Source organism: Rhizobium sp. AAP116, assembly GCF_001295785.1.
In the GTDB taxonomy this organism is placed as follows: domain Bacteria; phylum Pseudomonadota; class Alphaproteobacteria; order Rhizobiales; family Rhizobiaceae; genus Allorhizobium.
This window is the reverse complement of record NZ_LJIB01000026.1, coordinates 226,635-282,745: the sequence shown is the minus strand read 5'-3', so window position 1 is coordinate 282,745 and position 56,111 is coordinate 226,635. Positions and strand designations below refer to the sequence as shown.

The window sequence follows — 56,111 nt, the reverse complement described above, 5'->3', positions numbered from 1 at the left end:
TGCCCGGCGCACACCGTATTCCAAGAGCGGACGCCTCACCCGGTATGTGCCGACGCGCAAGCTGTTGTTCCCCGCCCCGCGCAACCAATCGCGCCTCCAGTCGTTCTCCCTTCGAAACACTTTGGAAGGGAGCGGATAATGGCGAAGGATGATGCGACGGTGACGTATGACGGGCCGGCAGGCGGCTGGGGTTCGCTTCGGGGCATTGCCCGGATCGCCGGCGACGAAGGCATCAGCGCCGGGGCGATCGCGACACTTCTGGAACAGAACAAGCCGGGTGGTTTCGCCTGTGTCTCCTGCGCCTGGACGAAGCCCGCCGATCACCATCCCGTCGAGTTCTGCGAGAACGGTGCCAAGGCAACGCTCTGGGAGCTGACCAGCCGAACAGCCACTCCAGAAGTCTTTGCCCGGCACAGCCTGACCGAGCTCAAGACCTTCAGCGATTACGATCTGGAGCAGCTGGGACGGCTGACCCATCCGATGCGTTATGACCGGGCGAGCGACCATTACGTGCCCTGCTCCTGGGACGAGGCATTCGCCGAGATCGGGCGCGAGTTGAAGGCCATGGATCCGAAGAAGACCATCTTCTACACCTCCGGCCGCGCCAGCCTTGAGACCTCCTATTGCTGGGCGCTGTTTGCCCGGGCCTATGGGCACAACAACCTGCCCGACAGTTCCAACATGTGCCACGAGACGACGTCGGTGACGCTGAAACAGGTGATCGGCTCGCCGGTCGGCACTGTCGTGCTCGACGATTTCAAACATTGCGATGCGCTCTTCTTCTTTGGCCAGAATACCGGCTCGAACAGCCCGCGTTTCCTGCATGTGCTGCAGGCGGCGGTCAGGCGCGGCTGTCGGATCGTGACCTTCAACCCCGTTCGCGAGCGGGGGCTGGAAAGCATGATCAATCCACAGGAGCCGACGGCGATGGTGACGGGCAGCGAAACGGCGCTCTCCTGCCAGTATCACCAGGTGAAACCGGGCGGTGACATCGCCGTGCTCCTTGGGCTCTGCAAACATGTTCTGGCCGCCGACGATGCGGCGCAAGCCGACAACCGTCAGGTCATCGACCGCGCCTTCATCGCCGAGCATACCGTCGGCTTCGAAGACTTCGAGGCGCGGCTGAGGGCGCTCGACTGGGCCGAGATCGAGGACGTCTCCGGGCTCACGCGTGCGGCGATCGAGGCGGCGGGGACGGTCTATGTGGAAGCCGAAAACACCATCGGCATCTATGGCATGGGGCTCACCCAGCATGTGCATGGCTTCGAGAATGTCTCGACCTATGTGAATTTGCTGCTGATGAAGGGCAATATCGGCCGACAGGGAGCCGGGATTTCACCCGTGCGCGGTCATTCCAATGTTCAGGGTCAGCGCACCGTCGGCATTGCGGAAAAGCCGGAACTCGTGCCGCTCGATCGGCTCGCGGAAATGTTTGATTTCTCGCCGCCGCGCGAGAAGGGCATGAACACGGTCGAGGCCTGCGAGGCCATTCTCAAGGGCGAGGTCTCGGCCTTTGTCGCGCTCGGCGGCAATTTTCTGCGCGCGATCCCCGAACAGAAGGCGATGGAGGAGGCCTGGCCGCGGCAGCGGCTCACGGTCCAGATCGCCACCAAGCTCAATCGCGGTCACCTGTTCAACGGCGAGATCGCCTATCTCCTGCCCTGTCTCGGGCGGAGCGAAATGGATCCATTGACCGGCCATCCGCAAGTCGTGTCGATGGAGGACAGCCTGAGCTGCGTTCACGGGTCTGTCGGCAAACGCACACCGGCGAGCGAACACCTGAAATCCGAGATCGAGATCGTCAGCCGGCTCGCTGAGGCGACCCTCGCGCAGAACCCGAAAATGCTGTGGAGCCACTGGGCGCGCGACACGGCGTCCGTCCGCGATCTGATCGAGAAGACCTATCCGGAGGAATTCCGCGATTTCAATGCCCGGATCTTTACGCCCGGCGGCTTCTATCGCGGCAATTCCGCCCGCGAGCGGCAGTGGAAGACGGAGAGCGGCAAAGCCGAGTTCGTCACGCCCGACATGCTCTCGGCCACCGGGTTTCAGCCGGCACCGGGCCGAATGAGCCTGGTGACCCTGCGCAGCAACGACCAGTTTAACACGACGGTCTATGGCTATAGCGACCGCCTGCGAGGCATCGAGGGCAAGCGCGACGTGCTGCTGATCAGCCCCGCCGAGATCGAGCGGCATGGGCTCACCGTCGGGGAACGCGTGACGCTGGTCAGCGATGCCGAGGATGGGGTCGACCGTCGCGTCGGCGGGCTTGAGGTTCTGCCCTTCGACCTGCCGGACGGCTGCGTCGGTGGCTATTACCCGGAGCTCAATCCGCTGGTGCCGCTTGCGCATCACGACCGCGCGTCAAAAACCCCGGCCTACAAGTCCGTTCCGGTCCGGATCGAACGGGGCGGCTGAGGTCGTTCCATCCGGCTTCTCCGATCTCCCGAGCCGATGGAACAATTTGCATGGAACAATGTGGCGTCACGCGTGTTGCCCTCGCAGGGCAGCGGCCGAACGGAGGGTGCGCGTGCGCGGGGCAATGACCGACTTTGACGGCAATTCGGGACTGACATCATGAACCTCGATATCTATTGCGGCCCGGCGCCGACACCGGAGATGCTCTGGCGTGACTGGAATTTCGATCCGCCCCTGCTTGCGGCGATCGGTGCGGTTTTCGTGCTTCTGATGACCACGGCCAGCAATCCGCGGCAGCGGATGGCGGCCGGTGCTGCCCTTGTGGTGATGCTAATCGCCTTCGTCTCACCGCTCTGTGCGCTGGCGTCTGCGCTGTTTTCGGCCCGGGTCCTGCACCACATCCTGCTCGTCACGTTTCTGGCGCCGTTCATCATTCTTGCAATCCCGCCCAAGGCGCGTGAACGTCAGCCCCTGCCGGCGCAGCTCTCCTTTCTCGTGCACACGATTCTGATGTGGACCTGGCACGCCCCGGAGCCCTATCTCTTCGCCCTCTCATCGCCTGCCGCCTACTGGCTGATGGAACTGACGCTGATCGGGTCGGCGGTCTGGCTGTGGTACGACATTCTTTCGCCACGGCGCACGGTCGGGCCTTCGGTGGCACTTCTGCTCGGCACGACGATCCAGATGGGCATGCTGGGGGCTTTGCTGACATTTTCGCGCGAGCCGCTGTTTGCCGCGCATATGGACACAACGCATCCCTTCGGCCTCTCCCCGCCCGCCGACCAGCAGCTTTCAGGGCTTCTGATGTGGGTGCCGGCGGCCCTGCCCTATCTCTTCGCCGCTCTTCTCAAGCTGCGCAGTCTGTTTGCGGGACGAAGCTTCGACAGCGAGGCGCCACGCTGATGATCGCCCTCCTGAAATTCGTCCATATCGCAGCCATTGCCATCTGGACCGCCGGGCTTATCAGCCTGCCGAGCCTCTACGTCCAGCGGGCACATGTCGAAAACGACGATGCGCTCTACCGCATGCAGCGGATGACACGCTTTGCCTTTGTCGTGCTGATCTCGCCGGCGGCCTTCTTGGCGGTCGCAAGCGGGATTGCGCTCAGTTTCATGAGAGAGGTGTTTGCACCCTGGTTTTCATGGAAACTCGCCTTTGTCGGGCTGCTGGCCATCTTCCACGTCTTTTCCGGACTGGTGGTCATCCGGCTTTTCAGAAAGGGGGAAGTCTATCCGGCCTGGCGCTTTGTCGTGGCGACAGTGAGTTGCGGCGTCGTGGTGCTGGCGATCCTCATTCTCGTGCTCGCCAAGGAGGCGCCCCAGTTCACCCTGCCTCCGGTCATGTCCGAGCCGGGCGGGCTGAAGCGCCTTCTCGAACCACTCAATCCTTGGGCGACACCATGAGGCCGATTCCGTGATCGAAGATCAGCTTACCACCGTGCCAGCCGGCAACACCGGTCAGGACGGCCGCCAGAACCGAGAGCAGCATGCCATGCGGCAGAACGACATTGGGATCGATGAGCCGCAAGCCCCAGTTGGCGCCGGCAACCGAGATCAGGGTAATGGCCGCAATCGCATGGGCCCAGCTTGCGGCACGCGCGCGAATGCCGGGCACGAGCAAGAGCTCGGCCGTTCCGACCAGGCCCGCGGCGACACCGGCCCCAAACGCCGTGCCGGAGGACCAGAGGCCGACGCGCAGCCAGAAGGGGTCCGCCGTGAACCAGTAGAAGACATCGACGGCGAGCGTGCCGAAGACCAAGGCAATCGGGAAATGCACGCTCATGGCATGCAAGGGGTGACCGGCAACCGCGACGGCGGAGGTCTTGTCCTTTTCTTCCAGCTGTTCAATGACGGGATTGGCAGCGTCGGTCTGAGATGTTTCGGCCATGGGGGTTCTCCGTTTGCGGGGAAAAGGCCTGTGATCGGCGGAATGTTCCATCGCCTTGCGCCGCTCTCTCTGGGCGCGCTGTTTCTCACTTCCTGTTCCGGCGATCTCTCAGCGCTTGATCCCGCAGGGCCTTATGCAGGCGCGATCGCCGACCTCTGGTGGATCATGTTTTTCGGGGCCGGATTGATCCTTTCGCTGGTGCTCGTGCTTCTCGGCCTCGTTTTCTTCAGGCCCGGCTTCGGACGCAGCCTTTCACCCAAGGGCTGGATGATCGCCGGCGGGCTTTTCCTGCCTGTTCCCGTGCTGATCGCGCTGATGACCTATGGCATGGCGCAGGGGGAATATCTGATCGGCGCCTGGCAGAACGAGCCGGTGGTCGCCCGTGTCGAGGCGCATGGCGCCATGTGGCATTGGGGCTTCCGTTATCCGGATCTCGGGGATGGTGTCAGTACCGCCGGGACCTTGCATATTCCGGCCGGCGGCGTGGTGGAGGTGCGGGTCACCAGCGCCGATGTCGTGCACAGTTTCTGGATACCGAGGCTCGCCGGCAAGATCGACGCCGTGCCTGGGCATGAGACGGTCGTGCGCATCCGGGCCGATGTGCCGGGCCGCTATGGCGGCATCTGCGCCGAATATTGCGGCAACGGCCATGCCGGCATGCGCTTCACCGTCGAAGCCCATCCGCCCGAAACCTATCGCCAACGTCTCACAGCACTGTCCGCAGGAGTGTCCGCACCATGAACGATGCCAGACCCGAGACGGGCTATCAGACACCGGAAACGGCGATCCGGCTGCACCATGAGCTCGACGCCGTCTGGGGCTCGGGCCATGGCCTCGAGAGGCTGTCGGCGGTGAACCACACCGTTGTCGGCAAGCGCTTCATGGTGACGGCACTCGTGTTCTTCGCGATCGGCGGCGTGCTTGCCATGCTGATCCGGGCACAGCTCGCCTCGACCAACAGCGCCTTCCTCGATGCCGCCCAATATGCCCAGGTCTTCACGATGCATGGCGTCATCATGATGTTCCTGTTCGCCATCCCCTTCTTCGAAGGGCTTGCGATCTATCTCCTGCCGAAGATGCTCGGCGCCCGCGATCTCGCCTTTCCGCGCATGTCTGCCTATGGCTACTGGTGCTACCTGTTTGGCGGCACCTTCCTGGTCGCAGCCCTCCTCTTCGGCATTGCCCCGGATGGCGGCTGGTTCATGTATACGCCGCTCTCCTCGCGGCCCTATTCCGCCGGCATCAATGCCGATGTCTGGCTGCTCGGCATCACCTTCGTCGAGATCTCGGCGCTGTCGGCGGCGATCGAGATCATGGTGACGATCCTCAAGCTTCGGTCACCGGGCATGTCGCTCACCCGGATGCCGATCTTCGCCTGGTACATGTTGGTGGTCGCGGCGATGATGATCATCGGCTTCCCGCCGCTGATTCTCGGCTCCATTCTGCTGGAGGTGGAGCGGGCCTTCGACCTGCCCTTCTTCGACCCGACCCGCGGTGGTGATCCGCTGCTCTGGCAGCACCTGTTCTGGCTGTTCGGCCATCCGGAGGTCTACATCATCTTCCTGCCCGCGGCCGGCGCGCTATCGACCATCATTCCGGTTCTGTGTCGCACACGACTGGAAGGTTATGGTCTGATCGTGGCCGCCATCGTCGCCATGGCCTTTCTCTCCTTCGGGCTCTGGGTGCACCACATGTATACGGTGGGCATTCCGCATGTAGCGCTCTCTTTCTTCTCGGCGGCCAGTGCGCTGGTTGCCATCCCCACCGGCATCCAGATCTTCGCCTGGCTTGCCACCATGGCGCATGGCAGGCCCCGCTATTCCATCCCGATGCTGCATGTCTTCGGCTTCTTCTTCGTCTTCGTGGCGGGAGGCCTGACCGGGGTCATGCTGGCCATGGTTCCCTTCGACTGGCAGGCGCATGACACACACTTCGTCGTGGCGCATCTGCATTACGTGCTGGTCGGCGGCTTCGTCTTTCCGATGATGGCGGCCGCCTATTACTGGCTGCCGCACATCACCGGGCGCCAGCCCGTGCAGCACCTGTCGAAGCCCGCCTTCTGGCTGATCTTCATCGGCTTCAACGTCACCTTCTTCATCATGCACCTGACGGGCCTGCGCGGCATGCCGCGCCGGGTCTTCGAATACCCGCAGGCCGCCGGCTGGGAGGTCTTGAACTTCATCTCCTCGGTCGGCAGCTTCGTGATGACGATCGGTTTTGCGCTGGTGGCCCTCGACCTGATCATGCTCATTCGCCATGGCCGACCATTCCGTCGTGATCCTTGGGAAGCCGGCACGCTGGAATGGGCGACGCCCACGCCGCCGCCGTCCTATAATTTCGGCTCGTTGCCACACATCGACACCCGCGCCGATGCGCTCGCGCCGCGCAACCTCGGTCCGGAGCTCGCCGCCGGACGGGGCTATCTCGGCTTCATGCGCAATGGCTGGATGGAAACGCTCACCGTCGACATGGTGAGCGGTCGCCTCGACCATGTGGTCGTCCTGCCCCGCCCGACCTATCTGCCGCTCTGGACGGCGATCGCGACGGCCGCCTTCTTCGCCAGTCTGCTCGCCAAGATCTACTGGTTCACACCCGTCGCCTTCATGGCGGTCGTCATCCTCTTCTTCCTCTGGACGCCGGCGACGGGGCTGAAGCAGGATGTCGGCCCGCTGGAAGTCGGGCGCGGCGAGCGGGCTCTGCATCACCAGGAAGTGGCGCAACCGCCCTCGTGGTGGGCCGTGGTCTTTGCGCTCGCCGCCAATGCGACGCTCTACACGTCACTGGTCTTCGGCGCCTTCTTCCTCTGGCTATCCGCCCCCAACTGGCCGCCGCCGGATCTCGACTTCACCTTCGTTCTACCGTCGCTGATCGGTGCTGGCACGCTCGTCACAGCCGCCATCGCCGGACGGTTCGCCAATGGTCAGGCCGGTCGGACGGTCACGAGCCTCGCGGTGACGCTTGTCGCACATATGATCAGCGTCGGCGCGGTCGCGGTACTGCTGATGTCGATCCCGGCGCCAACCGGGCATGCTGCCTCTGCGGCCGCCTTCGCCGTGGCCGTTTACGTCGGGCTGCATGCGGCGATCGGCGCGGTGCTGGCGATCTACGGTCTGTGGCGCTGGAACAGCGGGTATATCGGGCCGTCACGCATGCTCGATCTGCGGATCGGGCGGCTGTGGCACGACTATACCGCCGTTGCCGGTCTGATCGGGCTCGCCTTCCCCTTCGTGTTGCAGAGCCTGACCGGGATCGGAGGGCGATGAGATGAAAGCATCCCCGTTCGTCCTGCTGCTCACAGGCTTCGTGATCTGGTCAGGCGCCTTCCTGCTTCTCTATGGGGTGCAGGCGACAGGATGCCATCTCGGCTGGCACCAGATCGATGTCGGCCCGACCTCGGCGCTGCGACTTTTGCTGGCGGTGATGCTCGTCATTGTTCTGGCACTGATCGGCGGTCTACACTGGTTTGCGACCAGGGCACTCACAGAGCCGCAAACCGATGAGGTCCGGCTGCTGCACAAGATCGGCGGAATGCTGCAGGCGGCCGCCCTGGTGGCGACCCTGATCACCTATGGCGGGGTAATGTGGCTGACCTTGTGCTAGAGGCTCGCCTCAACCACGCCTAGCTGCGACGATCTTGGCGACGCCGATCTTGCTCTCTTCGCTCATCTCTTCAAAGGCCCGCTTCGCCGTCGCCTGCGGCCATGACTCTCTCGCGCCCGTCAGAGCGGGTCAGCCGGCAGCTTGCGGGTCGTCATGATTCCCGCTTACTGCGGGATCGGCGCCCTCATCGTGCAGACGAGGCCTGCCGGATGGTATTCGACGCTGACCTGTCCGGCGAAATCGGCAGCGAAGATGCGCGAGATGAGCTTAGAGCCAAAGCCTTGCGTCTTCGGCTCATGCACATGCGGCCCACCACTTTCCTGCCAGACGAAGTGGAAAGCTTCGTTGGGATTGTCAGCCTTGCGATCGACCTGCCAGCGAATGTCAATCTTGCCATTGCCATCGGAAAGCGCGCCATATTTCGTCGCGTTGGTGGCAAGCTCGTGGATGGTCAGCGCCACCGTCAGGGCGTGTTTGGCGGTCAGGTCGAGATCGTGACCGGAAATCGAGAACCGCTGCTCGCTCTGCACATGCGGGCGCAGCGCGTTTTCGACCACGGCACGGATCGGCGCATCCTGGAGGGCCTTCCTCGAAATCATGTCATTGGCCTCGGCGAGCGCCTGCAAGCGGCCGGTAAAGGCATCGCGGCGATCGCGGATATCGTCGCCTTTCAGCGTCTGACGCGCGATAGCGCTAACCACGGCGAGCGTATTCTTGATGCGGTGTTGCAGTTCACCGTTCAGAAGCTCCAGCCGCTGCCGGGCGTCGGTGACTTCCGAGATGTCCTTGGATATCGACAGGATATGGGAGGGGCTGCCATCGACGTTGAATATGGGTGCCACCTGAACATCCCAGAAGCGGCTATTGCCCTTCACGGTGTTCGCTTCACCCACGAAGCGGGACGGCTTTCCGACAATGGCCGCTTCCACGGCCTGTCTGGCGGCGGTATTGCCATCGCCACTCCAGAGGTCCGGCCAGGGGCAGCCCTTGAGCGGCGCGAAATCGTCGACTTCCATGACCCGCTTGCCGCCTTCGCTCATGAATTGCAAGCGACCCTGGAGATCGAGCACCTTGATGCAGTCGCCGCAGCCACTCAGGACCGCCGCGAGAAGCGCATCGTTGCCGACCAATAGCGGATCAGCCGCCGTCAGTTCGCTAACCATGCTGTCAACGGCACCAGCCGTCGTTGTGGACCGCATCACAGGGTCAGTCATTTCAAATATTGGTCCAATTGAAAAAGAAAATATCCGGCTGAATCCTTGCTATCAAAAACGACAGGTGGCAACCCAGAAACGTCATGCCGGGGCCGTGAAGGCTCTGTCAGTTTACCGTCAGATCCGCCGTCTCGCCGAAGGCGATGATCAGCTTGGGACTGTTCATGTCGCCGCTCTCCTCGTCGACCTGAATGGAATAGGCGGCGACACCGAGGTGGCGGGCGGACATGGCGGTGGCGATCTTCTCGGCGGCGGCGGCGCTGGAGGCCTGGCGCATCTCGCCGGGCACGATATTGCCACGGTTCTTCTTGAAAGGAAGGACGATGAATTTTTCAGAGAGAGACATGGGTGAACTCCTGTTCGTTCGCCTCTTGTTCTCCCTATTGGGGAGGATGTCAACCGCGAAGCGTCTCGCCGTCGAGGCGCCCGCAGGGAGGCGCTGTCGTTTCCCGGAGAACCGCTGCTCTCAGGTCAAACTCTTGTTGAAGCCGGGCACCGCCCAAGCAGAGGAGACCGCATTACGGGAAAAGCAGGCGCGGCGCCCGGTGGTCTGGAAGCACAGCTATCGTGTCCGATTTGACCGACCTTGATCGCCTCAGAAGAGACCAACGCCCGGAGGCGGTGTCACCTGGGTCGGTGGCGGCAGCGGCTGGCCGCCCGGAATGAGATCGTCCTGCTGCAGACCGTCCTGCTCCGGCAGCGCGCCTCCGAAAACCTCATTGGGGACTTCCACCGGCGCATCGAGCGGCGGCAGGGCGGTCTGGTTGGGATCTACACCCGGCACAGTGGCCTGAGACGGATCCGTGACTGCCGCACCCGGCTGCGCGGAGGCTGCGGTCGGTGCCGGCGTAACGGCATCAGCAGTCTTTGCGGGTTCCGGCGCGGGCTTGGCGACAGCCTCGACACCCGGTGGTGCCGGGACTTCCGACTCGACCTTGCAGCCGGTCAGCCAGACGTCATAAATCGGGTGCTCGACGGCATTCAGCGCCGGGCTGTCAGCAAACATCCAGCCGGAAAAGATGCGGCGGATCTTGCGGTCGAGCGTGATTTCGTCGACCTCGATAAAGGCGTCGATCTTCTGCGCTTCCGTCTCGTCACGCGAATAGCAGACCTTGGGCGTCACCTGGAGGGCGCCGAACTGGACCGTTTCGTTGACATAGACGTCGAAGGTGGTGATGCGGCCGGTGATCTTGTCGATACCAGAAAACTCAGCGACGGGATTTTCGAGGCGGGCGGCATCAGCCTTGCCGGCAAGACCAAGCGACGCCGCGGCGGCAAGCCCGACAACCGGAATGGCCCATGCCCATGCACTCAACTTCATCGTCCCGCTCGCTTTCATCGATCCTCTTGCCCGTCTCGACCGGATGCCAGATACAAGAAGGGCCTCACGATAGAGGCCCTAATGCCGGATTATGGCCAAATCGGGTATCAGCTGCCCGGCGTCCAGGCATCGTAGTCGCCGGTGACGCGCGGACGCTCGCCGGTGGCGGAAATCGAGCCCTGCGGGCGATAGGCAGCAGCCGTGCCGGTCTGGTTCGGGCGATGCGCCTTTTCCCATTCGCGCGGCTTGTAGTCTTCCTTCGACGGCGGGGTATCGGTGCGGTAATGCATCCAGCCGTGCCAGCCGGAGGCGATCTTCGAGGCTTCGGCGTAACCGCTATAGATTACCCAGCGCTTCGGTTGACCCCAGCTCGTCATCGGACCTTCGTAATAGACATTGCCGAACTCGTCTTCGCCGACGCGCTTGCCGTGACGCCAGGTGAAGAAACGCGTGCCCATGGTCTGGCCGTTCCACCAGGTGAAGATCTGCAAGAGAAACTGCTTCATCGTGTATCCTTGGGCAATTAACGCAGGCCGCAGAACGGCCTTGTCGAACCTGTCTCGCTTATGCCGCCTCGACCGGCTGTTGTCCAGTGATTCCCCGTCGCACCCCCGTCATTTCAGCTTCAGCTTGAAGCCGATATGGGAGGGCGTGAAGCCGAGCCGTTCGTAGAAGCGATGGGCATCCTTGCGCACGGCGTTCGAAGTCAGCTGGACGAGGCGCATGCCGGTTTCGCGGGCATGCTCAATGGCAAAGTCGATCATGGCCGCGCCAATACCCCTGCCCCGCATGTCGGCCCGCGTCTGAACCGCTTCAATGATCAGCGAGGAAGAACCGAGCGCTGTCAGGGTGGTGGTGACCATCGTCTGGAAAGTGCCGACCACCTCGCCGTCGAGTTCCGCGACATAAAGCGTCTCGTTTGGAGACGCGGCAATCTTCCGGAATGCGGCGCGATAGTTGGGCAAAGCCTCAGGATCGGTCGTGTCGCCATGGCCGCCGAGGGGATCATCGGCAAAGAGGGAGACGATCGCCTCCAGATCATTCTCGGTGGCTTCTCTTATCTGCACTGATTGGACTTGCATGCCGCCCCCGCTGTTGCACTAGTCTCGTGCTCCATAGCGATCCGGGAGGACTTCTTGATGACAGTGATGCGGCGGCTGGTGACAATTCTGTGCGTAACTCTTTCTGCCATGGCGGCCGAAGCTCAGGAAGGCGGACGCAAGGCGATTGCCTATGTGCAGGCGCCGGAGATGAGCTCAGGGCTCTGCGCGGAAAAGGACGCGACCAGCGCAATCGACTGCGCCGTCAAGCAGTGCATCGCGGGCGGCGGAACGGTCGAGGCCTGCGAGGTAAATGCTGTCTGTTCCCCGGGCAACTGGAGCGTCGACATCTTCATGATGGCCGATGGCGGACCGCACTGGCACCAGTTTTCCTGCGGCTGGCAGACTAGGAAATTGGCGCTGAAGGCCGCAGAGCTTGCCTGCAGCAATGCCAAAGCGGACGGGCTTATCGAATGCACCGCCGTGCAACTGATCGACGAAGATGGCACGGTGACGGAAGCACCGTTCAACTGACTGTCGCGCAAGCAACAAAAAAGCCGCTCACTTGAGCGGCTTTTCCATGATCACAGCCTCGATCCCGCTGTCGGGACCGCCGCAATTCTTGGTACGGTCGACCTCGACGAAGTCATGTGCCTCGTAAAAGGCGATGGCGCCGGCATTCTGCGGCTCGACTTCCAGCCGCAGGATCTCGGCATCCGGAAAGCAGGTCTCGATCTCGGCGAAGAGATCGCGACCGATGCCCTGGCGCTGATGGTCCGGGTGGACATAGAGCTGATGCAGAATGGCGGTCTTGGTCAGCTTCTCGGAGATGGCCGCGAAGGCCATGCCGCCGATCCGCTTGCCGTCATCGGCCACGAGATATTCGCCGCCTTTGACGTGTATGCGCCGCTTGATCTCGGCCGGCGAATGCCAGGCCGCGATCAGCTCGGCGACCTTGGCCGGTCCGTAGAACCGGTCATAGGTCGCGTGGAAACTCTGCGTCAGCAAGGCGCGAAGCGGTTCGACATCCCGGTCGTTGGCCGTGCGGACGAAGAACACCGATCTTACTCCTCGACGATGCCGAGCTTGGCCTTGACGAGTGCCTGAACGGCCTGCGGGTTGGCCTTGCCGCCGGTCGCTTTCATCACCTGGCCGACGAACCAGCCGGCGAGTGTCGGCTTGGCCAGCACCTTGGCGACCTGGTCAGGGTTGGCGGCAATGATCTCGTCGACGGCCTTTTCGATGGCGCCGGTGTCGGTCACCTGCTTCATGCCGCGGCTCTCGACGATTTCCGCCGGGTCGCCGCCCTCGTTGAAGACGATCTCGAAGAGGTCCTTGGCGATCTTGCCGGAGATGGTCTCGGCCTTGATCAGGTCGATGATGCCACCGAGCTGGACGGGCGAAACGGGAGTCTCTTCAATGGCTTTGCCGGCTTTGTTCAAGGCGCCCAGCAGGTCGTTGATGACCCAGTTGGCGGCCGTCTTGCCGTCGCGGCCTTCGGCCACGGCCTCGAAATAGTCGGCGATCGCCTTTTCCGAGACGAGCACGGAAGCGTCGTAGACGGAGAGGCCGAGTTCCGCCACGAAACGCGCCTTCTTGTCGTCGGGCAGCTCGGGAAGCGACTTCTTCAGGTCCTCGACGAAGGCATCGTCGAATTCGAGCGGCAGCAGGTCCGGATCGGGGAAGTAGCGATAGTCATGCGCATCTTCCTTGGAGCGCATCGAGCGCGTCTCGCCCTTGCCCGGATCGAAGAGGCGAGTTTCCTGGTCGATGGTGCCGCCATCCTCGATGATCGCGATCTGGCGACGGGCCTCATATTCGATGGCCTGGCCGATGAAACGGATCGAGTTGACGTTCTTGATTTCGCAACGCGTGCCGAACTCGCCGCCGGGCTTGCGCACGGAGACGTTGACGTCGGCGCGCATCGAGCCTTCGTCCATGTTGCCGTCGCACGTACCAAGGTAACGCACGATCGAGCGCAGCTTGGTCATATAGGCCTTGGCTTCGTCCGAGGAGCGCATGTCGGGCTTCGACACGATTTCCATCAAGGCGACGCCAGAGCGGTTGAGATCCACATAGGACATGGTCGGATGCTGGTCGTGCATCGACTTGCCGGCATCCTGCTCCAGATGCAGGCGCTCGATGCCGATCTCGATATCCTCGAACTGGCCCTGACGGTCGGGGCCGAGCGAGATGATGATCTTGCCCTCGCCGACGATCGGGTCCTTGAACTGCGAGATCTGGTAGCCCTGCGGCAGATCCGGATAGAAGTAGTTCTTGCGGTCGAAGATCGAGCGCTTGTTGATCTGGGCTTTCAGGCCGAGACCGGTGCGCACGGCCTGGGCCACGCATTCCTCGTTGATGACGGGCAGCATGCCGGGCATGGCGGCATCGACCAGCGAGACATTGGAATTCGGCGCATTGCCGAAGACAGTCGAGGCGCCGGAAAACAGCTTGGAATTCGACATCACCTGGGCATGGACTTCCATGCCGATGATGACTTCCCAGTCACCGGTGGCACCGGGGATGAAGCGTTTCGGATCGGGCGTGCGGGTGTCTACCAGGGTCATCGGATGCTCGTGTCATGCGTGGACGTGTTGTCTCGTGAGGTAGAGCAATTGGGCCGAAGGTGCAAGACTTGTGGGATGTTGGCAAAGCGCCCCTCCGTTGACGGAAAAGGCACAATGACTGGCTAGACTTCGGTCGCCATGCCAACTGACACCGTCCTCACCCTTCTCGCGATCTTTGCCCTGTGGAACGGGATCGTGTTCTGCGTCTATGCCTTCGACAAGATTGCGGCCACGCAAGGGGCGTGGCGCGTACGCGAGGACACACTCATCCTGCTTGCGGTTCTCGGTGGCGGCCTGGGCGCCTTTGCCTGCCAGCGGCTCCTGCGTCACAAGACACGGAAAGCGCCCTTTCCTGTCCTGTTGCCGCTGATGGCGGGGCTGCACATTGTTATCATCCTGCTGATTGCACTCGTTCCAGACGCGGTCCTTCATACGGCGGACGAGGCTGCTCTTCTTTTGGAACGGCTCATCTAGAATTCCTGACCATAGCCGCTGCCGCCAGCATCGGACAGCGACTTGGACAGGCCGACCGACTGCACATCGCGATCGAGCTTGGGATTGTAGCTGACGGTAAGCCAGTTAACCTGATAGCCCTTTTTTTCGAAGAACTTCAGTGCATCGGTGTTCATCGCATGGGTCTGAAGGCGGGCGAGCGGGATGCCTTGTGCCCTGAGTTCATCCTCGACCGCCTCAAGCAAGGCAGTGCCGAGCCCCTGGCCTTCCAGATCCGGTTCGATCCAGAAATCGGTGATGTTCTCATCCATGTCTTCGCGCGCGGCCCAGCCGGCGAGAACACCGGAGACCTCGACGACGGTAATGGTGATCCAGCCATCTTCCGCGAAGCGCGCAAAAGCGTCCCGTGCATTGGCCGCCATTTCCTCCGCCTCGCCGACGGACGCCATGGCCTTGCGCCAGGCACGCATGCCGACCTCCGTCAGCAGCCTTGAATCATCCTTTCGTGCCTTGCGGATCGTGACCATCCTCACCTCGTCGTTGAGAATAGTAAAACATCGGTGATGATTCTTGGCCAGAGCGTGTGACATCGCGGTCATGGACGCCGCAAGGCGCATTGTGATATCAAAACACTGTCTACAGGAGTTTTGATGTTCGGTTTGTCCGAGACCCGGTAAAGGCCCTGCCCGCGCCCCTTCGAGGGAGCGATCGGCTAGGGCCAGAAAACGAAGCCCCGACGCCTTCAGGCGCCGGACCCGTTTTCATGCGCGTTTTCAAGCGCGCTTCTCCGGACATCACAACATGGATATTTCACGCACGGACCAGCGTATCCTTCATCTCATGGCCCAGGGCGGCTGGATCGAACTCCACCGCGACGACCGGCGCAAGATCGAGAAGGCCTTGTGCTTCTCCCGCGACGGCTGGCTCTATCCCGGCTTCGACATCGAACTCTTCCGCCGGCTGAAACGCCTGAAGGCGATCAGTTCGAAACAGGGTAAGCCCTATCGGATAACCGAACGGGGTTTAAGGCTCGTCAGGGCTGAGCTGGATAACCGGTGAGCTGGACGCGAGACTCTTGCCCGCCACTACATTCGTAGTTACACTTAAACATGAACTACGAGTGGGACGCCGCGAAGAATATCACCAACCAGATCAAGCACGGCATCTCCTTTGAGGAAGCACGGCTGATCTTCGAGGGGCGATGTTCTGACCGGCGTCGATGGGCGTCGCGATTATGGTGAAACCCGCTACGTGAGCATCGGCGCAATCCAGGGATTGATCGTGATCGCCGTCATACATACAGACCGCGATGGCACCACCCGCATCATCTCAGCCCGTCTCGCGGACCGCAGCGAAAGGCAAAAGTATCATGACCATCTCGGCCGCTCGTCTTAAGGAGCTTCAGTCCCGTCCGGACGCAGAGATTGATTACAGCGATATCCCGGAACTCGATGACGCGTTCTTCGAGACGGCCGTCCTCGTGACACCATCCGCTAAAACGCAGATCACGGTCCGGCTCGATAGCGACGTGCTTGACTGGTTTCGACAGCAGGGCAAGGGGTATCAGACGCGGATGAATGCGGTATTGAAGGCCTATATGGAAAGCCAGCGTCGGCGCTCGCGCTAAAACACCAGCTGCATCTTCACCTTGTCGACCGCCATGCCCATGGACGGCGAGTGCAGCATGCCGCGCCAGACGATGGTGAAGCCCAGATCCTTATACAGCCGGATCGCAGCTTCGTTGGCGGCGTGCGTGTCGATCCGTGCGCGTTTCAAACCTTCGGCGCGCATCTCGCGCAGCAGCCTCGAGACGAGCGCCGAGCCGATGCCGAGGCCCTGATGGGCGGGGCTCACCCAGAGATCGGAGATGTAGTCACGCGCACCGTCACGGGCGATCCAGCCCGCAATTTCGTCGCCGAGCTCGCCGATCGTGATCAGGCTGTAATGCTCATGGGCAAAATGGCGGAAGCTCAGGCGAATGCGAACCATCATGTCGACGCCGAAGGCATTCAGCACGGGGTTGGCGGCCCAGGCGTCGAAACCGACACGGCCGACGCTATCCGCATCGGCCGCCGTCATGTCGCGGATGACGAAGTCCTTTACCACCACTTGGCCGGCGTGAACTTGCCGGCAGCCTGTTCGATGACATGGGCCGTCTTGAAGAGGGTTTCCTCCTCGAAGGGCTTGCCGATGACCTGAAGACCGAGTGGCAGGCCCTTGGCATCGAGGCCGGCGGGAACCGAAATACCCGGCAGACCGGCCATGTTGAGCGTGATGCTGAAGACGTCCTGCTGATACATCTTTACCGGATCGGCCGCGAGTTCCTTGTCGCCGATCGCGAAGGCAGACGACGGCGTGATCGGCGTCAGGATTGCGTCGACGCCGGCTTCGAAAGCGAGTTCGAAGTCGCGCTTGATCAGCGTGCGGACCTTCTGGGCCTTCAGATAGTAGGCGTCGTAGTAGCCGGCGGACAGCACGTAGGTGCCGATCATGATGCGGCGCTGGACTTCCTTGCCGAAGCCTGCTGCACGGGTCTTTTCATACATGTCGACAATGTCCTTGCCGTCGACGCGCAGACCGTAACGGACGCCGTCATAGCGGGCGAGGTTCGACGAGGCTTCGGCAGGTGCCACGATGTAATAGGCCGGCAGCGCGTATTTCGTGTGCGGCAGGGAAATATCGACGATCTCGGCGCCGGCCTCCTTGAGCCAGGCAATACCCTGTTGCCAGAGGGCCAGGACCTCTTCCGACATGCCTTCGATATGGTATTCCTTGGGAATGCCGATCTTCATGCCCTTCACCGAGCCGCCGATGGCCTTTTCGTAGTCCGGAACCGGCAGGTCGACAGAAGTCGTATCCTTCGGGTCAACGCTGGCCATGGATTTCAGAAGGATCGCAGCATCGCGGACGTCGCGAGCGATGGGACCGGCCTGATCGAGCGACGAGGCAAAGGCGACGATGCCGAAACGCGAGCAGCGGCCGTAAGTCGGCTTGATGCCGACGGTGCCGGTCAGAGCAGCCGGCTGGCGGATCGAGCCGCCGGTGTCGGTTGCCGTGGCACCGGCGCAGAGGTGCGCGGCAACGGCTGCGGCAGAGCCACCGGAGGAGCCGCCGGGAACCAGCTTCTCATCCGACCCCTTGGCCTTCCACGGGTTGACGGCAGGACCGTAATAGGAGCTCTCGTTCGACGAGCCCATGGCGAATTCGTCCATGTTGAGCTTGCCGAGCATGACAGCGCCGGCATCCCAGAGGTTCTGGGTCACGGTCGATTCATACTTCGGCTTGAAGCCGTCGAGGATGTGGCTGCAGGCCTGGGTATGCACGTCGCGGGTGGCGTAGAGATCCTTGACGCCGAGCGGAATGCCTTCGAGCACACCGGCCTTGCCATCCGCGATGCGGGCGTCGGATGCCTTCGCCATGTCGCGGGCAACATCCGGGGTCACGGCGACATAGGCGTTCAGATCGTTATTCGCACCCTCGATCGCGGCGAGATAGGCGTCCGTCAGTTCGACGGCCTTGATCTCCTTGGCGGCGAGTTTCGCGCGGGCTTCGGCGATGGTGAGGCTGATCAATTCGCTCATGGTCGGTTCACTTCAAACTGTCGGCGGGCCGGCAGGCCCTCAAGAAACGGGAGGCGCTCTCAGGATGCGGACGGCGTCTTATTCGACGACCTTCGGCACCTGGAAGAAATTGCGATCGGTGGCCGGCGCATTGGCGACGATGTCGTCGGCCTTGTTACCGTCGGTGACGACGTCTTCACGCTTCTTCATGGCCATGGGGGTGACCGAGGTCATCGGCTCGACACCGGTCACATCCACTTCGTCGAGCTGCTCGACGAAACCGAGAATGCCATTCAATTCCCCGGTCATGCGTGCAGCATCCTCCTCGCTGACAGCGATGCGGGCAAGGCGCGCGACGCGCTTGACGGTGGCGAGGTCAACAGACATGGCATTCTCCGGATAAGCTGTTTTCTTCGCTATAATGGCCGTCAAGCGCCGAAGCAACGGGGTTTGTCAGACCTCGATGGCCGTTCCGGCCTGCGGGGTCGCCACACGGGTGCGCGTTCCATCCATGCCGGCGACGAATTTCTCCGGCGTCTGGTCGATGATCGGGAAGGAGCCGTAGTGGCAGGGGATCGCCGTCTTGAAGTCGAAGAAGCGCTGGCAGGCCAGTGCCGCCACCGCGCCGCCCATGGTGAAACGGTCGCCGATCGGGACGATGCCGACATCGGGCTGATGCAATTCGTGGATCAGCTTCATGTCGGAAAAGATGTCGGTGTCGCCCATGTGGAGCACCGAAGCTTCGTCGTCGAAATGCATCATCAAGCCGTTGGCATTGCCAAGCGCGTGCGACACGCCGTCTTCGGTGATCTGAGCGGAGGAATGCAGGGCGTTGGTGAAGGTCACCGTGAAGCCCTCGAAATGGATGGTACCGCCGGTATTGCCCATTTCCAGCTTATCGACACCCTTGAAGCCAAGCCAGGCGGCGAGATCGGCATTGGCGAGGACGGTCGCGCCGGTTTCCTGGGCAAGTTGGACCGTATCGCCGACATGGTCGCCGTGACCGTGGGTGAGCAGAATATGCGTGACCCCCTTGGTCATTTCCTTCCGGTCGAGACCGGCGAAGCCTGGATTGTGGGTCAGAAAGGGATCGATGAGGATCGATGCCTTGGCTGAATCGAGACGGAAGGCGGCGTGGCCGAGCCAGGTGATTTTCATGCGTTGAGTCTCCGGTCCTTGAATATGGTCTGCAATATATGGCGAGCCGCTCCGTCGGCAACGGTCGCGCCGAGTTGCTTCTATGCCTATGCTGGTCTAAGCGACCAGCATGACAGCCGTAACGCTGAGTGCAAGAAAGGAACCACCATGGCCGATGACGACTACGTGTATGACGAGGCGACCGGCGAATGGCGTCCGGCGTCCGAAGTTGCAGCGGCAGCCGCGGCCAAGCCCGTCGCCCGTGACGCGTCCGGGACGGAACTTGCCGATGGCGATTCGGTGGTACTGATCAAGGATCTCAAGGTGAAGGGTGCAGGCCAGACGCTAAAGCAGGGCACTGTTATCCGCTCAATCAGACTGACGGATGATCCCGAGGAAATCGACTGCCGCTTTGACGGGATCAAGGGTCTGGTGCTCAGAACCGAATTCGTACGCAAGCGCTGATCGGCGAGACAAGATGGCCACGCTGACGATTGAGGAACTGGCAGAACGGTTGAAACCCGGCGAGGCGATCGCGGGGCTCGACCTGGGAACGAAGACGATCGGGCTTTCGGCTTCCGATCTCGGTCGCCGCTTTGCCACCCCTCGCCCCGTGATCAAGCGGGTGAAATTCACGCAGGATGCAGAGGTTCTGCTCGCCTTTGCGGCGAAGGAGAAGATTGTCGCCTTCGTCATCGGTCTGCCGGTCAACATGGACGGCTCGTCGGGCCCGCGCGTCCAGGCGACACGGGCCTTCGTGCGCTCGATGTCGGAAAAGACCGACATCCCCTTCGTCTACTGGGACGAGCGGCTGTCGACGGTCGCGGCCGAAAGAGCGCTTCTGGAAATGGATGTCTCCAGGGCAAAGCGCAGCGAGCGGATCGATTCCGCCGCGGCGAGCTTCATCCTTCAGGGGGCGCTCGACAGGCTCTCAGGGCTTGCCCGCACTTCGGACAATTCCGCCGACTTCGCCTGACGGGCGGCCCACCAGGCCCTGATCTGCTTGCGACGGCGGAAGCCGATGATCGCGAACAGGATGAGGCTGTCGACGATGATGGCGCGCAGCACCAGCGGCGGTATTGTTTCAGGCGCAATGCCGAGGACGTTGCCATAGATCTGGAAGACCAGATCATGGGCATCCCGCGTCAGCATGAATATGCCGAAGCTCATGTCGTAGTAGGACAGACCGTACCAGGCGCCGAGGATCGTGATGGGCAAAGCCCACAAGAGCAGAAGTGTCTTCATGCCGTTTCCGCCTTTTGATCAAACGACAAATCATTTGCCGCCGGCCAGTTTTCCACCAGCCATTTCAGGGAAGCCATGACGGACAGCACGGCAGCCGGGACGGCGATATCGAGCGCCAACCCCGAGAAAAATACCATCATCATGATGGTCGCTACCGGCCGTGAACCAGCGTCCGTCACCACTCTACCCTTTAACGTCTGTCCCGTGCAAAAGGTGGCCTGTTCGACACGAACACGCAACGTAAACCCTTTGTTAAGGTTAACGCCGCCTGTGGATGAGCAGTTACAGCCACTTGGCCGAAAATGTCGCCGGGACACGATTTTCGATTGAAAGCAGGGGTTGCCGGGTCTACCCCTCCCCTGCCCGCCATCCTGGACCTGCCATGCTCATCATCTTCGAAAGCATCCTGCCGATCTTCCTGCTCGTGATTCTCGGGGTCGTGCTGAAACGCACCAGGCTCATCAATGAGAGCTTCTGGAGCGGGCTTGAGCAGTTCGGCTATTTCGTTTTGTTTCCGGCCCTGCTTTTTCAGACGCTATCGACCACCGACTTCTCGTCGCTCGACAGCGGAAGCGTCGGATTGGTGTCGCTGCTCGCGGTCGGGGTCATGACCGCACTCGTTCTTGCGATCTGGCCCCTGCTCAAGGCGCGCGGCATGGGCGGGCCTTCCTATACCTCCGTGTTCCAGACATCGACGCGCTGGAACGGCTTCATGGCACTCGCCATCGCGGAGAAGCTGACGGGACAGACTGGCCTCTCCGTCATCGCCATCATCATGGCGTCGATCATCGTACCGCTCAATCTCATCAATGTCGGCGTGATGGTCTGGTTCTCCGGCGAGAGTCGGGGCTTGAAGACCTTCGTCGTCCGGATCGTCACCAATCCAATCATCATCGGTGCCTTGCTGGGTGTGCTCGTGAACTTTGCGGGGATTTCGATCTATGCGCCTGTCATGACCGCGGTCGACCTGATTGCCAGCGCCTCGCTCGGGCTGGGTCTTGTGACCGTCGGCGCAGGTCTGCGGGTCGCGGATGCCCTCAAACCGCAGCCGAGCGTGCTGATGACGGTCGTGCTGAAGCTCCTGGTCTTTCCGGTTGTCGCGGTGCTGCTCGCTCTAGTTTTCGGTCTCTCAGGCGAAATCGTCGTGATGATCGCGCTGGGTGCCGCAGTTCCCACCGCGATGAACGGCTATGTGCTGGCCAAGCAGATGGGTGGCGACGCCGATCTCTACGCGGCAGCGGCGACCGTGCAGACGGTCGCAGCCTTCTTCACGATCCCCGTCGTGCTCTATCTCGCCGGTCAGGCAGCCGGCGGATAGAGGAGATCGAGCACGTAGCGCGAATCGAATCGCGCATCGAGCACGCCGTAGGTATGGCGCCATCCACCCGCGAGGCGTGATTCGAGGAAGGCATCGGCGATCTTGCCTGCACCCAGACGATAGAGCTCGGCGGCACCGGCCGCGAGCGCCAGCTGCTCGATGAGCAGGCGACCGGCGGCTTCGTCACGCTCGGCAAGCGCCGTTGCAGCGCGCAGGACTTCGACGGTCTTCTTGCCGGAGGGGCCGAGATCGCGCTCAAGGCCGGCAAAGAGTGTTTCGAAGAGATCCTTGCCACGGCTCAGCACGCGCAGAACATCGAGCGCCATGACATTGCCGGAGCCTTCCCAGATCGCATTGACCGGTGCTTCACGGTAATGCCGGGCGATCGGGCGCTCCTCGACATAACCGTTGCCGCCGATGCATTCCATCGCCTCATAGATGAGACCCGGTGCGATCTTGCAGATCCAGTATTTGGCAACCGGCGTCATGACGCGGGCATAGGCCGCATCAATGGGACTTTCGCGCGCCTTGTCGAAACTGTCGGCCAGACGGAAGGCGAGTGCGGTCGCTGCCGCGACATCGAGCGCCATGTCGGCGAGCACGCGGGTCATCATCGGCTGGTCAATGAGGTTCTTGCCGAAAACCATGCGGCCGCGCACGTGATGGACGGCCTCGGCCATCGAGGCGCGCATCATGCCAGCGGAAGAGAGCGCGCAGTCGAGGCGCGTCAGCGTCACCATGTCGAGGATGGTTCGCACGCCATCGCCGGGCGTGCCGAGAAGAAAGCCGAAGGTTTCGGAGAACTCGACTTCGGAAGAGGCGTTGGAGCGATTGCCGAGCTTCTCCTTCAGGCGCTGGAATTCAAGGCCGTTGGCAGAACCGTCCTCGAGCAGGCGCGGCACGAGGAAGCAGCCCATGCCGTCCTTGGTCTGGGCGAGCATGACGAAAGCGTCGCTCATCGGGGCTGACATGAACCACTTGTGGCCTGCGAGGCGGTAGATCCCCTCGCCTACCCGTTCGCCCATGGTCGTGTTTGCGCGCACATCCGTTCCGCCCTGCTTTTCGGTCATGCCCATGCCGATGGTGACGGCACTCTTCTGCATCGGCGGCTTGTTGCTGCTGTCGTATTTGCGCGACAGAATGCGCGGCGTCCATTCCTTCTGGACAGCCGGCGAAGCGACGAGGGCTGCGACCGAAGCGCTGGTCATGGTGAGCGGGCAAAGATGGCCCGATTCGAGCTGGGCGGTCAGGAAGAAGCGGACGGCACGGGCCTTGTGTTCATGGCCACGGGCTTCCGGTGCATTTTCCCAGACGGAGGAATGCAGGCCTGATGCCATCGAGCGGCGCATCAGGGCGTGCCAGGCGGGGTGAAATTCGACGACGTCGAGGCGTTCGCCACGCACGCCATGGGTTCTGAGCTGCGGCGGGCTGGCATTGGCCATGCGCGCCAGTTCCTGGGCTTCCGGCGAGGTCACATATTTGCCGATGACATCGTATTCCTCGCGCAGCGGGCGTGACAGCGAGGATGTAAGATCGACGAGAAGCGGATCGGACCGATAGGCATTGATGCCGGACCAGGGCTTGGGCTGGTTCAACGCTGCGAGTTTTTCTTCAGTCCGGTTCATCAATCCTGCCGATCTTGAAAGGAGACATGCGCTGGCCCGCCAACGCTTCGTCTTCGTCATTCCATTGCGGTCGGAGCATCCAGGGCGAAATCTGCCGGTGTTCCCTACCGTTCATTCGCTCCTATTACATGGGGACCGTGCGTCAATCCACCTAGCATGTGCTTGCCCGGCCCGATCCCACACTTTATAGACCGCGTGACATCTCAGGAGGACGTCCATGGTCTTCTTTCCCCATCGCCATCTCATCGGCATCAAGGGCCTTACCGAGCAGGACATCACGTTCCTGTTGGACAAGGCAGACGAAGCCGTCAAAATCAGCCGCCAGCGGGAGAAGAAGACTTCCACGCTGAGGGGCCTCACCCAGATCAACCTCTTCTTCGAAGCGTCGACGCGCACGCAAGCCTCGTTCGAGCTTGCGGGCAAACGCCTTGGCGCCGACGTCATGAACATGTCGGTCGGCAATTCCTCGGTGAAGAAGGGCGAAACGCTGATCGACACGGCGATGACGCTGAACGCCATGCGGCCGGACGTGCTGGTCGTGCGGCACTCGTCTGCCGGTGCGGCCGCCCTTCTCGCGCAGAAGGTCGCCTGTTCAGTGGTCAATGCCGGTGACGGACAACACGAACATCCGACCCAGGCGCTGCTCGATGCGCTCACAATCCGCCGCGCCAAGGGCAAGCTGTCGCGCATCATCGTCGCGATCTGCGGCGACGTTCTGCATTCGCGTGTGGCGCGCTCCAACATCCTGCTGCTCAATGCCATGGGTGCCCGCGTCCGCGTCGTGGCTCCCGCCACGCTTCTGCCGGCCGGGATCGCCGACATGGGCTGCGAGGTCTTCCATGACATGAAGGAAGGGCTCAAGGACGCAGACGTCGTCATGATGCTGCGCCTGCAGCGCGAGCGCATGTCCGGCTCCTTCGTGCCTTCGGTGCGGGAATACTTCCACTTCTATGGCCTTGATGCGGAGAAGCTGAAGGCTGCCAAAGAGGATGCGCTCGTGATGCATCCGGGCCCGATGAACCGCGGCGTCGAGATCGCCTCCGAAGTTGCGGACGGTCCGCAGAGCGTGATCGAAAGCCAGGTCGAGATGGGCGTTGCCGTTCGCATGGCCGTGATGGAAACGCTGCTCGTCTCGCAAAACCAGGGTCCGCGTTCGGAGGGAATGGGCGCATGAAAAAGCCGCTTGTCCTCAAGAATGCCCGCATCGTCGATCCCTCGCGCAAGCTGGACGAAATCGGGACCATCATCGTCGGCGCAGACGGCAAGATCCTTGCCGCTGGCGCCGACGCCCAGAACCAGGGCTCGCCCGAGGGCGCTGAGATCCGAGATTGCCGGGGCCTCACCGCCATTCCGGGTCTCGTTGACGCTCGCGTCTTCGTCGGCGAGCCGGGGTCGGAGCATCGCGAGACGATTGCGTCCGCAAGCCGGGCGGCTGCGGCCGGTGGCATTACGTCCTTCATCATGATGCCGGAAACGGATCCTGTCATCGACGACATCGCGCTCGTCGAGTTCGTCAAGAAGACGGCCCGCGATACGGCCGATGTGCGCGTCTATCCGGCAGCGGCTCTGACCAAGGGCATGACCAGCGCCGAGATGACAGAGATGGGTCTCCTGCAGCAGGCCGGAGCCGTTGCCTTCACCAATGGCCGCTACGGGTTGAACGACAGCCAAGTTCTGCGCCGTGCCATGACCTACGCCCGCGAATTCGGCGCCGTGATCGCCCTCGAAACGCGGGAGAAGTATCTCGCGGCCAATGGCGTGATGAACGAAGGGCTGCTTGCAAGCTGGCTCGGGCTTGGCGGCATCCCGCGTGAGACCGAACTCATTCCGCTGGAGCGCGACCTCAGGATCGCGGCGCTGACGCGGGCCAAGTATCACGCCTCGCAGATCTCTATTCCTGAATCGGTCGAGGCGATCGAGCTCGGGCGCAAGCGCGGTGCCAAGGTCACCTGCGGCATCTCGATCAATCACCTGAGCCTCAACGAAAACGACATCGGCGAGTACCGGACCTTCTTCAAGCTCTATCCGCCGCTGCGCTCGGAAGACGATCGCATGGCAATGGTCGATGCGCTGGCCAAGGGGCAGATCGACATTATCGTTTCCTCGCACGATCCGCAGGACGTCGACACCAAGCGCCTGCCTTTCGGCGAGGCCGCCGATGGTGCCATCGGCTTGGAAACCATGCTCTCAGCAGCGCTCCGCCTGCATCACGCGGGCCAGGTACCGCTGATGCGGCTCATCGACGCAATGTCGACGCGTCCAGCCGAAATCTTCGGGCTGCCCGGTGGCACGCTGAAGCCGGGTGCGCACGGCGACATCGCGCTTGTCGATCTCGACGAGCCGTGGCTCGTGTCGCGCGACAATCTTCTTGCACGCTCGAAGAACACGCCTTTCGAAGATGCCCGCTTCTCGGGCCGGGCCGTTGCGACCTATGTTGCAGGCCAGTGCGTCCACGCGCTCTAGACTAAAGAGGACAGGTATACCCATGATCGACATTTCCGCCCTCGGCTGGGGCAATCTCGCAATCGTCCTCTTGTTCGGTTACCTGCTCGGCTCCATTCCCTTCGGCCTCGTGCTGACCAAGATGGCGGGCCTCGGCGATCTGCGCTCGATCGGTTCGGGCAATATCGGCGCGACCAACGTGCTGCGCACCGGCAACAAGAAGCTGGCGGCCGCCACCCTCCTTCTCGATGCACTGAAGGCCACGGCTGCGGCCCTGATTGCGCATGCGGTCTTTGGGCACAACGCTGCTCTCTTCGGCGGCTTCGCAGCTTTCATTGGTCACCTTTTCCCAGTCTGGCTGGGTTTCAAGGGCGGCAAGGGTGTCGCGACCTATATCGGCACCTTGCTCGGGGTTGAGCCTCGGATGGTTCTGGTCTTCGCTATCGTCTGGCTCGCGGTCGCCTTCATCACCCGCTACTCTTCGTTGTCCGCGCTCGTCGCCACACTTGTCATTCCGGTTGCATTGTGGATACTTGGGGTTGAAGAGGCTGCAGTCGTGACGGCGGTCATGACCGTCATCACTTACTGGCGTCACAAAGAGAATATCGGGCGGCTGATCGCGGGAACGGAAAGCAAGATCGGCAAAAAGGGCTAGAGGAAAGCCATGGGGTCAGGAAGCGCAAGACGAAAGGGGATTGCGCTGACGGACCGCCAGAGGATCGCCTGGCTGAGGCTCATCCGCAGCGACAATGTCGGCCCCGCAACCTTTCGGGACTTGATCAACCACTTCGGCTCGGCCGAAACGGCGCTCGAAGCCCTTCCGGAACTCTCGAGGCGCGGCGGATCGACCCGCAGCATTCGTATCGCAACCGTCGGTGAGGCCGAGCGCGAAATCGAGACGGCCTCTCGTTTCGGCGCCCGCTTCATCGGGATCGGCGAGCCCGACTATCCGGCAGCGCTCAGACAGATTGACGCAGCCCCTCCCCTGCTTGCCGTCAAGGGCGACCTAGACGTCGCGACCCTCCCGGCAGTCGGCATCGTCGGATCGCGCAATGCCTCGATCAGCGGTGCGAAGTTCGCAGCGATGATGGCGGGGGAGATCGGGCGTGCCGGCTATGCGATCGTGTCGGGCCTTGCCCGCGGCATCGACGCATCAGCGCATCGGGCCAGCCTCGACACCGGCACGATTGCGGCCATGGCGGGCGGTCTTGACCAACCCTACCCGCCCGAGAATGTCGATCTGCTGGACCAGATCTGCAGCGGTCGCGGCCTCGCAATTTCCGAAATGCCCTTCGGCTGGGAACCGCGGGCACGGGATTTTCCCCGACGCAACCGGCTGATCGCCGGCGTGGCTCTGGGTGTAGTGGTGATCGAAGCGGCTGCACGCTCCGGTTCGCTGATCACCGCAAGACTTGCGGGAGAATTCGGTCGGCAGGTCTTTGCCGTTCCCGGCTCACCACTCGATCCGCGCTGCGAGGGCACCAACGGCTTGCTCAAGGATGGGGCGACCGTCACCACCAGACCACAGGATGTGCTGCAGGCGCTGGCTCCGATCTCCGAGCTCGATCTCTTCAGTCCGAACGAAGCAGACGAGCCTGCTGACGAGCCCGGCGAGAGACCGCTTGCACCTCCGCCGAATGACAACGAACGCCTCGTCATCGTGCAGGCGCTTGGCCCGACGCCTGTCGAGATCGACGATATCATCCGCCATACAGCCTTGCCGGCGTCTTCGGTCTATCTGGTCTTGCTGGAGCTCGATATTGCCGGACGGCTAGAGCGGCATGCGGGAGGGTTTGTCTCGCTGAGCATGATGGATTGAAAGCGCACGACGGCCGGACTGGACATCGCCGGCTTCGACATAGGCCATCTCGATCAGATAACAGAGCATCTCGGCGCCTTCATTTTCGGCAACAAGCCGCAACTCGGCGAGCATCTGGCGGATGTAGGCGATGTTTTCCATCGTGCGGGTTCCGCGACCGTTCGTGTCGGCTGTGTCTCGTGCCATCGCATTTGTCCGTCTTCACCGGAGGCCATCACAACCCAGCCTCGCCATGCCCTGTAAAATACAATAGATCATTTATCTAAGATTGCAATCTACCTGTGATCTCTCTCCGGTTGCATATATTCACAGGTCGGAAAATAGGCCCCGCCTCTTGACCGCAGACGTTTCGCCCTCCATGTCGGAAAACCGTGTTCCGAAGACTGTGGTGCGGTGCCGCTGATCGGATGCGTTGAAGGTATAGTTGTCCAATGAACGTCGTAGTCGTAGAATCCCCGGCCAAGGCCAAGACGATCAACAAGTATCTGGGTCCCGGATACAAGGTGCTCGCCTCATTCGGCCATGTGCGCGATCTGCCGGCCAAGGATGGCTCCGTTCTGCCAGACCAGGATTTCGAGATGTTCTGGGAGGTCGATGCCGCCTCGCAAAAACGCATGAAGGACATTGCCGATGCGGTGAAGTCCTCCGACGGCCTGTTTCTCGCGACCGACCCGGATCGCGAGGGTGAGGCTATTTCCTGGCACGTGCTCGACCTTCTGAAAAAGAAGAAGGTGATCGGCGACAAGCCTGTGAAGCGCGTTGTCTTCAACGCGATCACCAAGAAGGCCGTGCTCGACGCCATGGCCAATCCGCGCGATATCGACACGCCGCTGGTCGACGCCTACCTGGCGCGCCGTGCACTCGATTATCTCGTCGGCTTCAATCTGTCGCCGGTTCTCTGGCGCAAGCTGCCGGGTGCGCGCTCAGCCGGTCGCGTGCAGTCTGTGGCGCTGCGCCTCGTCTGCGACCGCGAAAACGAGATCGAACGTTTCGTCGCCGAGGAATACTGGAACATTTCCGCGCTGCTGAAGACGCCGCGCGGTGACGAGTTCGAGGCAAGGCTTGTCTCGCATCTCGGCAAGCGCATGCAGCGCAACTCGGTGACCAATGGCGACCAGGCCTCAGGCATCAAGGCATTGCTCGAGGGTGCAGCCTTCGCTGTTGACAGCGTCGAGGCAAAGCCGGTCAAGCGCAATCCTGGCCCGCCCTTCACCACGTCCACGCTGCAGCAGGCCGCATCCTCGAAACTCGGCTTCTCGGCGTCGCGCACCATGCAGATCGCCCAGAAGCTCTATGAAGGCATCGACATCGGCGGCGAAACCGTCGGTCTCATTACCTATATGCGTACGGACGGCGTGCAGATGGCGCCCGAAGCGATCGAGGCGGCGCGTGCAGCCGTGCTCGACCAGTTCGGCCCGCGCTATGTGCCGGAGAAGGCGCGCCTCTATTCCACCAAGGCGAAGAACGCCCAGGAAGCCCACGAAGCCATCCGTCCGACCGACTTCAACCGCTCGCCGGACAAGCTTCGCCGCTTCCTCGACAGCGACCAGATGCGGCTCTACGACCTGATCTGGAAGCGCGGCATTGCGAGCCAGATGGCGTCCGCCGAAATCGAGCGCACGACGGTCGAGATCCTCGCCGACAACAAGGGCGAGAAGGCAGGCCTGCGCGCCGTTGGTTCCGTCATTCGTTTCGACGGTTTCATTGCCGCCTATACGGACCAGCGCGAGGAAGGCGAGGCGCCCGAGGATGGTGACGACGAGGATGGTCGTCTGCCCGAGATCAATGCGCGCGAGGCACTGGCCAAGCAAAAGGTGAATTCCAGCCAGCATTTCACCGAGCCGCCGCCGCGTTATTCGGAAGCCTCGCTGATCAAGAAGATGGAAGAGCTCGGCATCGGCCGCCCTTCGACCTATGCAGCGACGCTCAAGACGCTGAGCGACCGCGAATATGTGGTCATGGACAAGCGCAAGCTGATCCCGCATTCGAAGGGGCGTCTGGTCACGGCTTTCCTGGAGAACTTCTTCAACAAGTATGTCGAATATGACTTCACCGCCGAGCTCGAGGAGAAGCTCGACAAGATCTCGGCCGGTGAGCTCAACTGGAAGGACGTGTTGCGCGCCTTCTGGCAGGATTTCTTCGCCCAGATCGAAGACACGAAGGAGTTGCGCGTCACCAACGTGCTCGACGCGCTGAACGAGGCGCTTGCGCCGCTCGTCTTCCCGAAGCGCGAGGACGGATCCGATCCGCGCATCTGCCAGGTCTGCGGCACCGGTAATCTGTCGCTGAAGCTCGGCAAGTACGGCGCCTTTGTCGGCTGCTCGAACTATCCGGAGTGCAACTTTACCCGCCAGCTGTCCTCCGAAGGTGGTGCCGAAGCCGACGCCGGCGGTAATGAGCCGCGGGCACTTGGGAAAGACCCGGTCACCGAAGAAGAGATCACGCTACGTTCGGGCCGGTTCGGGCCTTACGTCCAGCGGGGCGACGGCAAGGAAGCCAAGCGCTCCTCGCTGCCGAAGGGATGGGCGCCAGCGGATATCGATTTCGAAAAGGCGCTTTCTCTGCTGTCGCTGCCGCGCGACGTGGGTGCGCATCCGGAAACCGGCAAGATGATTTCGGCCGGTCTCGGGCGCTACGGGCCCTTCGTGCTGCATGACGGCACCTATGCCAATCTCGAAGGTATTGAGGACGTGCTGTCGATCGGCCTCAACCGCGCCGTGACCGTACTCGCCGAAAAGAAGGCCAATCCGGGCGGCCGTGGCCGCACGGCGGCGGTTGCGCTTAAGGAACTCGGAGAGCATCCTGACGGTGGAGCGATGACGGTCCGCGAAGGTCGTTTCGGTCCCTACGTCAATTGGGGCAAGGTGAATGCCACCCTGCCGAAGGGCAAGGACCCGCAAAGCGTCACCGTCGAGGAAGCGCTTGTGCTGATCGCCGAGCGGGCGGCCAAGGATGGCGGCGGCAAGAGCAAGACCAAGAAGGCTCCGGCCAAGTCTGCCAAGGCGAAGTCGGACGACGGTGCGGCGGAAAAGCCGAAGAAGACGGCCGCCAAGCCGAAGGCCGCTGCCACCAAGAAGGCGCCGGCCAAAACGGCCACGAAGGCAAAGACAACGAAGAAGAGTGCGACTTGAGCAAGAGACACCGCGACCCCTCCGAGACACCCGGCTCCGGCAACCGCAAGAGCCGGCGTGCGGAAGGTGCGGCCAAGGCGAGGAGCGAAAACCCCACCGCCCTCATCCACGGGGAAGTGCCTCCCCGTGAAGTGCTCATGCAGTTCATCACCGACAATCCAGATCGCGCGTCGAAGCGCGAGATCGCGAAGGCCTTCGGGCTGAAGGGCGAGCAGCGGGTCGAACTCAAGCAGGCGCTGAAGGATCTCGAAGAAGACGGCCTCGTGCAGAAGAGCCGCAAGTCCCTGACACGACCCGGCGCCCTGCCCCCGGTCACGGTTCTCGATATCACGACACGTGACAAGGACGGTGAGCTGATCGGCAGGCCGGCCGAGTGGCCCGAAGAGGCAGGGGCGGCGCCAGCTGTTTTGATCCGCCAGTCGAGTTCCGACCGTTCCAAGGGCAAGACGCCTGTTGGTGGCCTCGGCGACCGGGTGCTTGCCAAGATCTTCGCCAACAAGGACCGATCCGGCCCAGCCTATACCGCCCGTGTGATCAAGATCCTCGATCGTCATGTCGGTGCCGTGATGGGCGTGGTGCGGATGATGCCGGACGGTGGCGCACGCCTGATGCCGATCGAGCGCCGCGGCGAGGAAATGCAGATCGACGCCAACGACATCGGCGAGGCCAAGGATGGTGATCTGGTCGAGGTGGAAGTCGGTCGTTCAGCCCGTTTCGGCCTGACGCGGGCCAAGGTGCTCAACGTCGTCGGCTCGGTTGCCTCAGAAAAGGCGATCTCGATGATCGCCATTCATGCGCATGGCATTCCGCATATCTTCCCGCAGTCAGTAATATCGGAGGCCGAGGACGCCAAGCCCGCGTCCATGTCGCATCGCGAGGACTGGCGCGACTTGCCGCTCATCACCATCGACCCGCATGACGCCAAGGACCATGACGACGCCGTCTATGCCGAACTCGACACCTCGCCCGACAATCCTGATGGCGTGATCGTGACGGTGGCGATTGCCGACGTCTCCTACTACATCCGGCCGAAATCTGCGCTCGACCGCGAAGCGCTGAAGCGCGGCAATTCCGTCTATTTTCCGGACCGTGTCGTGCCCATGCTGCCCGAGCGGATTTCGAATGACCTCTGCTCGCTGCGCGAAGGCGTCGACCGGCCGGCGCTTGCCGTGCGCATGGTCTTCTCGCATGAGGGCCGCAAGGCGAGCCACACCTTCCACCGCATCATGATGAAGAGCGCGGCCAAGCTCTCCTACCAGCAGGCGCAGGCGGCCATCGACGGCAAGACCGATGACAAGACCGGCCCGCTGCTGGAGCCGATCCTTAAACCCCTGTGGCATGCCTATGCCGTGATGAAGCGCGGCCGTGACCGTCGCCAGCCGCTCGAGCTCGACATGCCCGAGCGCAAGATCATCCTCAAGGAAGACGGCACAGTCGATCGCGTGCATGTGCCCGAGAGGCTTGATGCGCACAAGCTGATCGAAGAGATGATGATCCAGGCGAACGTCGCGGCTGCCGAGACGCTGGAGAAGAAGCGGCAGGCGCTGATCTACCGGATCCATGACGCGCCGACGCTCGCCAAGCAGGAAGTTTTGCGGGAGTTCCTCGCCACGCTCGGCATGTCGCTGGTCAAGGGCGGCAACATGCGGTCCAACTCGTTCAATGGCATTCTCGCGAAAGCCGAAGACACGCCGCATCAGGTCATTGTCAACGAGATGGTGCTGCGCAGCCAGAGCCAGGCGATCTATAGTCCCGAAAATATTGGCCATTTCGGCCTCAACCTGATGAAATACGCCCACTTCACCTCGCCGATCCGCCGTTATGCCGACCTCATCGTTCACAGGGCGCTGGTGGGTTCGCTGGGCCTGGGCGAAGGCGGCATCACGCCGGACGAGGAAGCAAGCCTCGAGGACATCGCGGCTGAGATCTCGACCTTCGAGCGCCGCGCGATGGCGGCCGAGCGCGACACGGTTAACCGCTTGATCGCGCATCATCTTGCCGGGCGTATCGGCGATGAGTTCGAGGGACAGATCCGGGGCGTGACCAAGTCCGGCCTTTTCGTCGCCCTGCCGCAATTTGGCGCAGATGGCTTCATCCCGGTTTCCACGCTGGGCCGGGACTACTATATCTACGACGAAGCGCATCAGGCCCTGACGGGCGAGAAGTCCGGGCTCGGTTATCAGCTCGGCGACATCGTCGAGGTCAAGCTTGTTGAAGCGGTGCCACTGGCCGGCGCGCTGCGCTTCGAGATGCTGAGCGAGGGACGCAAGATGCCGGTGGCGACGCGTTCCTTCCACAAGGCAGGACGGCGGAACGGGCACAAGCAGCCCGGCACACGTCCGCCGCGCTCGCGACGTTGACACTTTCGCCCCGGAGGCATGACATGAGCGGCAACCAGACCCAGGCAACGATCCAGTACGGCGGCGGCGAGAAGGCCGATCGCCCGCTCGGTCGCTCGATCAAGCGCGGCATGCTCAATCAATGTCCGTCCTGCGGCTCGGGCAAGCTCTTCCGCAGCTATCTCAAGGTGGTGGATAACTGCGCGGCTTGCGGCGAGGATTATCATCACCATCGGGCGGACGACCTACCGGCCTATCTCGTCATTCTCATTCTCGGCCATGTCCTGGTCGGCGGCTTCATGGCCACCGATCTGGTCTTCGTTCTGCCTGCCTGGGTGCATTTTGCCATCTGGGCACCGATCGGCGTCGTTACGTCCCTGCTCTGCCTGCAGCCGATCAAAGGCGGAGTGGTCGGGCTGCAATGGGCACTGCGGATGCACGGATTCGGTGGGCATGATGACGCGCCAGAAACCTTCAAGGACGGCCGCGACTGAGTCATCGATCCGTCACGCGGCTGTGGCGGTTTTTCGTTAAACGTCGCCCAGAGGCGCAGTCTTGATTCGTACCGTGAGATCAGAAGCGCTTGACAGGCGTGCGGTTTCCAGTCTGAACATGCCGCGCCGATCGACTATGCCCAGGAGCTGGTACGCGCCGATGCCATCACAGATTTCGACACCTGCGCGCCTGCGGTCATGCCTCAGGCCGGAATGCGACATGAGCGACCGGGTGTCCGATGTCTGAGACGAATGTCGGCCTGAACGGCGATCGCGACGAAATCCACTGGCCCTCGCTTTTCGCAGCGATTTCAGCGATTTCGGCTGTGGGCATTGCAATTGGCCTCGGCCTGCCGCTGCTCAGCATCATTCTCGAAAAGCGCGGCATCTCCTCGACGCTGATCGGTCTCAACTCGGCGATGGCCGGGATCGCCGCCATGGCGGCTGCTCCCGTGACCACCAAACTCGCCCACAAGCTCGGCGTCGTGCCGACCATGCTCTGGGCCGTAGTCCTGTCGGCAGTGAGCGCGATCGGCTTCTATTATGCCGAACAGTTCTGGATGTGGTTTCCGCTGCGCATCGTGTTTCACGGTGCGACCACGACACTCTTCATCCTCTCCGAGTTCTGGATCAATGCGGCGGCCCCTTCGCGCAAGCGCGGCCTGGTGATGGGCATCTACGCCACCATGCTGGCCGTCGGATTTGCCTGTGGTCCACTGCTCTTTTCCGTGCTGGGGAGCGACGGGCTCCTGCCCTTTGGGGTCGGCGCCATCGCGATCCTCGCGGCCGCCATTCCGATCTACATCGCCCGCAACGAAAGCCCGGTGCTGAGCGAAAAGCCGGAGATGCATTTCTTCCGCTACATCTTCCTGGTACCGACAGCGACGGTTGCCGTTTTCGTCTTCGGGGCAGTCGAAGCCGGCGGCCTTTCCCTCTTCCCGATCTATGCCACCCGCAGCGGCTTTACAGAGACGCAGGCAGCGCTTCTCCTGACGGTCATGGGTGTCGGCAACATGATCTTCCAGATCCCGCTGGGGTTGCTCTCCGACCGTATGCGTGACCGGCGCCTGCTTCTGTCGATTCTCGCCATTGTCGGGCTTGCCGGATCCCTGACATTACCCTGGCTGTCCGGCCACTGGCACCTGATGGCCATCGTTCTGCTGTTCTGGGGCGGATGCGTTGCCGGGCTCTACACCGTCGGCCTGAGCCATCTCGGCTCGCGACTCACCGGCGCCGACCTCGCGGCGGCCAATGCCGCCTTCATTTTCTGCTATGCTGTCGGCACCGTCGCCGGTCCTCAGGCCATAGGAGCGGCCATCGATATCACCGGCAATGACGGATTTGCCTGGGCAATTGCGGGCTTCTTCGCGCTCTACGTGGTGCTTTCCCTGGGACGCCTGCTTTTTAAGCCGAAACGCACTTGACTTTTCGGGCGCGATTTGTAGTTTCGCGCCAGATTTGCCGTGGGCCTCGTTCGGTCGTCCACGGCTTCGTTTATTAGAGGCAGGACGACCATGGCCAAGGCTACAACCATCAAGATCAAGCTTCTGTCGACGGCTGACACGGGTTTCTTCTACGTAACCACGAAGAACAGCCGCACGATGACGGAAAAGATGACGAAGACCAAGTACGACCCGGTTGCTAAGAAGCATGTCGAGTTCAAGGAAACCAAGATCAAGTAAGACTTGATCTGGGGCTTTTCAAAAAAGGCGTGTCGCATTCTGCGACACGCCTTTTTCTTTTGCAGTGATGCCACTGCTCCAGGCATATCGCCAAACGAAAAACACCGGCTTCCTTGCGGAAACCGGTGTCCTATTAGGGGGTCGGCCGGCACACAACACGGCACGAGGAACCGTTTTTGACGTTGCATACCAACCGACCGACCCCACGACCCAGGAGATGCGGCGGACCTGAGCATCATGGGGTATTGATGACCTCCGAAGGGGTCTTGTCCGATGGCTGCAAGTTCTCTCAAGTAGAGACAAAAATCAACAGATTATTAACTGCTTACCCGGGCTTCGCTGCTTTATGGTTAAATTAGGCTCAGATGAACTTGCGATTCACAGGTGATAGTCAGTTCTACACACATTGAGACTTGAGAATACCGCAGACACATTTCGGATGTTCTCAAGCTTAGTTGTGAAAGATCACAGAGACTGACTTGAGCGGGTGAGATCAGTCAGTGACAGCGGAACCTAATATTCAATTAAATACAAAACCGAGTAAGCACATTCTCGATCCAGTCGGGCGTCAGTGGCAGGATCAGCCTCAATACTATTCGGGCTGCTAAAAATAAGTCGTTTTGTAACTGCTCAAAAAGTCAGCAAGATTTACCCGGCATGCCAAGGATGGCGGCAATTGAAAAAGCTGTGAAGATCTTTCAGGGCGACGGTCGAAACTTGAGAATTTGTCACTGCCCTTGGGCCCTGGGGTCAAGCAGCAGCGCCCACGACGCGGTTGCGACCGGAGTTCTTCGCTTCATAGAGAGCCCGGTCGGCCTGCTTCAGAAGCTGCTCGGGCGTTTCGATACCGGGACCGATCGTGGCAATGCCCATGGATGCTGTCAGCATCAGAGGGGTCTCACCCGATCGAAGCTGGAAGGGCCGTGCCTCGATCATGCCACGCAGCCTCTCGGCAACGGTTGCGGCGACTTCCGCCGGTGTGTCGGGCATCACGACGACGAATTCCTCGCCGCCAAAACGGCAGGCAAGATCGGCCCCCCGCACGGTCGAGCGGATCCGGCCGGCAAACTCCTTCAGCACTTCGTCGCCGGCATCGTGCCCGTAGACATCGTTCACCTGCTTGAAGCGGTCGATATCGGTGATGCATAGCGTCAGCGGCCGACCACGCACCTTGGCGCGGGCGAACAGTGTGCGCAGATGCGTATCGAGATAGCGGCGATTGTGGAGGCCCGTGAGCCCATCGGTGACGGCAAGTTCGATCGTCTGACGCACACTGTTGCGCAGGCGATCGTTGAAGCGCTTGCGGCGAACCTGTGTCAGCGTGCGGGCGATCATTTCGTTGGGATCGAGCGGGCGCACGATGTAGTCGTTCACGCCGAGATCAAGCGCCCGGATGATCATCTGCTCATCCCCCTGCTCCGTGATCAGGAGAATCGGAATGAAGCGGGTGCGTTCCAGCGAACGGATCTGCGAGCAGAGACGCAAGGGGTCGTAGTCTTCGAGATTGCTGTTGACGATGACCAGATCGAAAGCGTTCTCAGCCGCCTCGAACACCGCCGCCTGCGGGTCTGACATGGCGCTGACTTCGGCAATCGGCTTCAGCGCCTTGATAATGCGCTCCTGGGAGGCACCGCGGCTGTCGACTAGCAGAACCTGCGCCTGCTCTTCGAGGCGCCCCTCGTGGAGCCTGAAGACATCACCGATGCCGGCCTCACGGGTCGTGTCGTGGCGAATGCGCAGCTCGTCCGTCAGCGTCTTCAAGCGCACCAGGCTCTTCACCCGTGAGATGAGCTGCAGGTCGTTGACCGGCTTCGTCAGGAAATCGTCGGCACCGGCCTGCAGACCGCGGACACGATCAGAAGGCTGATCGAGGGCAGTGACCATGACGACCGGGATATGCGCCGTACGCGGGTTGGACTTCAGCCGCTCGCAGACCTCGAATCCGTCCATCTCCGGCATCATGATGTCGAGGAGGATGACGTCGACCTGGGTGCGATCGCAGATATCCAGCGCATCACGGCCATTGCTTGCCGTCAGCACGTCGAAATACTCCGCCATCAGCCGCGCTTCGAGCAGCTTGACGTTGGCAGGAATGTCATCGACGACCAGAATACGGGCAGTCATGGCTGTCAGTCCTCACGCATCTCCGAGATAGGTCTTGATCGTCTCGATAAACTTGGGGACCGAGATGGGTTTGGAGACATAGGCCTCACAGCCACCCTGCCGGATCCGCTCCTCATCGCCCTTCATGGCGAATGCCGTTACGGCAATCACAGGGATCACGTGGAGCTCGGGATCGTCCTTCAGCCACTTGGTCACTTCAAGACCTGAGACCTCCGGCAACTGGATGTCCATCAGGATCAGATCCGGGCGGTGGCGCCGGGCGAGATCCATGGCTTCCATGCCGTTGCGGGTCTGCACTGTCTCATAGCCGGATGCCTCGATCAGATCGCGGAAGAGCTTCATGTTGAGCTCGTTGTCTTCGACAATCATCACTTTTTTCGGCATTCACCCGGTCCTTTGTCTCGCGCATTCAGTCAGTCCGGAACACCGGACCCAGCGCGAGTTGCGTCTTCCGTCAGCGAACATGCTAGTGCTATTTGGTTTCGAAATCGGTAATTTGCCAGGGCAAGAGGAAAAGACTTTATGAAAAACAGAGATATACCTGCCGATGCCGAAGCCACTGCGGTTGCCGTGCTTGGCTGGTTGGCAAATGAACCGGAGATGCTGTCGCGTTTCCTCGCATTGTCTGGCGTACAGCCGACACAGCTTCGCCAGGCGGTCGGCGACCCGGCCTTTCTCGCCGGCATGCTGGAGTTTCTGATGCAGCACGAACCGACGCTGATGGAATTCTGCACCGCGACGGACACCAAGCCTGAAACGGTGGTCGAGGCCTATCACCGCTACGCCGGTCCGAGCTTCGATTCGGCCGATTTCTGATGCTGACGGATCTCGACCACATCCGCCTGACGGACAGGCCTTTGATCGTCTGCGATGTCGATGATGTCGTCCTGCAGTTCGCCGCACCGTTCGAGGCCTTCCTGCAGAGCCGCGGCCACAGGCTGTTGCCGCGCTCCTTCAAGCTGACCGGCAACATCGTCACCGGCGCCGATGAAAGCGTGATCGAAGCGCCAGCCGTCAAGGCGCTGATCGATGATTTCTTCGTCGAGCAGGAGCGCTGGCAGACGCCGTTTGCCGATGCGGTCGACAGCCTTCATGCGCTCGGCCAGAATGCCGATCTTGTGTTCCTCACTGCCATGCCGCCTCGCCACGCCGAGGTGCGGCGACGGCTGCTCGACCAGCTGACACTGACCTTTCCAATGATTGCAACGGAAGAGGCCAAGGGGCCGATGGTAGCGGCGTTGCAAGGGGAAAGGCCCCTGCCCGTCGCCTTCGTCGACGACATGGTGCACAATCTGCACTCGGTCGGCCAGCACGTGCCAGACTGCCTTTTGATCTATCTTCCGCCACCGCTCGAAATCTTCCGCTTCGCACCCGAGCCACCCGAAACGGTCCGGCGTGTCGGCACCTGGCCGGAGGCGTCCGAGCTGATCCGATCGCATTTCGCGGGCTAACCGAACGACAACCGCTCGTCCCGGCCTTGCTGCCCTTGCCTGCATTCGCAGCGCGGCCTATGGTGGGAATGTTCAACCTTTGTTCTGGCCATGACGCGCGCTGCTCCTGATCACCCTGGCTTTTGCCGTGACTGCCTGACAGGGCAGGCCGATGGTGCACGGCGTTGTCGTTCCTGCGGCAGCCCGAGGCTCGTCTACCATTCCGAACTCTACGACCTGTCGATCGCGCATATCGATTGTGATGCTTTCTACGCCTCGGTGGAGAAGCGCGACAATCCGGAGCTGATCGACAAGCCCGTGATCATCGGCGGCGGCAAGCGCGGAGTCGTCTCCACCGCCTGCTACGTCGCACGCATCCATGGGGTGCGGTCTGCCATGCCGATGTTCAAGGCTCTGGAAGCCTGTCCGCAGGCCGTGGTCATCAAGCCCGACATGGAGAAGTATTCCCGTGTCGGTCGCGAAATCCGGGCAATGATGGAGGAGCTGACACCGCTCGTGCAGCCGATTTCGATCGACGAGGCCTTTCTCGATCTGCGAGGCACCGAACTGCTGCATCACGATCCGCCGGCCCGAGTGCTGGCAAGGCTCGCCCGACGCATCGAGGAAGAGATCGGCATTACCGTTTCCGTTGGCCTTTCCTACTGCAAGTTCCTCGCCAAGGTCGCTTCCGACCTGCAGAAGCCGCGCGGTTTCTCCGTCATCGGCGAGGCCGAGGCGGTCTCCTTCCTTGCCGACAAGCCGGTCACGATGATCTGGGGTGTCGGAAAGGCACTTGCCACAACGCTACAGGCCGACGGCATCCGAACCATCGGCCAGCTGCAGGTGATGGACGAGAGCGATCTCATGCGCCGCTATGGCTCGATGGGACAGCGTCTGGCGCGTCTGTCCCGCGGCATCGACGAGCGGACGGTGCATCCGAACGACCCGGCCAAGAGCGTCTCGGCCGAGACGACCTTCTTCGACGACATTCACCGGCTCGACGAGCTCGTGGTGCATCTGCGTGCCTTGTCCGAAAAGGTCGCCTGGCGGCTGAAGCGACACGAGATCGCCGGGCAGACCGTCGTCCTGAAGCTCAAGACGGCCGATTTCAAGCTCAGAACGCGCAATCGACGGCTGGATGACCCCACCCAGCTAGCCGATCGGATCTTCCGCACCGGCATGTCGCTTTTGGAGAAGGAAACGGATGGAACGCGCTTCCGGCTGATCGGCATCGGCGTCAGCGATTTGCAGGATCCGATGCTTGCCGACCCGCCTGACCTCGTTGATGCCCAGGCGGCGCGGCGGGCAGCGGCGGAGGCGGCGATGGACAAATTGCGCGACAAGTTCGGCAAGGGTACGGTTCAGACGGGTTACACTTTCCCGTCCAAACGATAGGCGACTACGTGGCGCAGGCACCCTCCATCATCACGGATCACAGCCGGCTCCCAGGGCGCCAGGGCGGATACATGCGGCTCTTGCGGTTTGCCGCCGCCCATCGCCGCACGCGGCCTAACGACCTGCTGCTCGGCACAATCCTGGCTTTTGTCGCGGGCGCGATGAATGCCGGCGGCTTCCTTGCCATCGGTCACTACACCTCGCACATGACCGGCATCGTCTCCGCGATTACCGACAATCTGGCACTCGGGCTTTTCGGGCTGGTCGGCGCTGGCATCGCACTTCTGGTCAGCTTCACGTTCGGCGCTGCGTGCTCGGCCGTCCTTATCAACTGGGCCCGGCGCCATGCGCGCCGACAGCAATATGCCTATCCGCTGGCGCTCGAATCCGGCCTGCTGATCGCCTTTGCCGGGATCGGCGCCGTCGTGCCGGCGGCTTCAGCCGCAGCGGTGACGGCCCTTCTCCTCTGCTTCGTGATGGGCCTCCAGAACGCGACGATCACCAAGATCTCCGGCGCCCGCATCCGCACCACCCACCTGACCGGCATGATTACCGATGTCGGCATCGAATTCGGCAAGCTCGCCTATGGCCGGATCGTCCGGCTCCTCGATCATCCACCGCTTGCAACGGACAGCCGCAAGCTCGGCATCCTACTGCCCATCGTTGGCATGTTCTTCGTCGGCGGCCTCGTCGGTGCTCTCGGCTTCAAGCATATCGGCCATGCCTTTTCCCTGCCGCTTGCGGCCCTGCTGCTCGTGGTCGTCTCACCGCAACTGCGACCGCGGCAGACAGCCACCCCGTGAACAAGTCACAGCTCGTGACAAGTGTGGAAACACGATCACAGCCGCGTGAGTAGCAACGCAACGGCTTTTCGCGAAACTTTTCTTAAACATCGTCGCTTACACTGCGATTGCTTGTGTATTGCGTTTCAAATGGTCGACCATGTTTCAGCGTTTCGCCCTCGCCGTCAGCCTGTCTCTCATGTCCAGCACGGCGCTTGCCGCCGATGGTCCGCTCCAGATCTATATCTCAAAGGCGGAACAGACGCTGACCGTCTACGACGGTGACGAGGTGGTGGCGACGACAAAAGTATCGACCGGCAAGCCCGGACATACCACGCCATCGGGGATCTTCTCGATCCTGGAGAAGCGCAAGTATCACGAGTCCAACCTCTATTCGAACGCGCCCATGCCCTTCATGCAACGTCTGACCTGGTCGGGTATCGCGTTGCACGAGGGCAAGCTGCCCGGCTATCCGGCCTCGCATGGTTGCGTGCGCCTGCCGAACGGCTTCGCCAAGACGCTCTTTTCCATGACCGAGCGCGGCGCGCATGTGATCATCACCGACGATGCCATAGCGCCAAAGTCCATCACCCACGCCAATCTGTTCGCGCCGCGCCTCCCGGTTGACGATGGTGGGCTGCTGTCGGACGTAGAGCTCAGGCCCGGACGTGTCGAGGCGGGGCTGGGCCCCGTCGAAGTGGCCATGAACGCAGTTCCACCGCGCAGCGGTGCCGAGACAAAGGTGACGATCGAGGAACCACCTCCGCTGCGTATTCTGATTACACGACGCACCCAGCGCGACGTCGTGTCCGACGTCCAGCGGCTTCTCGGCACGCTCGGCTTCGATGCCGGCGTTTCCGATGGCTTGCTCGGCACGCGGACCATTGCGGCGATCAATGCGTTCAAGGAGAAGCATGAGATAGCAAAGGACGCACAGATCCTGTCTGAGACTTTTCTCGGGACGCTCTATGTGCAGGCCGGCGAGGACCACCCGCCGACGGGCCAGCTGATGATCCGGCAGAAATTCGCGCCACTCTTTTCAGCACCCGTCAACATCCGGGAGCCAGAGAAGGCGCTTGGCACCCATTTCATCGAAGCGACTGCTGTCGATCGCTACAAGCGCAAGGCCGAATGGCGTGGCGTGACACTCGATGACCATCTTCCTGCATCGACGCAGAAGCGTCTTGGCATCGTCACCCCGGCGGACGACAAGTCGATCTTCTCGGCCGAGGCGGCGCTGTCGCGCATCGTCATCCCGGACGACGTGCGTGCCCGCATCGAAACCATGCTGAGCGAGGGATCCTCGATCACCATCTCGGATACCGGCATCGGCCCGGAGACCGGCGACGGGACGGACTTCATCACCGTGACGCGTTCGAAGCCGCAGGCCTGACGATCAGACCAGTTCTACGTCGAGAACACCGGGGGTGGAGCGCATCGCGGCGGCGATCTCCGGGGAGATGCGGAAGCGCTCCGTCAGTTCCACCTCGATTTCACGCTGGCCTTCATCCTTGATCACGATGAAGGAGACAAGCCCGTCGCCCCTTGCGTTCAGATGTGCAGCGACGGCGCGCAAGGGACCGGAATCCCGGACGAAGACGCGCATCGCCTTCTGCATGCGGATCGACTGTTCTTCGAGCGACTGCGCCGTCTGGATGCGCAGGCCGATGCCCTCGGGGCGCTCTTCCGCCTGCACAGTCAGCACCAGCGACTTGCCGGCCTCAAGCAGGTCGCGATACTGATTGAGACCTTCCGAGAAGAGAACCGCTTCATACTGGCCGGAGGCATCCGAGAAGGTGATGATGCCCATCTTGTTGCCAGTGCGGGTCTTGCGCTCCTGGCGAGAGATGACGGTGCCGGCGAGACGGCCGGCGGAGGCGCCCTGCTTTACGGCAACCGAGAAATCCGCGAAATTCTGCACGCGCAGTTTGTCGAGCAGGTCTCTGTATGCGTCGAGGGGGTGAGCGGAGAGATAGAAGCCGAGCACCTGGAATTCCCGCATCAGCTTTTCCGAGGAAAGCCAGGGCGTATAGGGTGCAAAGGCGATCCGTTCGGGCCCGCTTGCACCGCCGGAGCCGAACATGTCGGACTGGCCGCTGACGGCATTTTCCTGGGCCCGCTGGGCATAACCCATGATGCGATCGATGCTGCCGACGAGTTCGGCGCGGTCGCGACCGAAGCAGTCAAAGGCACCGGCGGCGATCAGGCTTTCAAAGACACGGCGGTTGATCTGTTTCGGATCGATCCTGAGGCAGAAATCCTCGATGCTGTCGAAAGGCTTGTCGCCTCGGACCTCAACGATGTGATCGACGGCGCCTTCTCCGACACCCTTGAGAGCGGCGAGCGCGTAGTAGATGCGATTCGGCCCGGTCTGGAAGTGCCGATAGGAAGTCTGGACGGAAGGCGGCACGACTTCGATGCCGAGGCGGCCGGCATCCTGGCGGAAGTCGACGAGCTTTTCGGTGTTCGACATATCGAGCGTCATCGATGCGGCGAGGAACTCGACCGGATAATGCGCCTTCATGTAGGCCGTCTGATAGGAGACGATGGCGTAGGCTGCGGCGTGCGACTTGTTGAAGCCGTAGTTGGCGAATTTTGCCAGCAGTTCGAAGATGTTGTTCGCCTGCGGCTTGGAGACCCCGTTCTTCATCGCGCCGTCGACGAAACGGACCGACTGCTGGTCCATCTCCGCCTTGATCTTCTTACCCATGGCGCGGCGCAAAAGGTCGGCTTCGCCGAGCGAGTAGCCCGACAGGACCTGCGCGATCTGCATGACCTGTTCCTGGTAGACGATAACGCCCTGGGTTTCCTTGAGCAGATAGTCGATCTTCGGATGGATCGAGGCGATCTCCTCCTCGCCATGCTTGCGGGCATTATAGACCGGGATGTTTTCCATCGGGCCCGGACGATAAAGCGCGACAAGGGCGATGATGTCCTCGATGCAGTCGGGGCGCATGCCGATGAGGGCCTTGCGCATGCCGGCACTTTCCACCTGGAACACGCCGACCGTTTCACCACGCGAGAGCATCTCGTAGGTCAAGGTGTCATCGAGCGGGATGGCCGCGAGATCGACCTTGTGGCCACGCTGCTCCTCGACGAAATCGACAGCCGTCTTCAGGACAGTCAGCGTCTTCAGGCCGAGGAAGTCGAACTTCACGAGACCGGCCTGTTCGACCCATTTCATGTTGAACTGGGTCACCGGCATGTCGGAGCGCGGATCGCGGTACATCGGCACCAGCTTCGACAGCGGGCGATCGCCGATGACGATACCGGCAGCGTGGGTCGAGGCGTGGCGGTAGAGACCCTCGATCTTCTGGGCTATCTCAAGAAGCCGCGCGACCACGGGCTCTTCTTCGGCTGCCTCTTGAAGCTTGGGCTCCTCCTCGATCGCCTTTGAGAGCGGCGTCGGATTGGCAGGATTGTTCGGCACCAGCTTGCAGATCTTGTCGACCTGGCCATAGGGCATTTCCAGCACGCGGCCGACGTCGCGCAGGGCCGCGCGGGCCTGCAACGAACCGAAGGTAATGATCTGGCCCACCTGCTCGCGACCATACTTTCGCTGAACGTAGCGAATGACCTCTTCGCGGCGCTCCTGACAGAAGTCGATGTCGAAGTCGGGCATCGAGACGCGTTCCGGGTTGAGGAAGCGTTCGAAGAGCAGCGAGAAGCGCAAGGGATCGACGTCGGTGATGGTCAGGGCATAGGCGACGAGCGAGCCCGCACCCGAACCACGGCCCGGGCCGACCGGGATGTCATGCTGTTTCGCCCATTTGATGAAGTCCGAAACGATCAGGAAGTAGCCTGGGAACTTCATGCGTTCGATGACCGAGAGTTCGAACTCCAGCCGGTCACGATAATCCTTTTCCTCGTAGCCCGGCGCCATGCCGAGGGCTGCCAGACGCTGGTCGAGCCCCTCCTCCGCCTGACGGCGCAGCTCGAGTGCTTCCTCTCGTTCGGCTTCTTCCGGATCGTCGCTGCCACCGGTAAAGCGCGGCAAGATGGGCTTGCGGGTATCGAGAACGAAGCAGCAGCGACGGGCGATCTCGACGGAATTCTCCAGCGCTTCCGGCAGGTCGGCGAAGAGCTTCATCATATCCGCCCGGCTCTTCAGATAATGATCGGGGGTCAGGCGGAAGCGGTCGTCGTTCGAGACGATGGCATTGTGAGCGACCGCCATCAGCGCGTCATGGGCATCGTAATCGTCGCGGGCCGGGAAGAAAGCCTCGTTGGTCGCGACCAGCGGCAGATCATGCTCATAGGCGAGCTGGACCATGCGCCGCTCATGCGTGCGATCATAGTCGCCATGGCGCTGCAGTTCGACATAAAGGCGATCGCCGAACAGGTGCTTCAATGCGACGAGGCGGCTTTCGGCCGGGGTCTTGTGACCGTCTTTGAGGATACGATCGACCGGCCCGCCACCGGCGCCCGTCAACAGGATCAGGCCCTCGGTGCCGCTCTCTTCGAGCCAGGAAAGCTTTACATGGGTCGGCTGCCCCGCGTCGCCGCCGAGATAGGCCCGGCTGACGAGATCGACGAGGCGCTCATAGCCGTCAGCGTCGGAGGCCAGGACCACAACCGACGGCAGATCCGGCATGTGGCCATTACCGCCACGCTTCTCGCCGGTCGAATCTTCCATGTCGATCGACAGCTGGCAGCCGATGATCGGCTGGATGCCATCGCCGAGCGCCTTCTGGGAAAACTCGAGCGCAACGAAAAGATTGTTTGTGTCAGTGATCGCGATCGCCGGCTGGTCGTCGGCGACAGCTTTGCCAAGGATCTTCTTGAGCGGCAGAGCGCCCTCAAGCAGCGAATAGGCAGAATGCACCCGCAAGTGCACGAATCCCGGGCCATCACCCAGTCCACCGGACGCCTGCCTGTCGACGCTGTCCTCGCCCATACCGCTTCATTCCCTGATTTCTGAATCGGTCGGGATTTTCGGCTTTCAGGATCACGAAGTCCAGAAGGAAGTCGGGCGGCAAAGCCTTCCTCACCAGCTTTGCCGCCCGCAGTATCAGAGCGCCATCATCAGCAGCGCCATGCTGGATACGAAAACGGCCATCGAGGCAAATGCAGCAACGTCACGAAGAATTTCGGTCATTTCTGTCTCCTTGTCCCTTTATGTTTTTATTTTGTTCCGCTCTTGTTCCAATGTCAACCTAAAAAAACCGCAACCTCGGCGGAACAAATTCCACCGAGGCGCACGGCCATCCGGAAAGAAGACAGAAACTGGAGAGAAGTCAGACCTGGAGTTCGACGACCTTGCCATCGACAAGGGTGACGCAGCGGTCCATCCGGCGGGCGATGTCGTGATTGTGGGTCGCAATCATCGCTGACAAACCAGACTGGCGGACCAGTGCTTCGAGCGCCGAGAAGACATAACTTGCCGTCTCGGGATCGAGGTTGCCGGTCGGTTCGTCGGCAAGCAGCACCAGCGGGGCGTTGGCGACTGCGCGGGCAATCGCCACGCGCTGCTGTTCGCCGCCGGAGAGTTCGGCCGGGCGGTGATCGGCGCGATTGCCGACACGCATATAGTCGAGAAGCTGCTTGGCGCGTTCGGCGGCCTCCGGCTTGGTGAGCCCGGCGATCAGCTGCGGCATCATCACGTTTTCCAGCGCGGTGAATTCAGGCAGCAGATGGTGGAACTGATAGACGAAGCCGATCGACTTTCGGCGAATTGCGGTGCGCTGCTCGTCGCCCAGTTCCTGGCAGGCAACGCCGCCAACGGTCACGTCGCCGCCATCGGGGTGCTCAAGAAGCCCGGCAACATGCAGAAGCGTAGACTTGCCGGTGCCCGACGGGGCGACCAGCGCCACGGTCTCGCCAGTGCGCAGGGTAAAGTCCGCACCTTTCAGGATCGAGAGCACGGTTTCGCCCTGACCGTAATGGCGATCGATGCCGGCAAGCGAGAGAACCACGTCTTTTGCCATTGATTTCGGCATCCTCATTCGTAACGCAGGGCCTGGACAGGATCCAGGCGCGAGGCCCGCCAGGCCGGGAAGATGGTGGCCATAAAGGACAGGCTGAGCGCCATGATGACCACCGAGATGGTCTCACTCGCATTCATGTCCGCCGGCAGCTGGCTCAGGAAATAAAGCTCGGGATCGAAGAGCATCGTTCCCGACACCCAGGAGAAGAACTGGCGGATGCTTTCGATGTTGAGACACACGACCACACCCATCACGACGCCGGCAAGTGTGCCGGCCGTGCCGATCGCTGCACCCGTCATGAAGAAGATGCGCATGATGGCGCCCGATGTCGCGCCCATGGTGCGCAGGATCGCGATGTCGCTCGCCTTGTCCTTCACCAGCATGATCAGGCCGGAGATGATATTGAGCGCCGCGACAAGCACGATCAGCGTCAGGATCATGAACATGACGTTGCGCTCGACCTGGAGCGCCGAGAAGAAGGTCTGGTTGCGCTGGCGCCAGTCGGTCAGGAAGATCTGGCGGCCGGCGGCTTCCTCGATCAGCGGGCGCAGTTCGTCGACGGCGTCAGGATCCGAAATGAAGAGCTCGATCGACTGCACGATGCCTTCGACGTTGAAATAGAGCTGCGATTCCTCGAGCGGCATATAGATGATCGAGGCATCATATTCCGACATGCCGATCTCGAAGATGGCCGCAACGGGGTAGGACTTCACGCGCGGATTGACGCCGAGCGGCGTGATGTCGCCTTCGGGCGAAACCAGCGTAATCGTATCACCGGCGGACAAGCCCAGTTGGGCTGCCATGCGCGAGCCGATCAGCACGCCCTGCCCCGTGGCAAAGCCGACCATGTCGCCCTGTCGGATATTGGAGGAGACGACGGTGAGTTTGGTCAGGTCATCCGGACGGATGCCGCGCACCAGTGCACCCGTACCAGCGCCCTGGCGACCCGAGGCAAGCGTCTGGCCTTCAACCAGCGGCAGCGCCATGGTGACGCCCGGAACGGCAGCAAAGCGCTCGGCAAGCCCCGCATAATCGGTCAGCGGCTGATCGACGGCTTGAACGATCATGTGGCCATTGATGCCGAGAATGCGCGAGACGAGTTCGGTGCGGAAGCCGTTCATCACCGCCATGACGATGATCAGCGTCGCCACGCCGAGCATGATGCCGATGAAGGAGAAGCCGGCAATGACGGAAATGAAGGCTTCCTTGCGCCGGGCGCGCAGATAGCGCCAGGCCACCATGCGTTCAAAGCCGGAAAAGGCGCGCGCTGATGCGGCCTTGTCCGTGTCCACCGTCTCTTTGCCAACGGCCGTCGTCGCCATGGTTTCTCCTTGCCTCGGGATCAAGTCTCAAGACCCGACCTTAGTTCGGCGTAAGGCTTTTGCCTCAGGCCGTCAGCTTGTTGATCGCCGCTTCGATCGTCAGCGTCTCACGGGCACCGGTCTTGCGGTCCTTGAGCTCGACTTCGCCGGCAGCGACGGCACGCGGGCCCGCAATGACCTGGACCGGCACGCCGATCAGATCGGCGGTCGCGAACTTCGTGCCTGCACGATCGTCGGTGTCGTCGTAGAGCACGTCCTTGCCGGCATTCTGCAGCGCGACGTAGAGGCGGTCGCAGGTCGTGTCGCAAGCCTCGTCACCCGGCTTCATGTTGATGACAACAGCATCGAAAGGCGCGACCGAAGCCGGCCAGATGATTCCGTTCTCGTCATGCGAGGCTTCGATGATGGCCGGAACAAGGCGCGTCGGGCCGATACCGTAGGAACCCATGTGGACAAGATGCTCCTTGCCGTCGGGCCCTTGCACCTTGGCGCCCATTGGCTCGGAATATTTGGTGCCGAAATAGAAGATGTGACCGACCTCGATGCCGCGCGCCGAGAGACGATCATTCTCGCCGATGGCGTCAAAGGCGGCTTCGTCATGCATTTCGGAGGTGGCGGCGTAGACCGAGGTCCACTTGTCAAAAACGGACTGCAGGCCATCGACGCTGTCGAAATCGGTGTCGGCAGCCGGAATGTCGAAATCGACGAAGCTCTTGTGGCAATAGACTTCAGATTCGCCGGTGTCGGCCAGAATGATGAATTCGTGGCTGTGATTGCCGCCGATTGGGCCGGTGTCGGCGCGCATCGGGATGGCGCGCAGACCGAGGCGATCGAAGGTGCGCAGGTAAGCGACGAACATCTTGTTATAGGAATGGATCGCGTCGGACTGGGTCAGGTCGAAGGAATAGGCATCCTTCATCAGGAATTCGCGCGAGCGCATGGTGCCGAAACGCGGGCGGATCTCGTCGCGGAACTTCAGCTGGATGTGGTAGAGGTTGAGCGGCAGGCTCTTGTAGGACTTGACCGACGAGCGGAAGATGTCGGTGATCATCTCTTCGTTGGTCGGGCCATAGAGCATCGGACGGTCCTGCCGGTCGCGAATGCGCAGCATTTCCTTGCCGTAATCCTCGTAACGACCGCTTTCCTGCCAGAGCTCGGCCGACTGCAGTGTCGGCATGGAGAGTTCGATGGCGCCGGCGCGGTTCTGCTCTTCGCGGATGATGGCGTTGACCTTGTCGAGCACGCGCTTGCCGAGCGGCAGCCAGGAATAGATCCCCTGGCTCTGCTGGCGGATCATGCCCGTCCGCAGCATCAGGCGGTGGGAGACGATCTCGGCTTCCTTGGGGTTTTCCTTCAGGATCGGCATGAAGTAGCGCGACAGACGCATAACGAATTCCAGATGGTTATCGATGCCGCCAAATCAGGCGGAATCAGCGATTGAAACGGGATGTCAGGAAGCGTTCATAGCCGGTTGGACATGAGAAGAAAACCCGCAAGCGCCGTTCGCTGCCCTCGCCCACAGCCGGCACCTCAAGCGCGCCATTGGGCCGCGCAGGGGACACGTGATTGCGACGTCGAAACCTAAAAATCAGATCATTCCATGACGCTTATGCGACAAAGCGACATGAGGAATTTTTTTTGGATGGGTGTAACAAATCTGCAAGATTCAGGGGTGACAAGGGTCACCGATTGGGCTAGGTTCAGCCCATAAAAGAGGCAGGGAGTACAAATCTTTGCCACACTCGCGGTCAAGTCTTGGGAGGATCAGATCTAGGCGCGCCCGTTCGCAGCCCCTTAATTGGTGAAGGATCACGCGAAGCTTCGAACAAGGTCTTTTGACCTTGTTTTTTTTTGCCTAGTCGACGGAATGGGCGCGCTGAGAGGCGCCGATCAGCCTTGCGGCTCAACGCCCGGCATGATGACCGGCAGATCGTTGAAGCTGATGCCAAAATAAGTGCCGGCGACATACCAGGCGCCATAGATCAGTGCAGAGACGATGGAAGTGGTCAGGAAGATGCGCGCCGCACGGAAGCGGGTGGGAGCACTGGCCACGGTTCCCGGCACGACGTTTTGATCCTCGTCCTGGGTGCGAAGGCCGATCGGCAGCACCGCAAACAGCACCAGCCACCAGATCACAAAATAGACTGCCAGTCCCGACAGGATCGCCATGATGTTTCGCTCCAGACATGAGATGGCGCCCAACGTTACGCCTGCGCCGCTCTTTCTCCCCCTATAATCGCGGAAACGGCCTGGCACAAAGACAAAAGCGTCGCAGGCCCGTCCGAGCCGCGATCAACAAGACTTCATCGGTTCGTGAATGGGCCTCAGACCTGTTCGAGCTCGATCAGGGTGCCGAAGAAATCCTTGGGATGCAGAAACAGGACCGGCTTGCCATGGGCGCCGATCTTCGGCTCGCCACTACCGAGTACACGAGCTCCGGATGCTGAGAGCTGGTCGCGGGCGGCAAGGATATCGGCGACCTCGTAGCAGATGTGGTGCATGCCGCCCGAGGGAGCCTTCTCAAGGAAGGCGGCAATCGGCGAATTCTCGCCAAGCGGTTCGAGAAGTTCGACCTTGGTGTTCTCGAGTTCGACAAAGACGACGGTCACACCATGCTCAGGAAGCGCCTGTGCCTGGGACACCTTGGCGCCGAGCGTATCACGATAACTCGCGGTCGCAGCCGTGAGATCCGGAACGGCGATGGCGATGTGATTGACGCGGCCGAGCATGTCTTCCTCCAGTCGTTGCGGGCAAAGATTAGGTCATCCCTGCCCGCCTCGTCCCTCAGACTTTGGTCAGGAACACCGTGACGATCGGCTTCTTGCCCCAGACTTCGTTGGCAGTCGAGCGCACCGCGCGGCGGATGGACTCGCGAACGGTGTCGAGATCCTTGCGACGGCTGCGCGGAATGCTTTCGACGGCACCGAGGACGGCATCATAGAGCGTATCCTCCATCAACTCTCCCTCATGGTCGACTTCCGGCAGGCCGAAAGCCACGACATCGGGATCACCAAGGAAATCGAAGCGACTGTCGAGAAGCACGCTGACGGCAACATGGCCGACATAGGAGAGCTTCTTGCGATCGGCGATACCCATTTCCTCGATGTCGCCGACGAGTTTGCCGTCCTTGTAGACGCGGCCGGAGGGTGCCTGATCGATGACTTCGGCGGGGCCCGGCGCGATGCGCAGCATGTCGCCATTGCGGACACGCGGCACGGTCGGGATGCCGGCCTGAAGCGCCAGTTCCTTCTGGGCGACCAGATGGGCGGCCTCACCATGAACGGGCACGAGGATCTGCGGACGGACCCACTCGTACATCTTGAGCAGTTCGTTGCGGCGCGGATGGCCCGAAACGTGGACAAGTGCATCACTGTCGGTGACGATATGGACGCCCTGCTCGATCAAACCGTTCTTGATTTCGAGGATGGCCTTCTCGTTGCCTGGAATGGCGCGCGAGGAGAACACGACCGTGTCGCCTTTCGTCAGCGCCACGTTGCGCATCTCGTCACGCGAGAGCTTGGCGAGTGCTGCGCGCGGCTCGCCCTGGCTACCGGTGAGGATAACGACGATCTTGTCGCGCGGGATGAAACCATATTCGTCTTCGGCAATGAAGGGCTTGATGCCCTGCATGATGCCGATGTCATCGGCGACCGCCGTTACGCGCTTCAGCGAACTGCCGAGCAGCAGGACTTCGCGGCCGGCCGCTTCCGCCGCCTGGGCGATCGAGCGGATACGACCGACATTCGAGGAAAAGGTGGTGATTGCCACACGGCCTTCCGCAGCTTCGATGATCTTCTGCAAACCTGCCGAAACCTCCTCCTCGGAGGGCGAGACACCATCACGCATGGCATTGGTCGAATCGCAGAACATCGCCAGCACGCCCTCGTCGCCGACGGCACGGAAGCGCTCTTCGTCGGTCAGTGGGCCGAGCGAGGGATTGTGGTCGATTTTCCAGTCACCCGTATGGATGAGATTGCCGAGCGGCGTGCGGATGACGAGCGACATCGGCTCAGGGATCGAGTGGTTCACGCCGATCGCTTCAATTTCGAACGGGCCAACATTGATCCGGTCGCCCTGCTTGAAGGGCGTGATCGGGATCTCGGCGCGCGAGCCCTCATAGTCGCGCTTGGCTTCGAGCATGCCGGCCGTGAAGCGCGAGGCATAGACAGGCACATTGAGGCCTGGCCACAGATCGTTCAGTGCACCGTAATGGTCTTCATGGGCATGGGTGATGATGATGCCCTTGAGGTTCTTTTTCTGCTTCTTGATGAAACTGATATCGGGCAGTACGAGATCGACACCCGGCAGATCCGGCCCGGCGAATGTCACGCCGCAGTCGACCATGATCCACTGGCGATTGGACGGCGGACCATAGCCGTACAATGCGAGGTTCATGCCGATTTCACCCACGCCGCCCAGCGGCAGGAAAACCAGTTCGTCGTTATTGGCCATTCTCAGTTCCGATCCAGTCTACCCGAAAAACACATCTCCGGCGGCAACCGACATCATTCCGTCGGAGCCCCGGTCGAGCAACAAAATTCCCTTATCATCGATTCCGGAAAAGATACCGGAAATCGAGCGGTCCGGGAGGTTCACAGTTATTTTCTCGCCGATGCCACAGGCGACGCAACGCCAGCGCCGCACGATCTCGGCGATCCCCCTGCCCTCGTCCCAGACGTAAAGAACCTCTGACATCTCGGCGAACAGATGGGCGAAGAACTCCGGCGGCGAAATCGAAACGCCCTGATCGGCAAGCGAGGTCACCGGATAAAGCGTCAGGTCAGGGCGGTGGGCGATATTGATGCCGATCCCGATGGCAAGTGCCATGCGGCCATCGGCGATACGTTCCGCCTCGAGCAATATTCCTGACGTCTTCTGACGACCGATCAGTACGTCGTTCGGCCATTTGATCTCGACAAGCTCGCCGCCCGGCGGCATCACCGCCTGTACAGCGGCATGAACGGCCAGCGCTACGGCAAGCGGCAGCGATCCCAGTTGTTCGGCCGGTGCTGGATCCATCAGCAGAAGGGTCGAATAGAGATTGCCACGCTCGGACACCCATGGCCGGCCGCGGCGGCCGCGGCCACCGGTCTGGCGCTCGGCCGTCAACCACAGAAAACCGGAATCGCCCGCGCGAGCGCGGGCGAATGCTTCCGTATTGGTGGACGAGACTTCGTCGAGGGATTCGTGCCGGAAGTCGTCGAGCGAAATCCGGCGCGGTCTACCGAGGCTGGTCAATTAAACAACGTCTTTGCAGCTGCTTCCGCCGCGGTCCCGAGCGGACCGCCGAAGAGGACGTAACCGACCACGAAGAAACCGGAGAGACCGAAGACGAGGCGCAGCTCGATCGACGTGCGGGCGAATTCACCCTTGGCTTCGTCGAACCACATGACCTTGATGATGCGCAGGTAGTAATAGGCGCCGATGACCGAGGCCAGAACACCGATGATCGCAAGCGCATAGAGCTTGGCTTCGATGGCAGCCACGAAGACGAAGTACTTGGCGAAGAAGCCTGCGAGCGGCGGAATGCCGGCGAGCGAGAACATCAGCGCGGTCAACACGAAGGCCATGAACGGCCGCGTGGTCGACAGGCCAGCGAGATCGTCGATGTTCTCGACATTGCCGCCTTCCTTCTGGCGCATCGCCATGATGCAGGCAAAGGTGCCGAGCGTCATCACCAGATAGATCATCATGTAGAGCAGAACGCCGGCGACGCCGGTGTCATTGCCGGCGGCAAGGCCGACCAGCGCGTAGCCCATGTGACCGATGGAAGAATAGGCCATCAATCGCTTGATGTTCTTCTGACCGATGGCTGCGACCGAACCCAGGACCATCGATGCAATCGCGATGAAGACGACAATCTGCTGCCATTCGGCGAAGATCGGCAGGAAGGCGTCGATGACGATGCGTACGAAAATCGCCATAGCACCGATCTTCGGAGCGGCCGCCAGGAATGCTGTTACTGGGGTCGGGGCGCCTTCATAGACGTCGGGCGTCCACATGTGGAACGGAACGGCGGAGATCTTGAAGGCAAGGCCAGCGAGAACGAACACAAGGCCGAAGATCAGACCGAGCGACGGTTCGCCCTGCGACAGAACGGCGGCAATCTCGTCGAAGCCGGTATTGCCGGTGAAGCCATAGACCAGCGACATGCCGTAGAGCAGCATGCCCGACGAGAGAGCACCAAGCACGAAGTACTTGAGGCCGGCTTCCGTCGAACGCAGGCTGTCACGGTTGATGGCAGCGACGACATAGAGCGCCAGCGACATCAGTTCGAGGCCGAGATAAAGGGCGATCAGGTCATTGGCCGAGATCAGCAGCATGACGCCGAGGGTCGCGAGCACGAGAAGGACCGGGAATTCGAACTTGTCGAGGTGGTCGTAGCGGGCGTGGCCGACCGCCATGATCATCGCCGTGACCGAACCGATCAGGGCGAGGATCTTCATGAACTTGGCGTAGCCGTCAGCGAGGTAGGCGCCATTGAAGGCCTCTCCTTCCGCGCCGGAGAACACCAGCCAGGCACCCGAGAAGATCAGCAGCGCGATCGCCAGTCCTGTGACAACACTGTTCGACTTCTCGCCCGAAAACACGCCGATCATGAGCAGCACCATGGCGCCCACAGCCAGGATCAATTCCGGCGTGACCAGATGCAGGCTAGCAATGAGAGTTTCAACGGTCATGTCCAAAGGATCCTGTCGTCAGTTCGCAATCAGCGCCAGGGACTGGGCTGCTTGCAAGGCTGCGGAGTAGTTGTTCACCAGATTGTCGACGGAGGCGGCGGTCGCATCGAGGATGGGAGCCGGATAGACGCCGAAGAAGATGGTGAGGGCGATCAGCGGATAAAGGGTCAGCTTTTCGCGGGTGGAAAGGTCGAGCATGCTCTTCAGGCTCTCCTTTTCGAGCGCACCGAAGACGACCCGGCGATAGAGCCAGAGCGCATAGGCTGCCGAAAGGATGACGCCGGTGGCGGCAAAGAGCGCGACCCAGGTGTTGACGCGGAAGACACCGATCAGGGTCAGGAACTCGCCGACGAAGCCCGAGGTGCCCGGCAGGCCGACATTGGCCATGGTGAAGACCATGAAGGCGAGCGCGTATTTCGGCATGTTGTTGACCAGACCACCATAGGCCGCGATCTCGCGGGTATGGAGACGGTCGTAGATCACGCCGACGCAGAGGAAGAGCGCGCCGGAGACAAAGCCGTGGCTGATCATCTGGAAGATCGCACCCTGTACGCCCTGCTGGTTGGCGGCGAAGATACCCATGGTGACGTAGCCCATGTGCGCGACCGAGGAATAAGCGATCAGCTTCTTCATGTCTTCCTGCATCATCGCGACCAGCGAGGTGTAGATGATGGCAATCACGGACAGCGTGAAGACGAAGGGCGCGAAGAAGTCGGATGCCAGCGGGAACATCGGCAGCGAGAAGCGCAGGAAGCCGTAGCCGCCAAGCTTCAGGAGGATGCCGGCGAGGATCACGGAGCCTGCCGTCGGTGCTTGAACGTGCGCATCCGGCAGCCAGGTATGCACAGGCCACATAGGCATCTTCACCGCGAAGGAAGCGAAGAAAGCAAGCCATAGCCAGGTCTGCATCTGCGGCGGGAAATCGTGCTGCAGAAGCGCTGCGATGTCAGTCGTGCCGGCATCCCAGTACATTGCCATGATGGCGAGCAGCATCAGCACCGAGCCGAGCAGCGTGTAGAGGAAGAACTTGTAGGATGCGTAGACGCGATCCTTGCCACCCCAGACACCGATGATGATGAACATCGGGATGAGGCCGGCTTCGAAGAAGACGTAGAAGAGCACGATGTCGAGCGACACGAAGACGCCGATCATCAGG

General features: G+C 61.6%; 56 protein-coding genes and 1 pseudogene (1 of these 57 only partly in view). 28 read left to right on the top strand and 29 right to left on the bottom strand.

The window, feature by feature from the left end; all coding sequences use genetic code 11:
- Window positions 1-138 precede the first annotated feature (138 nt).
- The 3 genes from IP85_RS16100 (at window position 139) to IP85_RS16090 (ending at window position 3,821) form a co-directional block, all read left to right on the top strand.
- Complete coding sequence (locus IP85_RS16100) at window positions 139-2,418, top strand: FdhF/YdeP family oxidoreductase (RefSeq protein WP_054150682.1); 2,280 nt, start codon at window positions 139-141, stop codon at window positions 2,416-2,418.
- 159 nt (window positions 2,419-2,577) lie between these two features.
- Complete coding sequence (locus IP85_RS16095) at window positions 2,578-3,321, top strand: cytochrome c oxidase assembly protein (RefSeq protein WP_054150681.1); 744 nt, start codon at window positions 2,578-2,580, stop codon at window positions 3,319-3,321.
- The gene (locus IP85_RS16090; protein WP_054150680.1) at window positions 3,321-3,821 is read left to right on the top strand and encodes a CopD family protein; all 501 of its coding nucleotides are present in this window, start codon (window positions 3,321-3,323) and stop codon (window positions 3,819-3,821) included. Before IP85_RS16095 ends, IP85_RS16090 begins: the two co-directional genes overlap by 1 nt.
- On the opposite strand, the gene IP85_RS16085 is transcribed toward IP85_RS16090, so the two are convergent.
- Window positions 3,799-4,305, bottom strand: coding sequence for a DUF2231 domain-containing protein (locus tag IP85_RS16085; protein ID WP_054150679.1), 507 nt, complete (start codon window positions 4,303-4,305; stop codon window positions 3,799-3,801). The genes IP85_RS16090 and IP85_RS16085 overlap by 23 nt on opposite strands.
- Window positions 4,306-4,347: 42 nt before the next feature.
- On the opposite strand from IP85_RS16085, the gene coxB reads away from it, so the two are divergent.
- From coxB to IP85_RS16070, 3 genes are read left to right on the top strand one after another with little or no spacing between them, the layout of a single operon-like run.
- On the top strand, window positions 4,348-5,046 hold the full coding sequence (coxB, locus tag IP85_RS16080) for a cytochrome c oxidase subunit II (protein ID WP_054150721.1): 699 nt from the start codon (window positions 4,348-4,350) through the stop codon (window positions 5,044-5,046).
- Entirely contained in the window at window positions 5,043-7,568 is a 2,526-nt protein-coding gene (gene ctaD, locus IP85_RS16075; RefSeq protein WP_054150678.1) for a cytochrome c oxidase subunit I, read from the top strand. Before coxB ends, ctaD begins: the two co-directional genes overlap by 4 nt.
- Window position 7,569: 1 nt before the next feature.
- Complete coding sequence (locus IP85_RS16070) at window positions 7,570-7,905, top strand: hypothetical protein (protein WP_054150677.1); 336 nt, start codon at window positions 7,570-7,572, stop codon at window positions 7,903-7,905.
- Between the two features lie 164 nt (window positions 7,906-8,069).
- Here the strand turns inward: IP85_RS16070 and IP85_RS16065 are convergent, their stop codons facing one another.
- From IP85_RS16065 to IP85_RS16040, 5 genes and pseudogenes are all read right to left on the bottom strand, one after another.
- Window positions 8,070-9,119, bottom strand: a complete 1,050-nt coding sequence (locus tag IP85_RS16065) for an HWE histidine kinase domain-containing protein (protein ID WP_082347755.1) — start codon at window positions 9,117-9,119, stop codon at window positions 8,070-8,072.
- Between the two features lie 106 nt (window positions 9,120-9,225).
- On the bottom strand, window positions 9,226-9,465 hold the full coding sequence (locus tag IP85_RS16060) for a hypothetical protein (RefSeq protein ID WP_054150675.1): 240 nt from the start codon (window positions 9,463-9,465) through the stop codon (window positions 9,226-9,228).
- 564 nt (window positions 9,466-10,029) lie between these two features.
- A pseudogene (locus IP85_RS22570) lies at window positions 10,030-10,440 on the bottom strand (DUF2155 domain-containing protein); the annotation flags it as partial.
- Between the two features lie 107 nt (window positions 10,441-10,547).
- A complete protein-coding gene (locus IP85_RS16045) occupies window positions 10,548-10,946 on the bottom strand; it encodes an NADH:ubiquinone oxidoreductase subunit NDUFA12 (protein ID WP_054150672.1) in 399 nt (132 codons plus the stop codon).
- A gap of 108 nt (window positions 10,947-11,054) precedes the next feature.
- Window positions 11,055-11,522 carry a GNAT family N-acetyltransferase gene (locus IP85_RS16040; RefSeq protein ID WP_054150671.1) on the bottom strand — a complete coding sequence of 156 codons (468 nt, stop codon included), beginning with the start codon at window positions 11,520-11,522 and terminating at the stop codon, window positions 11,055-11,057.
- Window positions 11,523-11,579: 57 nt separating this feature from the next.
- On the opposite strand from IP85_RS16040, the gene IP85_RS16035 reads away from it, so the two are divergent.
- The gene (locus IP85_RS16035) at window positions 11,580-12,014 is read left to right on the top strand and encodes a hypothetical protein (RefSeq protein WP_054150670.1); all 435 of its coding nucleotides are present in this window, start codon (window positions 11,580-11,582) and stop codon (window positions 12,012-12,014) included.
- Between the two features lie 27 nt (window positions 12,015-12,041).
- Here the strand turns inward: IP85_RS16035 and IP85_RS16030 are convergent, their stop codons facing one another.
- Entirely contained in the window at window positions 12,042-12,539 is a 498-nt protein-coding gene (locus IP85_RS16030) for a GNAT family N-acetyltransferase (RefSeq protein ID WP_054150669.1), read from the bottom strand.
- Window positions 12,540-12,544: 5 nt separating this feature from the next.
- On the bottom strand, window positions 12,545-14,050 hold the full coding sequence (gatB, locus tag IP85_RS16025) for an Asp-tRNA(Asn)/Glu-tRNA(Gln) amidotransferase subunit GatB (protein WP_054150668.1): 1,506 nt from the start codon (window positions 14,048-14,050) through the stop codon (window positions 12,545-12,547).
- Window positions 14,051-14,188: 138 nt separating this feature from the next.
- Here gatB and IP85_RS16020 point away from each other — a divergent pair, with 138 nt between their 5' ends.
- Entirely contained in the window at window positions 14,189-14,524 is a 336-nt protein-coding gene (locus IP85_RS16020; protein WP_054150667.1) for a DUF1294 domain-containing protein, read from the top strand.
- Here IP85_RS16020 and IP85_RS16015 read toward each other — a convergent pair.
- Window positions 14,521-15,030, bottom strand: coding sequence for a GNAT family N-acetyltransferase (locus IP85_RS16015; RefSeq protein WP_054150666.1), 510 nt, complete (start codon window positions 15,028-15,030; stop codon window positions 14,521-14,523). The genes IP85_RS16020 and IP85_RS16015 overlap by 4 nt on opposite strands.
- A gap of 274 nt (window positions 15,031-15,304) precedes the next feature.
- On the opposite strand from IP85_RS16015, the gene IP85_RS16010 reads away from it, so the two are divergent.
- From IP85_RS16010 to IP85_RS16000, 3 genes are all read left to right on the top strand, one after another.
- Window positions 15,305-15,562, top strand: a complete 258-nt coding sequence (locus tag IP85_RS16010; protein ID WP_054150665.1) for a YjhX family toxin — start codon at window positions 15,305-15,307, stop codon at window positions 15,560-15,562.
- A gap of 192 nt (window positions 15,563-15,754) precedes the next feature.
- Window positions 15,755-15,898 carry a BrnT family toxin gene (locus IP85_RS22565; RefSeq protein ID WP_245280884.1) on the top strand — a complete coding sequence of 48 codons (144 nt, stop codon included), beginning with the start codon at window positions 15,755-15,757 and terminating at the stop codon, window positions 15,896-15,898.
- Window positions 15,873-16,130, top strand: a complete 258-nt coding sequence (locus IP85_RS16000; protein ID WP_082347753.1) for a BrnA antitoxin family protein — start codon at window positions 15,873-15,875, stop codon at window positions 16,128-16,130. The genes IP85_RS22565 and IP85_RS16000 overlap by 26 nt, the downstream gene beginning before the upstream one ends.
- Here IP85_RS16000 and IP85_RS15995 read toward each other — a convergent pair.
- The 4 genes from IP85_RS15995 to IP85_RS15980 all read right to left on the bottom strand — a co-directional run bounded on the left by IP85_RS15995 (window position 16,127) and on the right by IP85_RS15980 (window position 19,221).
- On the bottom strand, window positions 16,127-16,609 hold the full coding sequence (locus IP85_RS15995; RefSeq protein ID WP_156322925.1) for a GNAT family N-acetyltransferase: 483 nt from the start codon (window positions 16,607-16,609) through the stop codon (window positions 16,127-16,129). The two genes, IP85_RS16000 and IP85_RS15995, sit on opposite strands and share 4 nt — an antisense overlap.
- A complete protein-coding gene (gene gatA, locus IP85_RS15990; protein WP_054150662.1) occupies window positions 16,603-18,084 on the bottom strand; it encodes an Asp-tRNA(Asn)/Glu-tRNA(Gln) amidotransferase subunit GatA in 1,482 nt (493 codons plus the stop codon). Before gatA ends, IP85_RS15995 begins: the two co-directional genes overlap by 7 nt.
- Window positions 18,085-18,162: 78 nt before the next feature.
- Window positions 18,163-18,450, bottom strand: coding sequence for an Asp-tRNA(Asn)/Glu-tRNA(Gln) amidotransferase subunit GatC (gene gatC / locus IP85_RS15985; protein ID WP_054150661.1), 288 nt, complete (start codon window positions 18,448-18,450; stop codon window positions 18,163-18,165).
- 66 nt (window positions 18,451-18,516) lie between these two features.
- Entirely contained in the window at window positions 18,517-19,221 is a 705-nt protein-coding gene (locus tag IP85_RS15980; RefSeq protein ID WP_054150660.1) for a metal-dependent hydrolase, read from the bottom strand.
- Between the two features lie 147 nt (window positions 19,222-19,368).
- Between IP85_RS15980 and IP85_RS15975 the strand changes: the two genes are divergently transcribed.
- Together IP85_RS15975 and ruvX are read left to right on the top strand one after the other, a co-directional pair.
- Window positions 19,369-19,665 (top strand): alkylphosphonate utilization protein, encoded by a 297-nt coding sequence (locus IP85_RS15975; protein ID WP_054150659.1) that lies wholly within the window; start codon window positions 19,369-19,371, stop codon window positions 19,663-19,665.
- Between the two features lie 13 nt (window positions 19,666-19,678).
- Window positions 19,679-20,176: a Holliday junction resolvase RuvX gene (gene ruvX, locus IP85_RS15970; RefSeq protein ID WP_054150658.1), complete on the top strand. Its 498-nt coding sequence runs from the start codon at window positions 19,679-19,681 to the stop codon at window positions 20,174-20,176.
- Here the strand turns inward: ruvX and IP85_RS15965 are convergent.
- Both IP85_RS15965 and IP85_RS15960 read right to left on the bottom strand, forming a co-directional pair.
- Window positions 20,110-20,445, bottom strand: a complete 336-nt coding sequence (locus IP85_RS15965; protein ID WP_054150657.1) for a DUF6105 family protein — start codon at window positions 20,443-20,445, stop codon at window positions 20,110-20,112. The two genes, ruvX and IP85_RS15965, sit on opposite strands and share 67 nt — an antisense overlap.
- Complete coding sequence (locus IP85_RS15960; protein WP_236759315.1) at window positions 20,442-20,624, bottom strand: hypothetical protein; 183 nt, start codon at window positions 20,622-20,624, stop codon at window positions 20,442-20,444. Before IP85_RS15960 ends, IP85_RS15965 begins: the two co-directional genes overlap by 4 nt.
- A gap of 203 nt (window positions 20,625-20,827) precedes the next feature.
- On the opposite strand from IP85_RS15960, the gene IP85_RS15955 reads away from it, so the two are divergent.
- On the top strand, window positions 20,828-21,763 hold the full coding sequence (locus IP85_RS15955) for an AEC family transporter (RefSeq protein ID WP_054150655.1): 936 nt from the start codon (window positions 20,828-20,830) through the stop codon (window positions 21,761-21,763).
- Here IP85_RS15955 and IP85_RS15950 read toward each other — a convergent pair.
- Complete coding sequence (locus tag IP85_RS15950) at window positions 21,745-23,388, bottom strand: acyl-CoA dehydrogenase family protein (protein WP_054150654.1); 1,644 nt, start codon at window positions 23,386-23,388, stop codon at window positions 21,745-21,747. The genes IP85_RS15955 and IP85_RS15950 overlap by 19 nt on opposite strands.
- 217 nt (window positions 23,389-23,605) lie before the next feature.
- Between IP85_RS15950 and IP85_RS15945 the strand changes: the two genes are divergently transcribed.
- The 4 genes from IP85_RS15945 to dprA are packed head-to-tail and all read left to right on the top strand — an operon-like array spanning window position 23,606 to window position 27,649.
- Window positions 23,606-24,562, top strand: coding sequence for an aspartate carbamoyltransferase catalytic subunit (locus IP85_RS15945; protein ID WP_006727609.1), 957 nt, complete (start codon window positions 23,606-23,608; stop codon window positions 24,560-24,562).
- Complete coding sequence (locus IP85_RS15940) at window positions 24,559-25,851, top strand: dihydroorotase (protein WP_054150653.1); 1,293 nt, start codon at window positions 24,559-24,561, stop codon at window positions 25,849-25,851. Before IP85_RS15945 ends, IP85_RS15940 begins: the two co-directional genes overlap by 4 nt.
- A gap of 22 nt (window positions 25,852-25,873) precedes the next feature.
- Entirely contained in the window at window positions 25,874-26,485 is a 612-nt protein-coding gene (gene plsY / locus IP85_RS15935) for a glycerol-3-phosphate 1-O-acyltransferase PlsY (RefSeq protein ID WP_054150652.1), read from the top strand.
- Between the two features lie 9 nt (window positions 26,486-26,494).
- Window positions 26,495-27,649, top strand: a complete 1,155-nt coding sequence (dprA, locus tag IP85_RS15930; protein ID WP_054150651.1) for a DNA-processing protein DprA — start codon at window positions 26,495-26,497, stop codon at window positions 27,647-27,649.
- Here dprA and IP85_RS15925 read toward each other — a convergent pair.
- On the bottom strand, window positions 27,602-27,835 hold the full coding sequence (locus IP85_RS15925) for a hypothetical protein (protein WP_054150650.1): 234 nt from the start codon (window positions 27,833-27,835) through the stop codon (window positions 27,602-27,604). The two genes, dprA and IP85_RS15925, sit on opposite strands and share 48 nt — an antisense overlap.
- A 245-nt stretch (window positions 27,836-28,080) precedes the next feature.
- Between IP85_RS15925 and topA the strand changes: the two genes are divergently transcribed.
- From topA to rpmG, 5 genes are all read left to right on the top strand, one after another.
- On the top strand, window positions 28,081-30,780 hold the full coding sequence (topA, locus tag IP85_RS15920; RefSeq protein ID WP_054150649.1) for a type I DNA topoisomerase: 2,700 nt from the start codon (window positions 28,081-28,083) through the stop codon (window positions 30,778-30,780).
- Between the two features lie 104 nt (window positions 30,781-30,884).
- Window positions 30,885-33,140: a ribonuclease R gene (rnr, locus tag IP85_RS15915; protein ID WP_280949608.1), complete on the top strand. Its 2,256-nt coding sequence runs from the start codon at window positions 30,885-30,887 to the stop codon at window positions 33,138-33,140.
- 23 nt (window positions 33,141-33,163) lie between these two features.
- On the top strand, window positions 33,164-33,613 hold the full coding sequence (locus tag IP85_RS15910; protein ID WP_054150647.1) for a DUF983 domain-containing protein: 450 nt from the start codon (window positions 33,164-33,166) through the stop codon (window positions 33,611-33,613).
- 239 nt (window positions 33,614-33,852) lie between these two features.
- Entirely contained in the window at window positions 33,853-35,037 is a 1,185-nt protein-coding gene (locus IP85_RS15905) for an MFS transporter (RefSeq protein WP_054150646.1), read from the top strand.
- 90 nt (window positions 35,038-35,127) lie between these two features.
- On the top strand, window positions 35,128-35,295 hold the full coding sequence (rpmG, locus tag IP85_RS15900; protein ID WP_006727600.1) for a 50S ribosomal protein L33: 168 nt from the start codon (window positions 35,128-35,130) through the stop codon (window positions 35,293-35,295).
- Between the two features lie 750 nt (window positions 35,296-36,045).
- Here rpmG and IP85_RS15895 read toward each other — a convergent pair.
- Both IP85_RS15895 and IP85_RS15890 read right to left on the bottom strand, forming a co-directional pair.
- Window positions 36,046-37,419 (bottom strand): PleD family two-component system response regulator, encoded by a 1,374-nt coding sequence (locus tag IP85_RS15895; protein ID WP_054150645.1) that lies wholly within the window; start codon window positions 37,417-37,419, stop codon window positions 36,046-36,048.
- 12 nt (window positions 37,420-37,431) lie between these two features.
- Entirely contained in the window at window positions 37,432-37,803 is a 372-nt protein-coding gene (locus tag IP85_RS15890; RefSeq protein WP_054150644.1) for a response regulator, read from the bottom strand.
- 138 nt (window positions 37,804-37,941) lie between these two features.
- Between IP85_RS15890 and IP85_RS15885 the strand changes: the two genes are divergently transcribed.
- From IP85_RS15885 to IP85_RS15865, 5 genes are all read left to right on the top strand, one after another.
- The gene (locus IP85_RS15885; protein ID WP_054150643.1) at window positions 37,942-38,235 is read left to right on the top strand and encodes a DUF3572 domain-containing protein; all 294 of its coding nucleotides are present in this window, start codon (window positions 37,942-37,944) and stop codon (window positions 38,233-38,235) included.
- Complete coding sequence (locus IP85_RS15880; protein ID WP_054150642.1) at window positions 38,235-38,870, top strand: hypothetical protein; 636 nt, start codon at window positions 38,235-38,237, stop codon at window positions 38,868-38,870. Before IP85_RS15885 ends, IP85_RS15880 begins: the two co-directional genes overlap by 1 nt.
- A 90-nt stretch (window positions 38,871-38,960) precedes the next feature.
- A complete protein-coding gene (locus IP85_RS15875) occupies window positions 38,961-40,244 on the top strand; it encodes a DNA polymerase IV (protein ID WP_054150641.1) in 1,284 nt (427 codons plus the stop codon).
- 71 nt (window positions 40,245-40,315) lie between these two features.
- Window positions 40,316-41,047, top strand: coding sequence for a YoaK family protein (locus IP85_RS15870; RefSeq protein ID WP_245280883.1), 732 nt, complete (start codon window positions 40,316-40,318; stop codon window positions 41,045-41,047).
- Window positions 41,048-41,186: 139 nt separating this feature from the next.
- On the top strand, window positions 41,187-42,419 hold the full coding sequence (locus IP85_RS15865; protein ID WP_054150639.1) for a L,D-transpeptidase family protein: 1,233 nt from the start codon (window positions 41,187-41,189) through the stop codon (window positions 42,417-42,419).
- A 3-nt stretch (window positions 42,420-42,422) separates the two neighbouring features.
- Here the strand turns inward: IP85_RS15865 and dnaE are convergent, their stop codons facing one another.
- From dnaE to IP85_RS15815, 10 genes are all read right to left on the bottom strand, one after another.
- Window positions 42,423-45,923: a DNA polymerase III subunit alpha gene (gene dnaE, locus IP85_RS15860; RefSeq protein ID WP_054150638.1), complete on the bottom strand. Its 3,501-nt coding sequence runs from the start codon at window positions 45,921-45,923 to the stop codon at window positions 42,423-42,425.
- 340 nt (window positions 45,924-46,263) lie between these two features.
- Entirely contained in the window at window positions 46,264-46,953 is a 690-nt protein-coding gene (locus IP85_RS15855) for an ABC transporter ATP-binding protein (RefSeq protein ID WP_054150637.1), read from the bottom strand.
- Between the two features lie 14 nt (window positions 46,954-46,967).
- Complete coding sequence (locus tag IP85_RS15850) at window positions 46,968-48,275, bottom strand: lipoprotein-releasing ABC transporter permease subunit (protein WP_054150636.1); 1,308 nt, start codon at window positions 48,273-48,275, stop codon at window positions 46,968-46,970.
- 64 nt (window positions 48,276-48,339) lie between these two features.
- Entirely contained in the window at window positions 48,340-49,662 is a 1,323-nt protein-coding gene (proS, locus tag IP85_RS15845) for a proline--tRNA ligase (RefSeq protein ID WP_054150635.1), read from the bottom strand.
- Between the two features lie 503 nt (window positions 49,663-50,165).
- Complete coding sequence (locus tag IP85_RS15840; protein ID WP_054150634.1) at window positions 50,166-50,444, bottom strand: DUF1467 family protein; 279 nt, start codon at window positions 50,442-50,444, stop codon at window positions 50,166-50,168.
- 155 nt (window positions 50,445-50,599) lie between these two features.
- Complete coding sequence (mce, locus tag IP85_RS15835; RefSeq protein ID WP_054150633.1) at window positions 50,600-51,004, bottom strand: methylmalonyl-CoA epimerase; 405 nt, start codon at window positions 51,002-51,004, stop codon at window positions 50,600-50,602.
- Window positions 51,005-51,059: 55 nt separating this feature from the next.
- A complete protein-coding gene (locus tag IP85_RS15830; RefSeq protein WP_054150632.1) occupies window positions 51,060-52,727 on the bottom strand; it encodes a ribonuclease J in 1,668 nt (555 codons plus the stop codon).
- An 18-nt stretch (window positions 52,728-52,745) separates the two neighbouring features.
- Window positions 52,746-53,513, bottom strand: a complete 768-nt coding sequence (locus IP85_RS15825) for a biotin--[acetyl-CoA-carboxylase] ligase (RefSeq protein WP_054150631.1) — start codon at window positions 53,511-53,513, stop codon at window positions 52,746-52,748.
- Window positions 53,510-54,955, bottom strand: a complete 1,446-nt coding sequence (gene nuoN, locus IP85_RS15820) for an NADH-quinone oxidoreductase subunit NuoN (protein ID WP_054150630.1) — start codon at window positions 54,953-54,955, stop codon at window positions 53,510-53,512. Before nuoN ends, IP85_RS15825 begins: the two co-directional genes overlap by 4 nt.
- Window positions 54,956-54,973: 18 nt before the next feature.
- Window positions 54,974-56,111: the 3' portion of an NADH-quinone oxidoreductase subunit M gene (locus IP85_RS15815; protein ID WP_054150629.1), read on the bottom strand. It continues 374 nt past the right edge of the window; only the last 1,138 of its 1,512 coding nucleotides appear in the window; its start codon lies off the right edge, out of view; it ends in the stop codon at window positions 54,974-54,976.

Excerpts from the sequence above, each read along its gene's own strand:
- IP85_RS16100 (WP_054150682.1), top strand. The coding sequence starts at position 139 with ATGGCGAAGGATGATGCGACGGTGACGTATGACGGGCCGGCAGGCGGC.
- IP85_RS16095 (WP_054150681.1), top strand. The coding sequence starts at position 2,578 with ATGAACCTCGATATCTATTGCGGCCCGGCGCCGACACCGGAGATGCTC.
- IP85_RS16090 (WP_054150680.1), top strand. The coding sequence starts at position 3,321 with ATGATCGCCCTCCTGAAATTCGTCCATATCGCAGCCATTGCCATCTGG.
- IP85_RS16085 (WP_054150679.1), bottom strand. The coding sequence starts at position 4,305 with ATGGCCGAAACATCTCAGACCGACGCTGCCAATCCCGTCATTGAACAG.
- coxB (WP_054150721.1), top strand. The coding sequence starts at position 4,348 with ATGTTCCATCGCCTTGCGCCGCTCTCTCTGGGCGCGCTGTTTCTCACT.
- ctaD (WP_054150678.1), top strand. The coding sequence starts at position 5,043 with ATGAACGATGCCAGACCCGAGACGGGCTATCAGACACCGGAAACGGCG.
- IP85_RS16070 (WP_054150677.1), top strand. The coding sequence starts at position 7,570 with ATGAAAGCATCCCCGTTCGTCCTGCTGCTCACAGGCTTCGTGATCTGG.
- IP85_RS16065 (WP_082347755.1), bottom strand. The coding sequence starts at position 9,119 with ATGACTGACCCTGTGATGCGGTCCACAACGACGGCTGGTGCCGTTGAC.
- IP85_RS16060 (WP_054150675.1), bottom strand. The coding sequence starts at position 9,465 with ATGTCTCTCTCTGAAAAATTCATCGTCCTTCCTTTCAAGAAGAACCGT.
- IP85_RS16045 (WP_054150672.1), bottom strand. The coding sequence starts at position 10,946 with ATGAAGCAGTTTCTCTTGCAGATCTTCACCTGGTGGAACGGCCAGACC.
- IP85_RS16040 (WP_054150671.1), bottom strand. The coding sequence starts at position 11,522 with ATGCAAGTCCAATCAGTGCAGATAAGAGAAGCCACCGAGAATGATCTG.
- IP85_RS16035 (WP_054150670.1), top strand. The coding sequence starts at position 11,580 with ATGACAGTGATGCGGCGGCTGGTGACAATTCTGTGCGTAACTCTTTCT.
- gatB (WP_054150668.1), bottom strand. The coding sequence starts at position 14,050 with ATGACCCTGGTAGACACCCGCACGCCCGATCCGAAACGCTTCATCCCC.
- IP85_RS16020 (WP_054150667.1), top strand. The coding sequence starts at position 14,189 with ATGCCAACTGACACCGTCCTCACCCTTCTCGCGATCTTTGCCCTGTGG.
- IP85_RS16015 (WP_054150666.1), bottom strand. The coding sequence starts at position 15,030 with ATGGTCACGATCCGCAAGGCACGAAAGGATGATTCAAGGCTGCTGACG.
- IP85_RS16010 (WP_054150665.1), top strand. The coding sequence starts at position 15,305 with ATGGATATTTCACGCACGGACCAGCGTATCCTTCATCTCATGGCCCAG.
- IP85_RS16000 (WP_082347753.1), top strand. The coding sequence starts at position 15,873 with ATGACCATCTCGGCCGCTCGTCTTAAGGAGCTTCAGTCCCGTCCGGAC.
- gatA (WP_054150662.1), bottom strand. The coding sequence starts at position 18,084 with ATGAGCGAATTGATCAGCCTCACCATCGCCGAAGCCCGCGCGAAACTC.
- gatC (WP_054150661.1), bottom strand. The coding sequence starts at position 18,450 with ATGTCTGTTGACCTCGCCACCGTCAAGCGCGTCGCGCGCCTTGCCCGC.
- IP85_RS15980 (WP_054150660.1), bottom strand. The coding sequence starts at position 19,221 with ATGAAAATCACCTGGCTCGGCCACGCCGCCTTCCGTCTCGATTCAGCC.
- IP85_RS15975 (WP_054150659.1), top strand. The coding sequence starts at position 19,369 with ATGGCCGATGACGACTACGTGTATGACGAGGCGACCGGCGAATGGCGT.
- ruvX (WP_054150658.1), top strand. The coding sequence starts at position 19,679 with ATGGCCACGCTGACGATTGAGGAACTGGCAGAACGGTTGAAACCCGGC.
- IP85_RS15965 (WP_054150657.1), bottom strand. The coding sequence starts at position 20,445 with ATGAAGACACTTCTGCTCTTGTGGGCTTTGCCCATCACGATCCTCGGC.
- IP85_RS15955 (WP_054150655.1), top strand. The coding sequence starts at position 20,828 with ATGCTCATCATCTTCGAAAGCATCCTGCCGATCTTCCTGCTCGTGATT.
- IP85_RS15950 (WP_054150654.1), bottom strand. The coding sequence starts at position 23,388 with ATGAACCGGACTGAAGAAAAACTCGCAGCGTTGAACCAGCCCAAGCCC.
- IP85_RS15945 (WP_006727609.1), top strand. The coding sequence starts at position 23,606 with ATGGTCTTCTTTCCCCATCGCCATCTCATCGGCATCAAGGGCCTTACC.
- IP85_RS15940 (WP_054150653.1), top strand. The coding sequence starts at position 24,559 with ATGAAAAAGCCGCTTGTCCTCAAGAATGCCCGCATCGTCGATCCCTCG.
- plsY (WP_054150652.1), top strand. The coding sequence starts at position 25,874 with ATGATCGACATTTCCGCCCTCGGCTGGGGCAATCTCGCAATCGTCCTC.
- dprA (WP_054150651.1), top strand. The coding sequence starts at position 26,495 with ATGGGGTCAGGAAGCGCAAGACGAAAGGGGATTGCGCTGACGGACCGC.
- IP85_RS15925 (WP_054150650.1), bottom strand. The coding sequence starts at position 27,835 with ATGGCACGAGACACAGCCGACACGAACGGTCGCGGAACCCGCACGATG.
- topA (WP_054150649.1), top strand. The coding sequence starts at position 28,081 with ATGAACGTCGTAGTCGTAGAATCCCCGGCCAAGGCCAAGACGATCAAC.
- IP85_RS15910 (WP_054150647.1), top strand. The coding sequence starts at position 33,164 with ATGAGCGGCAACCAGACCCAGGCAACGATCCAGTACGGCGGCGGCGAG.
- IP85_RS15905 (WP_054150646.1), top strand. The coding sequence starts at position 33,853 with ATGTCTGAGACGAATGTCGGCCTGAACGGCGATCGCGACGAAATCCAC.
- rpmG (WP_006727600.1), top strand. The coding sequence starts at position 35,128 with ATGGCCAAGGCTACAACCATCAAGATCAAGCTTCTGTCGACGGCTGAC.
- IP85_RS15895 (WP_054150645.1), bottom strand. The coding sequence starts at position 37,419 with ATGACTGCCCGTATTCTGGTCGTCGATGACATTCCTGCCAACGTCAAG.
- IP85_RS15890 (WP_054150644.1), bottom strand. The coding sequence starts at position 37,803 with ATGCCGAAAAAAGTGATGATTGTCGAAGACAACGAGCTCAACATGAAG.
- IP85_RS15885 (WP_054150643.1), top strand. The coding sequence starts at position 37,942 with ATGAAAAACAGAGATATACCTGCCGATGCCGAAGCCACTGCGGTTGCC.
- IP85_RS15880 (WP_054150642.1), top strand. The coding sequence starts at position 38,235 with ATGCTGACGGATCTCGACCACATCCGCCTGACGGACAGGCCTTTGATC.
- IP85_RS15875 (WP_054150641.1), top strand. The coding sequence starts at position 38,961 with ATGACGCGCGCTGCTCCTGATCACCCTGGCTTTTGCCGTGACTGCCTG.
- IP85_RS15870 (WP_245280883.1), top strand. The coding sequence starts at position 40,316 with ATGCGGCTCTTGCGGTTTGCCGCCGCCCATCGCCGCACGCGGCCTAAC.
- IP85_RS15865 (WP_054150639.1), top strand. The coding sequence starts at position 41,187 with ATGTTTCAGCGTTTCGCCCTCGCCGTCAGCCTGTCTCTCATGTCCAGC.
- dnaE (WP_054150638.1), bottom strand. The coding sequence starts at position 45,923 with ATGGGCGAGGACAGCGTCGACAGGCAGGCGTCCGGTGGACTGGGTGAT.
- IP85_RS15855 (WP_054150637.1), bottom strand. The coding sequence starts at position 46,953 with ATGGCAAAAGACGTGGTTCTCTCGCTTGCCGGCATCGATCGCCATTAC.
- IP85_RS15850 (WP_054150636.1), bottom strand. The coding sequence starts at position 48,275 with ATGGCGACGACGGCCGTTGGCAAAGAGACGGTGGACACGGACAAGGCC.
- proS (WP_054150635.1), bottom strand. The coding sequence starts at position 49,662 with ATGCGTCTGTCGCGCTACTTCATGCCGATCCTGAAGGAAAACCCCAAG.
- IP85_RS15840 (WP_054150634.1), bottom strand. The coding sequence starts at position 50,444 with ATGGCGATCCTGTCGGGACTGGCAGTCTATTTTGTGATCTGGTGGCTG.
- mce (WP_054150633.1), bottom strand. The coding sequence starts at position 51,004 with ATGCTCGGCCGCGTCAATCACATCGCCATCGCCGTTCCGGATCTCACG.
- IP85_RS15830 (WP_054150632.1), bottom strand. The coding sequence starts at position 52,727 with ATGGCCAATAACGACGAACTGGTTTTCCTGCCGCTGGGCGGCGTGGGT.
- nuoN (WP_054150630.1), bottom strand. The coding sequence starts at position 54,955 with ATGACCGTTGAAACTCTCATTGCTAGCCTGCATCTGGTCACGCCGGAA.